The following is a 57,671-nucleotide window of genomic DNA, read 5'->3' on the forward strand; positions in this document are numbered from 1 at the left end:
CGGAGCATAAGTGGCCTTGAGCGTGATGGCCGGGTTTTGGTCATTGCGCTCAAGGTCCTTATGTGCAGGTTTCTGGGCTGGCGATCGCGTTTCAGAGCGTGAGCCGGCGCGTTCAGAAGTCGGAGCATAAGCGGCCTCAGACGTGATGGCCGGGCTTTGGCCATTGCGGCTGAGGTCCTTACACGCAGACTTCTGCGCCGGCGAACGCGTTTATGAGCGTGAACAGGAGCGCTTAAAAACCGAAGCATAAGTGGCCTTGAGCGTGATAGCCTCCTCTTAACTATTGCACCGTGATCCATACATCCAGCTTTCTGCGCCATGAAGCACGTTATGGTAAACGCATTTTCCACATTCACAAAGCAACTGGTCTCACCGTCAAAACACACCGCACACCTCACCAAAAATTTTCAGCTCAACTTCAAAGCTAGCGACTCAGACGAATTTTTTCATCCCGATGAAGTGTCTCCAAAGATTTTCCTGCTGTCTCCGGTACAAACAAAATGACAAACAGCAAAGAAATGAGATTGGTGCCAATGAAACAAACAAAAGTCCAAAACATACCAATGCCTGCCAAACCGATCGGGAAAAGAACGCCGACCGCAAAATTAGCGAGCCACAGGAAAAATGTCGCCGTTCCCATTCCCAAACCGCGTAATTGCTCGGGAAAAATTTCTGATAGAAGCAACCACGTCATCGGGCTAATAGCGCCTTGGAAGAACGCTAGAAAAATCATCATCATGGTGATGGTTGTAAATGCGCGCCATGAAGAGCCTGCAGGTAAGCGGCTCGCGAAGGTCACGCCAGTAATTGCAATACTAGTCCCGATTAAGCCGATGATCAGCAATGGACGCCGCGGAACATGCTTTAGCAACTGTAAGGTGACAAGGGTTGCTGCAACTGCCGTTACCCCATTAGCAATATTGGTGATTAAGGCACTATTACGACCAAATCCGGTCATTTGCAAAATCGATGTACCGTAATACATCATGACATTGATCCCGGCAATCTGCTGAATCACGCCCAATCCGATTCCGATTAGCACCAGCCGCCGAATCCACTTAACCTTAAGCGCCGTGATCCGGACTTTCTTGTGTTTCGCGCTGGCCGCAATGGTTTGCTCCAAATGATCAAGTTCTCGCGGAACCTCTTGCGGCGCACGAAGAACCGACAAGCTCGCCTTTGCAGCTGCCTTTCGTCCTTTCATAACTAACCACCGTGGCGACTCCGGAACAAAATAAATGCCGATTCCCAAGATAATAGCAGGAATAACCGCTAACACAAGCATCCAGCGCCAAATCCCAGGCATATCACCAAAGTTTGTCCCTAACACGGCATTAAGGATGAACGCAAGCAACTGACCGGTGACGACCATCAATTCATTTTGGGTCACCAGCCGCCCGCGATGGCTTGTTGGCGCAATTTCGGCTAAGAAACTTGGCACTAACACGGAAACGCCGCCAACCGCTAATCCTAGAATCAATCTTGCCCCAATCAGCCAAATAGCACTTGGCGCCATTGACGAAGCAAGCGTTGCCAGAAAAAATAATCCGGCTAATCCAGCAATTAACCGTTTGCGTCCATAACGATCACTAATACGTCCCACTAAAACAGCACCAAATGCTGCCCCAAGTGTCAAACTGCTGGTCACCCAGCCTTGCTGACCCGGAGCCAAGTGAAGTTCACTGGAAATAAATGGCAAGGCACCATTGATGACGCCGGTGTCATAGCCAAAAAGAAGGCCACCCATTGTTGAAATCAGGGCAACTAACCTTAAACGAACACGTGCGCTCATCAACGAATGGTGTCGTTGACGCAAGCCTGTCTTTGTTTGATTCTGCAAATACATGCAATTCCCCCTCATCAACTAGGTGAACCGCCATACTTACTAGCAAAGATCCGCATCGCAGCTCAACCATTTAGTTTACATAATAACCATAGCACTTTTCTGAAAAATCTGCAGAGCGTGAGCCGGCGCGCTTAGAAGTCGGAGTGTAAGTGGCCTCAGACGTGATGGCCGGGCCTTGGCCATTGCGGCTGAGGTCCTTACACGCAGACTTCTGCGCCGGCGAACGCGTTTCAGAGCGTGAGCCGGCGCGCTTAGAAGTCGGAGTGTAAGTGGCCTCAGACGTGATGGCCGGGCCTTGGCCATTGCGACTGAGGTCCTTACACGCAGACTTCTGCGCCGGCGAACGCGTTTCAAAGCGCCACAATCCAGACTTGTGCCCCATCTTCCGTCAAGAGATCACAACCAATTTTTCAATTCCAAACAAAAAAGCGTCAACCCTAGAAAGGATTGACAGCTTCTTTAAATCAATACATTTTATTGTCCGGTAGTCTTCTTAACCAGATCAGCGTTTTCGTCGTTTGAAATATTTTCATTCAACGCAACGTCAGCCATCTTGGCCATGTCCTCGGTGGAAAGCCGCTTCATCAAGCTGCGAACCTTAAGAACAGAAGTTGCAGACATGGAATATTCATCAAGTCCCATACCAAGCAATAATGGAACCATGATTGGATCGCCAGCTGCTTCACCACACATACCAGCCCATTTGCCTTCCTTATGCGCTGAGTCAATAACATGCTTAACCAGACGCAAAATGGATGGGTTATACGGTTGATACAAGTATGAAACATGTTCGTTCCCACGATCAGCTGCCATCGAATATTGAATCAAATCGTTGGTACCGATTGAGAAGAAGTCTACATACTTGGCAAACTGATCAGCCAAAACAGCTGCAGCAGGAATTTCGATCATGATGCCAAGTTGGATGTTGTCGGAAACCTTCACGCCATCCTTGACCAGCTTTTCTTTTTCTTCGGTGAAGATCTGCTTAGCCTGTTTGAACTCGGCAATCGTCGCAATCATCGGGAACATAATCCGTAAGTTACCAAAAGCAGACGCACGCAACAACGCACGCAACTGAGTCCGGAAAATATCCTGACGATCAAGACTAATCCGGATCGCACGATAACCCAAGAATGGGTTCTGTTCTTGCGGTAATGGCAGATATGGCAAGTGCTTGTCCCCGCCAATATCCATGGTGCGAACAACAACCGGCTTTGGATTCATCGTTTCAAGAACCTTCTTGTAGGCCTCAAACTGATCGTCTTCAGTCGGTAGCTCAGCAGAATCCATGTATAAGAACTCAGTCCGATACAAACCAATACCTTCAGCGCCATTTGCCAAGACCCCATCAAGATCTTTTGGTGTCCCGATATTGGCAGCAACATCAAAGTGCTTACCATCAGCGGTAACTGATTTGGCTGTCTTCAATTGCGCCCATTCAGCTTTTTGCTTGGCAAATGCTTCAGCAGCTTGCTTGAATTTGGCAACTTCATCAGTAGTCGGATCAATGACAACTTCACCAGTCAAACCATCAACGGAGATCGTTTCCCCGTTGGTCGCTTTCTTGGTGACATCGTCCGTACCGACAACGGCTGGAATTTCCAGCGACCGTGCCATAATCGCACTGTGCGCTGTCCGTCCGCCGATGTCAGTGACAAAGGCCTTAACATATTTCTTGTTCAATTGGGCAGTATCAGAAGGCGTCAAATCGTGAGCCACGATAATGACTTCTTCGTCAATTAATGCCGGATTCGGCAGTGTACGTCCTAACAAATGTGCCATGATCCGTTTGGTAACATCGCGAACATCGGCAGCACGTTCCTGCATATATGGATTATCCGTCATGCCTTCAAAAGTCTGAATGAAGAATTCAGAAATTTCTTTCAATGCCTGTTCAGCATTGACTTTTTCATCTTTGATCTTGGACTCGATCTGACCCGTAAAGTCAGGATCGGCCAAAATCATCATATGGGCATCAAAAACTTGTGCCTCTTCTTCGCCAAGCGATTCAGCGGCCTTTGCTCGAATAACCTTTAACTCATCATTACTTTGATCAAGTGCCTGCTTTAGCCGGTCGATCTCCTTTGAAGGATCATCAACCGTCTTTTTGTCAAATGATAAATCAGGTTGAACCAGTAAATAGGCCTTCGCTGTGGCGATCCCATCACTAGCAGCGATTCCCTTCAAATGTTCAGCCATTATTCAGCCAAGCCTTCCTTTTTCATTGTGTCCGTAATTGCAGCGATTGCATCGGCTTCGTCAGCGCCTTCAGCAGAGATTGTAACATCGGCACCTTGACCAACGCCCAAACTCATAACACCCATGATGGACTTCAAGTTAACGCTCTTACCTTTATATTCCAAGTTGATATCTGAGTTGAACTTGCTAGCTGCTTGTACCAACAAGGTTGCCGGACGTGCGTGAATCCCGGTTTCTGCAATAATGTTAAATTCGCGTTTTTCCATGACTGATCTGCTCCTTCGTATTAACTAGATTTTTCTAGTGTTTTTCCGAATAGTTTGTGTGCGTACTCGTACCCAAAACAATTCATGTAAACCTTACCATTTTTTCCAGCCTATCACAAGCGCCACATGAGATTTGACACTTACTTAGCGGGAATCGACCGACCGGTAATGGTACTCGATGACACCATCGCGTTTGGCCATCCCCACAATCTCTTCACGATCGGGATAGTTTGTCCATGCCGACCGAAACGCCATAAACGTTTCCGGCGTCACCGTGATCTTGTCACGCTGACCAGTCTTTAACTCATCCATTAAAGCGACATAATCCTGAGTCATCTATTTGCCTCACCTCACTTCATAAGGGTAGCATAAAAGTAGGCATTGAAAAAGCGCTAAGGCCTGATATCACTGAAATTTTTGCATCTTTTTAGCACTCTTGCGGTTAGAGTGCTTGCATTCTGGTAATGAGGGTGTATACTATTGCCATAGGTCAAGAAAGGTCAAACCTTTTTGACCGTTATGTGGCACCTAATTAGACAGGAAGGTTGTGACAAAATGTTATGTGAAAACTGTCATAAGAATCCAGCCACTATTCATCTTTCAACCGTTGTTAACGGGACTCGGCAAGAAATCAATCTTTGCCAGAACTGTTATCAATTACTCAAGAAACAAGCAGGAGGAAATATGAATCCAACCAACGCATCCGATCCATTTGGGTTTGGAAGCTTAGATGATATTTTCCGTGCGATGAATCAGGGAATGGATCAACCGCAACAGCCAAACGCACAGGTTCCGCCTACCCAGGCAGGACGCGGCGGCAACAATGGCCGCAATGGCAACGGCGGTAAGGGCTTGTTAGGTCAGTTTGGTGTTGATCTCACTGAACAGGCACGCAAAGGTCAAATTGATCCAGTCATCGGTCGTGATAAGGAAATCTCACGCGTGATTGAAATTCTGAATCGCCGGACCAAGAATAATCCAGTCTTAATCGGTGAAGCCGGGGTCGGCAAAACCGCGGTTGTTGAGGGACTGGCACTAAAGATTGCTAATGGCGACGTTCCAGCCAAGTTGCAGGATCGCCATGTGATTCGCCTTGATGTCGTTTCACTCGTTCAAGGCACAGGCATTCGCGGTCAATTCGAGCAGCGCATGCAACAATTGATTGACGAACTGAAGCAAAATAAGAATATTATCCTATTTATTGATGAAATCCACGAAATTGTGGGTGCCGGCAATGCTGAAGGCGGAATGGACGCCGGCAACGTCTTGAAACCCGCTTTGGCTCGTGGCGAATTACAACTAGTCGGCGCGACGACCAGCAACGAATACCGTCAAATTGAAAAGGATTCTGCCCTAGCTCGGCGCCTTCAGCCGGTGATGGTTGAAGAGCCTAGCGTTGATGAAACCATTAAAATTCTGAAGGGTCTGCAACCGCGCTACCAAGACTTCCACCATGTGAAATACACGGAAGGCGCAATTGAAGCTGCGGCAACCCTCAGCAATCGTTACATTCAGGATCGCTTCCTCCCTGATAAAGCCATTGACTTGTTAGACGAAGCCGGTTCACGCAAGAACCTGACAATTGCCACCGTGGATCCTGAAACCATTAAAGCTAAGATTGCTGATGCCGAAAAGCAAAAGCAAGCCGCACTCAAGCAGGAAGACTATGAAAAAGCCGCCTTCTATCGTGATCAGGTCACCAAGTTAGAAGACATGGCCAAAAAGCAATCCAATCTGCCAGATGATGAAATCCCAACCGTTACCGAAAAAGACATGGAAAAAATTGTTGAAGAAAAGACAAACATTCCAGTCGGTGAACTCAAAGCTCAGGAACAGGCGCAACTGAAGAATCTCGCCAGTGACCTTGAGCAACACGTCATTGGTCAAAATGAAGCAGTTGATAAAGTTGCTCGGGCAATTCGGCGCAATCGCATCGGCTTCAATAAAACCGGGCGACCAATTGGCTCCTTCCTATTTGTCGGACCAACCGGTGTCGGCAAAACGGAACTGGCAAAACAGCTCGCTAAAGAACTATTCGGTTCTGAAGATGCCATGATTCGGTTTGACATGTCGGAATACATGGAGAAGTTCAGCGTCTCTAAGCTCATCGGGTCACCGCCAGGCTATGTCGGCTATGAAGAAGCCGGCCAGCTAACTGAAAAAGTTCGGCGCAATCCATACAGTTTGATTTTGCTTGATGAAATTGAAAAAGCCCACCCGGATGTCATGAACATGTTCCTGCAGATTCTGGATGACGGCCGCCTAACCGATTCACAAGGTCGAACTGTTTCCTTCAAAGATACTATCATCATCATGACTTCTAACGCCGGATCAACTGATGCGGAAGCTAACGTAGGCTTTGGTGCAACGTTAAGCGGTAAAACCCACAGTGTGCTGGATCAGCTGGGTAATTACTTCAAACCAGAATTCCTGAATCGCTTTGATGACATTGTTGAATTCAAGCCGCTTTCTAAAGACGACCTATTGAAGATTGTGTCACTGATGATTAATGACACTAACAACAATCTCAAGAGTCAGGGATTAACGATTCATGTCACCGATCCCGTCAAGGAAAAGCTTGTCACTCTGGGTTACAATCCATCCATGGGGGCACGGCCATTGCGTCGGGTTATCCAGGAACAGATTGAAGACCGTGTGGCTGACTTTTACCTCGACCATCCTAATGCCAAGGAACTTGAAGCAAGGATCAGCAACGGAGAAATCACAGTTGGCGAACCAGCCAAGGCAGAAGCCTCTTCAAAAACAGCCAAGAAATAATCCGATTGTTGAAGATTGAAACGTTCTCAGTGCGACCAATTGGTTATCGTGGTCGTAAATGAGGCTCGCACTAAATCGGTTCAAGCATAAATTGCTTGAACCGGTTTTTTTATTCCGAAGCTTCCAGGATCAATTATCAAAATAAAAAGTTCACGCTCTTTTCTTGTCAGTGCAGCAGCGATCAGCGCTTTTGCTTGCTGAATATACGCCTAGAAAGCTAAAGTTAGTGGACCTCAACGAGCGTAGTTGTATCCATTCCGTCCAGTCATCACGATGTCAATAATATTATTTTTTCTTAAACTGTTTTATAATAAAACCAGTAGGGAGAGAAATGGAGGGCATGACCATGCGATTAATTAACGTAACCAACAGCTTCAGAAATTTGGTAAACCAGCAGCTGAGCGGTACCGATGCCCGACTCGTCAAAGTCTTTTCACTCGGTCAAACCACAGTTGTTTATACAGAGGCCCCTTCGCATATTGAGCTATTATTCACCAATGAACGCCGCAACATCCAGCGTGAAGAAATTGCCTTCACGTTAGATCGCTTGCTAAAGAAATCAATCGGTGATGTAACGCCAATTATGGGCCACCACCTAGCAGAGGTCACGGTTCCCAAGCTTGAGCGCCAGGCAGAATAAGCCGCTGTCATTATCAGATAACTTTTTAGGTAAGGTCGGCTGTTGATCCTCATACCGGTAAGATTTTCACTTACTAGTACTCCAAGTCCTGTTGGCCGGTCAGTCCGGAAACACAGGCATCAAAAAAGCGACCGTAAATGGCCGCTTTTTTTGATGCCTGCTTTTGATTATAGTTTCGCCGTTAACTTGACATCCGGATACTTGTCAGCAAACCAGCGCTCTGCATATTGATTTTCAAATAAGAATAGCGGATCGCCGTGAACGTCCTCAACGAGCAGGTTACGGGAACTGCTCATCTTTTCGTCCATTTGCTCAGGGTCAATCCAGCGAGCAATGCGGGAACCAATTGGCGTCATGACCACTTCAGAATGATATTCATGCAGCATCCGAAATTGGAAAACTTCAAATTGCAACTGGCCGACAGCCCCCAAAATGTATTCATTGGTGTGATAAGTCTTATACAATTGGACAGCACCTTCTTGAACCAGTTGCTGCATACCTTTGTGGAACGACTTTTGTTTCATCACATTCTTCGGGGTTACACGCATAAACAGTTCCGGCGTAAACTGCGGCAGCTTCTCAAACTGAATCGACGTTTTCCCTTGATAAATGGTGTCGCCGATTTGAAAATTACCGGTATCATACAAACCAACAATGTCCCCTGCTACCGCTGTAGAAACCGTTTCGCGGCTGTCGGCCATAAACTCAGTCGAATTATTTAGCCGCATGGTCTTACCTGTCCGATGCAAGATGACGTCCATCCCCCGGTCGAATTCACCAGAGACAATCCGCACGAATGCAATGCGATCGCGATGAGCCGGATTCATGTTCGCCTGAATCTTAAAAACAAATGCCGAGAATTCCGGATCAGTCGGTTTGATTTCGCCATCTTGAGCGGTTTTCTTTGGCCCTGGCTCAGGCGCGTACTTAACAAAGCTATTTAAAAAGGTTTCGACACCGAAATTGGTTAACGCGGAACCAAAGAAGACAGGGGTTTGGTCGCCAGCCATGATCTTCTTGAGATTAAACTGATTGCCGGCATCGTTGAGCAACTCAATATCATCCAGCGTCTGCGTATAAATCGAATCTTGGGTCAAAGGCTCGCTGGCATCCAGTTCGCCTTTGTCGTTAAGCGGCAAAAAGCGATCGGCACCTTCCTGTCGGTACAATTCAATCCGATTATTGACGCGATCATATAATCCCTTTAACCCTTTACCCATACCGATCGGCCAGTTCATCGCATAGCCTTCGATTCCGAGCAAGTCTTCCAGCTCAGCGATTAAGTCCAAGGGCTCGCGACCATCACGATCCAGCTTGTTCATGAAGGTAAAAATTGGAATACCGCGCTGTTTGACAACCTTAAACAGTTTTTTCGTTTGTGCTTCAATCCCTTTAGCAGAATCAATCACCATCACTGCCGCGTCAACTGCCATCAGCGTTCGATACGTATCTTCAGAGAAATCCTCATGCCCCGGCGTATCCAAAATATTGATGCGCTTACCTTGATAATTAAACTGCATGACGGAACTGGTGACGGAAATCCCACGTTTCTTTTCAATTTCCATCCAGTCAGATTTGGCAAAATGACCGGATTTCCGTCCTTTAACGGTACCGGCTTGGCGGATGACACCGCCAAATAACAACAATTGTTCCGTAATGGTGGTTTTCCCGGCATCCGGATGTGAAATAATCGCAAACGTTCGCCGTTTTGCTACTTCTTGTGCTCGTTCTTGTGGTTTCATAATCTGTTTCCTTCCAAAAATAACATTACGCCTGCCAACATACCTTTAACTCTCAATGCTGGCATCGCTAACTATCCGCCTCCTTGGAAACAACTTCTAAAGGTGGCGTCTCACTTAAATGAATATGCACATTGACCAGCCGAGAACCTTCGACTTTACCAGTGGCAAGCTGCACCCCCGGAGCCAGTTCAAGCTTCTCACTATGATGGGTCGAAGGAATGGCCCCAAGTTGAGTGAGCACATAACCGGCAATCGTGTCAACATCCGGCGCTTCTAAGTTAGTTTTAAACAGCTCATTAAATTCCGAAATCGGCATCCGTCCCGAAACAATGAAGTCGTGGTCGGTTTGTTTCGTGTATAGCTTTTCAGCCTGATCGGATTCATCATCAATATCGCCGACAATTTCTTCCAACAAGTCTTCAATCGTGACAATGCCAACGACCCCGCCATACTCATCCAAAAGAATGGCCATCTGTTGCTGCTTGGTTTGCATTTCAGTCAACAACACGTCAACGGGGATCGTCTCCGGAACAAACACCGGCTCAATCATCACCGATTCGATCTTAACCTGGTCAAAGCCAACACGCCGGGCTTCTTTAAGCAGGTTTTTAATATGAACGATCCCAATAACGTGATCTTTGTCTTCTTCATAAACTGGAATTCGTGAATAAATGTTATTCAAAATTGCATCAATAGCGCTTTGATCCGGTTCCTTGGCATCGATCATAAACGCATCCGTACGCGGCACCATGACTTCACGCGCCATCGTATCAGACAACGAGATGATACCTTCAAACATTTGGTACTCGTCCGGTTCAATTGCGCCGGCATTGCGACCATTTTCAATCATGGCAACCATTTCTTCTCGGGTAACGGACTCGCCTTCATGACTAAACTCCATGGGGGTCAGCTTCATCAGCAATTTAGTCGAGGCGGATAATAGCCAGACAAACGGGCGCATTAACGTTGCCAGCCAACTAATCGGTGTGACGCTGATCTTGGCAACCCGTTCCGTCATCTGAAGCGCCACCTGCTTAGGATAAAGTTCCCCGAAAACAAGCGAGAAATATGACAAAATCAACGTCACTAAAATCACTGCCGCTTCGTGTGCAAACGACCATGATCCAAAAATCGGAGCGACTTTATCGGCTAATGTCGTCGCCGCTGAAGCCGAGGCAAAGAAACCGGCAAAGGTGATCCCGACTTGAATGGTAGCCAGAAAATGACTTGAATCCTTCATGATGGCAACTAGCTTGGCGGCTTTGCGATCACCTTTATCAGCCTGTGCCTGCATTCGAGCACGTGAACTTGAGACAACCGCAATTTCTGCGGCTGCAAATCCTGCATTGATTAATGTTAACAGCACAATGAGGATTAACTGTCCCCATATCTGGCCGTCCGGGTCACTGCCCATTTCGAATCCACAACCTTTCGTAAAAAAAACGGGGACTCATCCCCGTAGTTCGATCACTTTAGTATAGCAAGACCTTATTTCTTTTTCAATTCCGAATCGGGCTTGTCAGCGTGCGTCGGGGCTTCAAGTGACAATTCATGGTCCTCATCAAAATCCTCGTCATTCTTATGCTCCTGGTGAAAACGATACAGCTCATATAAATAAGTAATGACCGTCTTAATGACAGCGTAAGTCGGCACGGCAAGAATGGTGCCCAGCAAGCCCCACAGATTCCCCGCTACCATCAGTAAAATGATGATGGTCAACGGATGAATATCAAGCGAGCGGCCAATGACATTAGGATAAATAAAATTGCCATCCGTCATCTGAATAATCACGACAACCAAGACCACGAGCAACATTTTAGTCCATCCTTCAGTGGCAGCAATAATCAAAGCCGGCGCAATCCCGATGTAGGGGCCTAAATAAGGAATGATGGTAACAACACCGGCAATAAAACCAAGCAGATACGCATACGGCATGCCGATAATCAAGTAGCCGATAAAGGTGAACGTACCAACGAACAAACATTCAATCGCCTGCCCGCCAATGTAATGCGATAAGGTCGCGTTAAGTCGGGTAAAGACAGTAGCCACTTCAGCATGATAACGCCGCGGCAGCAAGCGCTGAATACTTGGAACGAAATTTTCGCCATCTTTGAGAAAATAAAAGAGCATCACCGGAATCGTAATAATACTGATAACGGTACTTGCCAACGAGCCAATCACCCCAGGCAGGCCACTTGAAAAGCCGCCAAGTACCTGACTCAGCAGTTTACTCGGGGAAATCTGCAAGCTTGCAACATATTTACCGATGTTTAACCGCTGATACCAAGTATAATGCGATGCTTTGCTGATAAACGTGCGTACACCTTTTAAGAAGTCGGGGATATTCGTCACGAATTGGGTTATCTGATAGATCAGGTTCGGTAACACCGCCATGACAATCAAAACAATCGCACCAATGACAACTAAGAAAATCAGTAAAATCGAAACATTGCGGCTGATATGCAATCGCTGTAATAACTTCACAATCGGGTTAAACAGGTAAAACAAGAACCCCGCCGAAATGATCGGGATCAGTAACGTTGAAAAGAAAGTCGCGACCGGTGCAAATAAAAAAGAAACCTGCGTTAAGCCGATCACGATAAAAATTAAGACTAACAATTCGACTGACCAGAACATTAATTTTGAATGGCGTAACTTATCGAACATAATCGACCTCCCCAACGTCTTCTCACTAGTGTTATAATAGCAAACAATTTATCAAAACGGAAAGAAGGCTGACGCATTGGAAGTAAAATCAACAACAGACTTAGACTCTCAGGTTCATCACGACAGCGTACAGATAAGAACCCATGTATTTGTGGAAGAACAACACGTTCCGGCAAATCTGGAAGTGGACGCGGATGAAGGCAAAGCCACTTATTTTGTCGTCTACGATGCTGGCTTACCGGTGGCAACAGCACGGATTTTACCAGAAGGAACCGGTTATCACGTCCAGCGCGTTGCCGTCGAAAAGGCCTACCGCAAACACGGGCTTGGAAAAATGGTTTTAAATGCGATTATTGCCTATGCCCGCGAGCAAAACGTTGCGTTCCTGAAGCTCGGGGCACAACTGCAGGCAATCGGCTTTTATAAAACATTGGGCTTTCAGCTAACCGACCAGCCTGAATTTCTAGACGCCGGAATCCGTCATCGCGAAATGCAATTACAGCTTACGTAACCTTGTGTATGATTTGATTAAACCATCCGAATGTGAAAAAAATGCGCTTCTAATTTGATTTTCTTAGAAGCACACCCTGACAAGCCGCTTAGTTCGTGCTTGTTTTTTTATTCATATTCATCAACCCCGGTTAGCTGATGCGGATTGATGTACAGGCGATAAGCCACCTCGGCAACCTTACCACCGCTCAAGCGATAACTTTCCAGATAGTAAGGATGATCCGTTTGCCCAAGCCGCTCCGGAAGCGGGTATCCTGCTTGTTCAATAACGTGTAACCCTTGATTAAAGCTGGTCGCTAACGGCAATTCTTTCATGAGCACGCGATCGGCAGACTGCTTCACCTGCCCGGCAGTTGCGGCTGGTAGTTTAAAACACTCATAATTTTTGGGCACTTTGACGTCAACCGGTAACAAACTGCCAACCCAATAAATAAAGGTATTGTACGGCGAAAAAACAACCAAAGCTGTTCGATTAGGTGTTTTAGTCAACTGATCCAGTGTTTTAAAACCAAACTGGTGTTCAAAATCCGCCCACGCTGGTGCAAACGTCCCCAGTTGGTCGCTATCTTCGGTTGTATATGCGTGTCCGGCCAACAATTGTGCTGGCTGTTGTGGAATCTCTTTCATGTTGCCCTCCAAAACCTAGTGGACTAAATCCGATGTGCAAGCTGAATATACCGCCGATACCATAAATCCACGTATGCCTGCGAAAATGGTCCTTTACCGTGATTAATCCAATCGACAAGCACTTTGACGTTTGCCTTTAAGATTCGATCCGTTGTTGCAGGATAATGCCACAATTTCCGATGCGCTTCATACTCATCAACATCTAAAAGGCGCTTTTCACCATCAGCGAAAACCTTCACATCCAGATCATAATCAATATACTTCAACGCTTCCTGATCCATTGTAAACGGGGTGGCCAGATTACAATAGTAAGAAACGCCGCCTTCACGAATCATGGCAATGACATTGAACCAATAATGTTTATGAAAGAAAATAATCGCCGGTTCTCGCGTTAACCACCGGCGGCCATCGGATTCGGTCACCAATGTATGATCGTTACAGCCGATTAAGGCATCTTCACTGGTTTTAAGAACCATCGTATCACGCCAGGTACGATGCAAACTGCCATCATGTTTATAACTCTGAATGGCGAACGAGTCGCCTTCTTTAGGGATTCGCATACTTAACCCGCTTTCTAAAATTCCGTGTTTCATTATAACAAACCTCATGAAAATACGACAGCGCGTAAGCAAGGCGGACGGCGGTAAGTGTCAACTTTTCCTCGGTTCTACTCTCATTAAGTGATTTCCGATACTCCGGGCTGGCCTCCTCCCCAACAGCAGCCTTTCGCCTCAGCCGTTTTACGATTCATCCACCAGCTCACTTAATACATCATCAATCGCGGCCAAATCAAAGCCCTTCCGGAACAGTGCCGTCTTAACCTTCTGCTTGCGGGTGCGCTCATCATAGCGTTGCTTTAAGCGCCACTGTTTCTCCGCCTCTGTCTTTAGCATGGTCAACTCGGCTTCCGGGTCTGGCTGCGGATCGAGTTTTGCGATAGCTGCCTGGATAGTCGCCTCATCAAATCCTTTTTGCATCAGGTTCACGCGCAGCCGCTGCAATTGATCTTTGTACGCACGGTTTCGATGATGCCGTAAGTTCTTTTGCCCGGCACGAACCGCAACTGCCGTCCACTCATCTGATTCGATGCCTGCCAGCTGATCGGCTAACAGCTCCGTAGCAATACCTTTTTGACGAAGCTTGTATTGAACGACCCGCGGACCGGAGTCACCCATTTTGAGATCGGCCTCCAGATAGCGCTTCACATAGTCGACATCATCCAAAAACCCCAGCTCCGTCAAACGGGTTAAAATTTGTCCGATCACATCTTTGGGCAGTTCTTCTTTCTCCAACCGTTCCCGGACTTCTTGACGGGTTCGACTTTGATGCGTGATATAATTCAGCCCGATCTCCAAGCCCATCGCGACGACTTCACTGTCTTTAATCTGCGCGATCATATCTGCCGTGAGCGTCATTCCCTTGGCTAGGTGGTAAGTCACCAGCGTTGTTTCACTGACTGGAAACGCATATTGGCCGTCCAAAAAAATATTGTACCGACCACGCCGTTTTTGTGCCGTTATCTTGGTGATTTGTGCCATGTTACTTTGACCGCCTCTCTAATCATACTGTCAGTTATGTTATACTTTTCATAAATATATGGAGGTTAGTTATGTTTGAAGCCAGTTTCTTTGACCGTCATAGTCTTACCAACTACCAGCTATTTCGGGCAATGAAGACCTTGCCACAAACAACCTTATCGATCAATGCACTAAGCCGCGCCACTGGGTTATCGTATTCTCAGACCTACACGGCATTCCAGACCGTTTTGGTTCAGTTAAATCAAATGATCCCCGCCGAGACAATCGACGAGGCTAATTTTGCGCAATTTTTAGGCAATGTCACGATTAATCAATATCGGTTTGCGTTACTTAAAGAAAGTCTGCCGTTTGTCTTCTTTGATGATGTGTTTAAAAACCCGCACCCTGATTTTCACACATTTAAAGAGGTACATCAAACCAGCGTCTCCACCTTAAGAAGGCGCATCACGCCATTTCGTGATTATCTGGCTGATAATGGCGTTAACCTCAACAGTACGACTTGGGCGATCGAAGGCGATGAACTTCATATTCGTCTGGCAATGTTTACTTTTTTTATGCTCGCTTATCGTGGAGCTGGTTGGCCTTTTTCAGCCGAAGAAGAAAAGCAAGCCAAAACTTTGCTAACCGTCATCAATCAAACTGATCCGGACTTTTTACTAATGCCCGTTGAACCAATGTCAAAAGAAGCGCTGGTTGTGCTTTCCATTCAACTTATGCGGATTAAACAAGGTCATCCCTTATTACCTAATCGCCGAATGCAATTGCTATTTTCCGGACATGAGGACCTGCCTGATCTGATTTTTACATCAGAACAATTCCCGAACTTATCTGATTCGCAGCTGAAGGCCGAAAAGCAGTTTTACTATTTTATGCGGCTTTATTTTATGACGGTCACCCGCCAACCACAGAAAATCGACCGCCAATTGCTGACTCATTTTGGAGAAACCGACAATCTCGTCAATCGGTTTGTGACCGGATTGGTTGACCATTTAAATGATCAGCTTAAAAAAACCGACCGCCAGCCCATCGCTGAAAGCCAAGTGATGATTGCAAATCTGTATCGGCTCAGCTTTAATGAATATGTCCTTAATGGCCGCTTTAGTCAGCGTCTTGATTTTGCGCAATCGTTGTATGACGAAGCCGATAGCAGCACCTTGGCAACTGCTATTCAGCGTTATCTAAAGCAAATTCCCAAGTCAATGCCAGAATCAGTATTTGCAGATTTCCCCGATCAGTTTATTAGCGGGCTCTATTTACTGGTTAGCGACAACTATCCTGAACTCAACCATGATATGCAAATGATTGTCAATGTTTTGATTGAACATGACTCATTTGCCAAGCGGGACTTGTTAGACTTTTTGAACGATTTAGGTTTTATTCGGGTTGTTCCGCCAGTTGAAGCGGTCAAACCCGACTTGATCATTACCAGTATTACTAAACCAAAAAGGGTGATCCCGCGTTTGGGCCACCCGTTTGATCCCACGACACCGTTGATCACCTGGATGCCGGAACCGACTGATTTGGATTATTTTCACCTTTATCAGCGACTCAAACAATTACAACGCCAGCATCGATCAACCGCTCGCTCCTAAATTGCCTCAATGCAACGGTTTAGCCGTATACCCCACAAAATAAACCAGCGCTTCATAACCGGCTAGTCCAAGGATGACAGCGGTAATCAGTAGCGTATTGTTCAAATTACTGGTGCGCGTAAACCATAAAAAGACAACCATCAGAAACATCACCACAAAATAGGCGTTTTGCAAACTGCGGTTAACCTGGATTTCAAACTTGGCATCCGGGCTTTGATAATCAATCGTGTGTACCGTATTCAAACGTCCTACTTTATATGTGATTTTATCACCACGTTGAACTTTTAAATCCAGTGTTTCACCAACATGCATGATGTGCGCGGTTTCATTTTGCCACACAGTCGCCGTCATTTTTTTGCTCATACTATTCGAATAATTAATTTTCACAGTCAATCCTCCCGAATCTTCATTATACTAGAATCACTCGGGTATCGTCACCATTTGTCAGCGTAAAGGAGTATTTCATGGCAACCACGGTTAAAATCGGTCAACGTTTTCCTTTAACGATCAAGCGTCTGGATATTAACGGCGCCGGAATCGGATACTATCAACGCAAGATCACCTTCGTTATCGGTGCACTTCCCGGCGAAGTGGTCGTCGCCGAAGTCACAGCCATTCACGATCGTTATCTTGAAGCAAAGACACACAAAATTCGATCAGCCTCACCGGATCGGGTCACCCCAACGGAACCGCTTTTTGGGCAAATCGGCGGCGTTGAGTTGAACCACCTTGCCTACCCTGCGCAGTTGCGATTCAAACGCGATGTTGTCGCCCAAGCGCTGGCCAAATTCAAACCACTTGGCTGGCAACATTATGATTTAAAACCAACTAGCGGAATGACACACCCAACGCACTATCGCAACAAAGCCCAGTTCCCGGTTCGCGAAATTGATGGGCATGTTCGCGCCGGTTTATACGCGCCTGGATCCCACCGCCTCATCCCTCTAACGCACTTTTTAACTCAGGCACCGCTGACCATGAAGGTGGTGACGACTTTATGTCAACTACTCGAAGACCTTCAAATACCCATTTATAACGAGAAAAAGCACGCCGGTATTGTTAAAACGTTAGTCGTTCGCGAGTCCTTTTCAACTGGGCAAGTTCAAGTCACCTTTATTACCAACAGTGCCAAGTTACCAAAGCAAGCTCAATTGATCACCACTATTGCCGCCCAACTGCCCATGGTTGTCAGCATCGCCCAAAACATCAATCCTGGTAACACCTCGCTGATTTGGGGAAAAGACAGTCGTTTGCTGGCTGGTCAGCCATATATTCAGGAAACCTTGTCCGGGCGTACTTTCCAACTCTCACCGCAAGCCTTTTTACAACTAAACCCTAAACAGACCGAACAGCTTTATGCCATTGCCAAAGACGCCTTGCAACTTGCGCCAGATGACACGCTGATTGATGCTTATTGTGGTATTGGTACGGTGGGGATGAGCCTAGCTAACCGTCACCAGTCGATTTACGGTATGGATACGATTCCTGAAGCAATTGCCGATGCTAAAGCTAATGCCAAAAATAACGGCTTTAACAACACTCATTATTTTGTCGGTAAAGCAGAAACCTTATTCCCTAAGTGGCTCAAGGAAGGTATTCGTCCCAATGCCGTCATTGTCGATCCACCACGCTCCGGACTCGAACGGCCATTTATTGATGCGCTATTGCAACTTAGCCCGCAAAAGTTTGCTTACATCTCGTGTAATCCGTCCACGTTGGCGCGGGATTTGGTACCGCTAGCCAAGCATTACCAAGTCGATTGGATTCAAAGCATCGACATGTTTCCGCAAACAGCGCGGTGTGAAGCTGTTGTCAAGTTCACCAGACGTTAAACTGAGTCACTTGTTACCTGATTCGGGATTATGTGCCCAGTTCTGGTTTAACTTGACGTTTGTACGAATCATCGCCATTTTCCAATCATGCTAAGTGAGGTCCTCTTTCAATGAAAATTTATTTTGCCAATGCACTGTTTAGCCACGCCGATTTTGACTACAATGCCAAACTAGCAGCCCAGATCCGCACCGCCATTCCAAAAGTTGATCTGTACGTCCCTCAAGAAAATGCGGCCATCAACAACAAAGAAGCGTACGCAGATTCCAAGATGATTGCTGAAGCCGACACGCAGCGGTTAGAAGCAGCTGATTTAATGATTGCCATTTTGGATGGTCCCGTCATTGATAACGGTGTCGCAACTGAAATTGGTGTGGCGTATGCACGACATATTCCGATTCTGGGGCTCTATACAGACAGTCGGCGTCTGGGCGCTACTAATGACAAGAAGCTCGCCGCCTTGCAAGAAGTGGCAGAAAACCAATTTCATTATCTCAACTTATACACGACCGGCTTGATTAAGCTCAACGGTGCCATTTTCACCGATGAAGCGGCCTTGATTGCAGCCATCAAAGCCCGCGCATCGGCATAATCAAAAAAGCTTCCGTCCCCTTCAATGACCAGGGGTGCGGAAGCTTTTTGAATTGATTCAATTAAACATTTGCAGTTGTCTTTTCAGCATCCTCGAGTAACTGCCGGAAAGGAATCAAGGTTTCGGCATGATACTTCTTAACGAATGCGTCAACGGCTTCTGGATCCTGCGTTTGCTTATCCAAAACCAGTTGTTCAACCGGAATTGGCCGTAAATCGGAAATCTTTACGTCAATAACAACCGGGCCTTTACGATCCTTGGCCTTGGCGAATGCCGCCTTGAGTTCGTCCAAATTATGAACTTCAAACCCTTGTGCGCCCATCGCTTCAGCCGCCTTGCCATAATCAGCATCAATGAGATCAACCCCTGAATGCGGCTGACGGGTATCGTCTTGTTCCGCTTCAATAAAGCCTAAACTTTCATTGGTCAGGACAATGTTGATAATCGGCATATGATACTTCACTTGGGTCATAATATCCTGCATAACCATCGCAAACCCGCCGTCACCTGAAATTGACCACACTTGCCGATCCGGGAATTCAGCTTGGGCGCCAATTGCAGCAGGTACAGCATAGCCCATTGTTGCGTACCAGCCGGAAGTCGTAAAGATTTGATTATCGTTGGCCTTCAAATAACGCATGCCATTAATCGTTACGTTACCGACGTCCACCTGGAAAACCGCATCTTTGTCGGCCATCTCGTTGATAAGTTTGAAGATCGGTTCAACGCGCAATGGGGTTTGCGAATCGTCTTCAAATGACGTCATCCACTCAGCCCAGTTTGCCTTGTTAGCGACTGCAGCGCGATACCAAGCAGTTTCCGGTACGGCATCAGCCTTTTCGGTCAATGCCTTGATGAATTTCTTGGCATCGGCTAAAACCGCCAGATCAACTGTGTGCCGCCGCCCAAACTTGCTAGCATCAATATCGACTTGAATATATTTAGCATTTGGTGCGATGAAGTATGGCTGGAATGGGAAGTCAGAGCCAAGGAACAAAACCGTATCGGCGCCGCGGGCTACTTCAACTCCCGGCTTCGATGCAACCCGACCGGCAGATCCCATGTTGGCCTTATAATCATCTGGCACAATGCCTTTTGCCAGTGCGGTTGTGATGATCGGGATATGCGTTTTTTCTGAAAATGCAATGATTTCATCGCGAGCTCCACGCGCACCATTACCAACGTATAGAATCGGCTTTTTGGCATCCTTTAAAATGCTCCAAGCGGTTGCCACTTGCTCGGGATCCGGTTCAGGCAATAACGGCTTTTGATAAAGATTGGCCGATGAAACATAATTATCATCAATCTCCTGCCAACCGAGATCCTTAGGAATGGTCACAACAGCAACGCCTTGATACTTATACGCTTGACGGATGGCTTCATCGACAACGTGTGGCAATTGTGCAGCCGTCATGGCAGTCCGATTATAAACCGACACATCGGCGAACATCGGGTTTTCATTCATTTCCTGAAAATAGTTGGTATTCATGGCTGCAGTCGGCACCTGGCCTACCAATGCTAATACCGGTACATGATCGTATTGCGCATCATATAAACCGTTTAACAGATGAACGGCACCAGGACCTGCTGACCCAAACGTGGCCCCAATGCGTCCCGTTACCTTTGCTTCGCCAGCCGCAGCCAATGCGCCCACTTCTTCATGGCGAACCTGCACGTAATTAATGGTGTGGCGGCGATTGTAAAGCGCGTTCATGGTGCTATCAAACGATCCGCCCGGCAATCCATAAATATTATGAATTCCCCAGTCTTCTAACACCTTGATCATTGCGTCTGCAGCATTGATTTTTTCTGTCATGACACTTGCCTCCATTATTACTTACATTTTGTAAGTTCTTTACGATTATGAGTATAACAATTAATCAATAACAATGCAAACCCTTTCACTCGATTCGAGATCAAGTCACGGCTAAAAGTAAGGAAAGCGCTTTAATCATTGCTATTATACCCACGTCAAGGTGGTAACAGTCAATCAAACTGACTGATACAGAGCCTGTTCGTTTCAGATAGTTTGTTAGCAGACTGTATTTTGCCTTAGATGTTTTCTTGCCCATTTCTATCCATTTCAAAATAACGGCAGGTGCTAGTTGTCACAAGATGAGCGGGCAAATTGTCATCACTCGCTTTGACGCGTTCCCCGCCGTCTCACACTTCTTCATAACGCGCTCCCCGGCTCGCGCCCACACAAAAAAGAATGAACGATTCCATCTAAGCGGAAAAGTCCATTCGTTTTCTATTACTTTTTACATGGGGCCGACCGAATATAATTATCAACTAAAACATTGGTGCTTGTTGATTCTGACCAGACAAGACTACTTTAACTTCTACACCCGGTTCATCACGATTGATGTTTTTCGTAGTGCCGCTCCTGGCCAATGACACCGGTCAAAATAAACTGACCACGATAGTAAGCCGGATCAGGGCGATAGTCATCGGCATCATACGGGACTTTATCGCTAAAGACCGCTTCGTATTCCGGTACAGGCAATTCTTTGCGTTTAGTTAGTTGCTGGGCATGTTCGGCGGCGTGTAGTTGTTCCTTAAATTGTGGTTGCAAAATGCCGCTGAAGAACTCTGCCACGGCACCGGAACCATACGAAAACAGTCCGATCCGATCCCCGGCTTGTAACGTCGTATCATGATCCAGCAACGACAACAACCCCAGATAAAGCGACCCGGTGTAGATATTCCCAATTTGCCGACAATAACGTGTGCTGGCTTCAAAACGGTTTTTCAATCGTTGGGCACTCGCGTCATCGGTGGTTGGCAACACTAGATCCAATGCTTTTTTACCCATTTTGGTATATGGCAGATGGAATGTCATTGCCGCGAAATCATGTGCGCTTAAATGATGGTCGGCCTGATAACGTTCCCAGACTGTCTTGAAGAAGGCGAGATATTGTTCGGTTGAGTATTTTCCCTGAGCAAGCGCCGTATCTTGGTAAACCGGTCGCCAAAAGTCGTTGATTGATGCCGATCGATAAACCGAATCCGGTTCAATTGTCAGCAGACGCGGATCAGCTTTGACAATCATCGCCACTGCGCCGGCCCCTTGCGTCACTTCACCGGCCGTTGCTAATCCATAACGCGCAATATCTGCCGCAATAACGAGCACACTTTTATCAGGATGACTCGCAACATAATCACGAGCCATCATCAGCGCAGCGGTCCCACCGTAACAAGCTTCTTTCAGTTCAACCGCCCGCACCCATTCAGGCAGCGCCAAAAGATCATGAATGAATAAGGCTGCGGATTTACTGGCATCAACCCCGCTTTCGGTTCCAACCAGAATCATGCCTAAACTGGCACGTGATGCTGGCGTCAATACTTTTGCGGCGGCATTGGCTCCCAGCGTCACAATGTCTTGACTAGATGGCGGAACCGCCTGCTCGTCTTGGCCGATGCCGATCGTATATTTATTCGGATCATCACCGCGAACCTTGGCAAGTTTTACGAGATCGACGTAAAAGTCCGGGGTATCCATTTCAATGGCATCAATTCCGATTTTCATAATTTCAATGGCCTGCTTTCTGTTTTGATCGAATCGTTGCTAAATACATTTTGGCATGTGCCAGATCCATTTCACCTGCGCGTAAGGCGGCGACTAGAGTAGGTACTTCCTGATCCTGAGCTCCGGCAGCAATCGCCAGCGCATTGGCCTGCAGTTTCATATGGCCTGACTGAATGCCGGGGCCGGCTAATGCGCGCAAAGCCGCTAAATTCTGCACCAATCCTAATGCGGCAATTACCTGCTGCATGGTGGCTAAGTCGCGATAACCTCCAAGACGGCGGGCGGCCTGGGCTAGTGGTAATGCACCGATCGCGCCTCCGACAACGCCCAGCGGCAATGGCATTTGCAGATGGCCTTCAAGTTTGCCATCGCGCATCAACCAACGCGATAACGGTTGATACTGACCAGTCGCAGCGGCAAACGCCCCAACACTGGCCGCAACCGCGCGCGTGTCATTTCCTGTCGCCAAGACCGCCCCAATGACACCATTAAGAATGCCTTTGTTATGCGTCACCGCGCGCTCCGGATCGACAAATGCCAGATCGCTCAGCTGCACAATTTTATGGGCAATTTCATCCCCTGACAGTGTTTTTGTGGCAAGTGTGGCCGGTGTCAATTTCACAGTTGCCGTGACTAACTCGCCAGGTGCATTAGTCAAAATGCTGGCCAAAACCGTTCCATCCACCCAAGCTGTCACTGCGTCTGCCACAGCTTCGGCAACCGTATTCGCATAATTGGCACCCATTGCCTCTTTAGGATTAAGCGTCAGGCGAAGTTTTAAAAACCGGTTGGCCAAGATTGTCACAGTCATTTTGCTGAAGCCTCCGCCACGCTGCACCATTGAGGGATGGGAGGCATTGGCCACAGCTGCGATCGTTGCTTGATGGGCCAAAAGGATCTGCCTAGCCGCATTCAAATCTGCTAAGTCAGTTAAGACCACTTCTGCCACCACTTCATGGGTACCCACATGCGCTAAAACGCCGCCGTTTTCCGCTACCATTCGCGCACCATTGCTGGCCGCAGCAACAACAGAGGGTTCCTCATTAACAATCGGTACCTGATGTTGCTGGCCATTGACCATTAAATTTCGCGCAATGCCCATCGGTAAGGAAAATTCACCAATTGCATTTTCAATCAGCCGAGTTGCAGTAGCATCAGGAAGCGTGCGTACCGCAGCCAATAAAGCGGCATCGGCACTGGTTAACGACCCTTCTTGCACGAGTTGCTGCCGCCTAGCTTCGGGCGTTTGCTCATAAAACTTCATTTTGATCTGCTCCTAATCATGCAAAGTAACTTGCATCGCCATACCGATACCACCACCGACACATAACGCCGCGACACCGGTTTGTTGCCTGCGTTCCGCCAAATTATACAGCAATGAAACCATAATCCGCGCGCCGGATGCTCCCAAGGGATGGCCTAAAGCAAGCGCTCCGCCATTGATATTCACCTGTTCGTCAGTCAGTCCTAGGTCACGCATCACGGCAACACTTTGCGAGGCGAATGCTTCATTTAATTCCACTTGATCAATGGCTGTTAAAGTTTGTCCGGTTTTTTGCATTAGCTGGTCAATCGCTAATTTAGGCGCATACCCCATGATGTCCGGGTCAATCCCGACTTCTGTATAGTCGGTGATGGTAGCCAAATAGTGGAGGCCTAACTGCTCGGCTTTTGACTTCGCCATAAGAATCAATGCAGCCGCTCCATCATTAATCCCGCTAGCATTACCAGCCGTGACGGTCCCGCCAACTTCAAAAACTGGCGGTAATTTTGCTAACTGGGCTAATGATGTATCCGGTCGAATCGCCGAATCCGTGTCAACCGTGACATCGCCATGTCGGCCGGAAATGGTCACCGGCGCAATTTGTGATTTAAACCGGCCTTCTGCAGCAGCAGCGGCCGCACGCAGATGAGAGCGCAGTGCAAACTCGTCTTGCGTTTGACGACTGATCTGAAAGCGGCTGGCAACATTTTCCGCCGTAATCCCCATCGGTTGCTGACTAAAAGCATCGTTTAGCCCATCGCGACTAAGACCATCCACCAACGCAGTATCGCCAAACTTATGCCCGGCCCGCATCGCCTCAGCATAATACGGCACCTGACTCATACTCTCGGTACCGCCGACAAGTACCGCGTTAGCTTCACCTAGTTGAATCGCCGCCTGACCTAACCGAATTGCCTTTAGCCCAGAGCCGCAAACCTCATTGATCGTCATGGCCGTGGAGTTCGTCGCCATGCCACTATGCAACGCAATCTGACGCGCAACATTCTGGCCCGATCCAGCCTGCAAAACATTCCCGAAAATTGCTTGATCCAGTTGTTGCGGATCAAGCCGTGCTGCTTTAATCGCCGCCTTAGCTGCGGCAACACCTAAATCCACTGCACTAGCACCTGCTAACTCACCGCCCAACTTTCCAATCGGCGTCCGCTTGGCACTAAGAATCACAACTTTTTCCATAATAACCCCTTTTCAAAATGTGAGCGTGAGCCAGACCGGTTAGAAACCGGAGCATAAGTGGCCTTGGTCGTGATGACCGGGCTTTGGTCATTGCGCCCAAGGTCCTTATGTGCAGGTTTCTGGGCTGGCGAACGCGTTATGGTGAGCGCGAGCCAGCGCGCTTAGAGATCGGAGTGTAAGTGGCCTCAGACGTGATGGCCGGGCTTTGGCCATTGCGGCTGAGGTCCTTACACGCAGATCTCTGCGCCGGGGAGCGCGTTATGGTAAGCGCCGAGCCGCCCGGTCAAGAATCCAATTCAAACATGCGTTATAATACATCGAAGAAGATTCCATCGCTGACCTGAGCAACCGCTACATACCACCAATGCCCGCTCAGAAAAACCGTTATAGTTTATCACAGTCCGAAAAACAAAACATCTAAATCGTGGCTTGCACCGTTAATCGCCCAGATTCCGGTTCCTTGAGCCGTGATTGCATTTATGTCTAGCTACATAAGTTCATGTTAAACTGTTTAAATTGTATGCGATTCTTTTCGGAAGTAACACCCGTCTTCACCAATCCTTAACTTTTAACCATAGAAAGTAGGTGCCGTTGATGCGCGTCATTGATTTGCTCGCCTTACTCGCTGACCAAAGTAAAAACGCCTCAGTACTGTTAAATACAACACCAGCACCAAGTCGTTTTGATGATTTTATTTTGAAAACCCAAAATGATCAGCCACAATTAATCTTTAAGCCCAAACCTGATCGAAAATCGCCATTACGCGTGTGGGAATTACAACTGTTGTTAAATCACCCTGACTTACAATCACGTTTTCTTTATCTTGTAGATGCAGACGGCACCCGTGCACTTTTTGGCTTTATCCACCGGCCAGTTGGTCTTTTACTTAACTAGGCCGGATGTTTTGCCGCCGCCAACTTTGCTGCAACCTTTTCCAGATAATGGTGACTGGCTATCATTTCTTGGCAATCAAACTGATTTTTCAAACCGATTTCATAAATCCGGCTGGCGTTAGGATTGAGCTGCGGTAAAACGCGGTACCAATCAATTCGGCCTTGTCCCAAAGGCAAACTGTCATGCGTCTGCCCCATTGAGTCAACCAAATGATAATGCCGTACTAATGGTTTTAGGTTGGCCAGACTCGCTATCAGTCGCTCATTATCCCCGTGTAACGTGATAAAAGCATGGCTAGTATCATAAGCCAATGGTAGCCGCCAGCGCAGCAAACGCGCCTCAAACGCAGGATCGCCATACCTAAAGATTGGCGACATCGAGTTTTCAAATACCACGTGTCCCGGCGCCTCTTGAGCAAACGCAATCATGCGAGCCAATGCCACATCTTGTGCTTTTGCAACGTCACGCCATCCGGCATAATCTCCGGGGGTGTCCACGCGGTAGCCTCCGTGAATCAGTGCCGTGGCGTTCACTTTTTTAGCCAGTGTCATAAGCTTAACGGAACTGGTCATCAGAAAGTCATACCTGGCTGGATATTTAGTCGGATTCATCGCTAACTCATTGCGCTGACCGCGAAAACGCATCGGGTGGTGAAACACAACAGTCGGCACCTGACTTTGAACCCAGGCAACCATTTTCAAAAAATGTTGCCAGCCACTCGCGGTAAAATCTGCTTCCGTCAAGTGAAACTCAAAAACGTCAGGATGATACTGCAATCGATCACGAATCTGGCGCTCATCCGTACTGGCTTTTAAACCCAACAACATGAATTGCCAACCTCCTTAAAAGCAATGGACATTCTAGCTCGGTAATCTGCGCATCAAGCGTTTAAGCTTCTTGCGGTCAATTAACATCACACCCAGGTCGTCAGCTAAGGCAATCGCCGAGTCGGAAAACTCACTGTTGGTGATGACCGCAGCTTGATCAAGTTGATAATAATGATGCCCTGCCCAAACTTCCTGAACCGCCTTATTCCCAACAAAGCCAGTGTATCGCTTACATTGAAAGCCGAATGACTGGCCTTTTTTTTGTGCAATAATGTCAATGCCTTGATCACCCGAAGCCTGAGTAAGTTGAATACGCTTGAAGCCATTGCGTTTTAATAAATAGGCACAAAATTCCTCAAACTTCTCACCTTCCATGATGTCCACGCTCTCCATCTTCAAATCTCGAAACCGAAAATGATGATGGTACAGCAACAACGCATTGATCACCACAAATAAACTAATAATAGTAAAACTGGCAGGATCGCCATAAGGTCGCAACTGCCGGGGCAAAATAGTGCGGCCCCAAAAACTGTAAATAAGGGCCAATACAAACAACCCCCACAACAAATGGTAGGCCTTTTTAAGTAAAATTCTCATGCTTCTAAACCCTTCTAGTTAAGTGAGCGTGAGCCAGCCCGGTTAGAAACCGGAGCATAAGTGGCCTTGGGCGTGATGACCGGGCTTTGGTCATTGCGCCCAAGGTCCTTATGTGCAGGTTTCTGGGCTGGCGAACGCGTTATGGTGAGCGTGATCCGACTTCTGCGCCGGGGAGCGCGTTATGGTGACCGCAAGCCGCCGCGACACACGCGATCTTCACACCATCAAATACATGATCCTTATCAAGCCTAGCAGATTCACGCCATGTTTGCATTGAAACTCAGGTAATTTTTCTGTAGGCTTAATTTATTGAGAAGGGAAGCGTTTTCGTCATGAAACTAAGCGCCAAAATTTTTGCCAAAGTTGGCAGTGAGCGCATTACGCAATACACATTAGTCAACGATCAGCAAATGACGCTGCGATTTTTAACTTTCGGCGCTCGCGTTCAGCAAGTCCGGTTGCCCAATACGACTGGGTTAGATCCTAACTTATTGCTTGGGTTCGTCACTTTAGAAGATTATCTGCATCAACCCGGTCTTTTTGGCGCCATGACCGGTCCGCTTGCACCAGACGACCCTAAAACGATTCCGGGAGCTTGGCAGAATTGGAATTGGGCGGTGAAAACCAGTCAAACGGCTGACTTAGCCATTACCTTTTCTCTAAATTTACCTGAAAACGCTGATGGACAACCGGGCGAGCGCTCCCTTATGGTTACGCACCGACTGAATAACGACAATGTCTGGACTATCGATATGGCCGTTAAAACCACTGCCGAAATCCGACTTCATCCACGATTGATATTGCCATGGTTATTGACAGCCGATCCCGCCCAAACAATGTTACACGCTCAGTTAACCATTGACCACCAGCAAAGTACCATCAGGCAACAGCCAGAAATCTCGCCTGCACGTAGATTCTCCTTAGCCACCGGTGACTGGCAACTGCGCTATGCCACCGATGCGCCGGCCACCCGCATTGACTCGTTTGCTAACATTGGACCCGATAACAACTTTAACGGCATTCTGGGACAACCTCATGTTGCAATCGGATTTTCTCCTGAAAACAATTTAACCGGCAACGCGTGGACACTTGCTGCCGGCGCAACTTGGCAACACCACGCTGAATATCAGTTGAGCAGGATTAAGGCCAGTACGCCAGACCGTTAATCCAATCAGCTAACCAAACTAATCGCTACAAAAAGCCTTGGACGTTGAATGAGCTGCTCACCGTCACAAGGCTTTTTCTACTGGTATTAGTCGACACTAATAATTTTTAAAGACATCTTTGTAAACCTTAATACTGTCGAACACGTCTTGGAGGTCAACATATTCATCGGTTTCGTGCGAGGTGTCATTACCTGGCCCGTAAATAGCCAAGTCCAAACCATCGTGGAAAAATAAGGCCGCATCGGTTATGCCGGTTCGATAGGCCACAGCCCCGCGCTGCAAACCGATCCGCTGCCGTGCCTGCTGGACTTTTTGAATTAACGCATTATCGGGTGCAGCCGCTGCGGCACTTAAAACCGAATCAATCGAAAGTGATAGGTGAACCCCTTTTGGTACTGATGTTTTAGCAGCCTGCTTCAAAGCGGCAATAAACGCATCATTATCAGCAATCATGGTTGTTCGGATGTTGCCGCGTAAATAAGCAGACTCCGGTAATGAATTAATTTGATTCCCGCCATGGATAATATCGATGTTGTGGGTAGCGTGACCCAGAATCGGATCATCTTTAGCTTGAAGCGGCGCGGTGGCAGTTAATGCGGCATTGGCAAAAGCAAATAAGCCGTGAATGGCATTAGCCCCAAGATCTGGACGTGAAGAATGCGCCGCCTTGCCCTGAGCCGTTAACGTATAGTCAATAATGCCACGTTCAGCCGCATCCACATTGCTGTTTCCCGGTTCTGCGACCAAAAGACCGGTCAACCGATCACCATAACCGGCAGCCGCAAGTTGGCGGGCACCGTAGTTATCGATTTCTTCGCCCACGGTTGCCATCAACTGAACGCCATGATCAAGCTCTTCATGCGCGATTTGCTTAAACGCAACCACAGCAGCGGCAAGTCCGGATTTCATATCCGTCGCCCCGCGGCCATACAATTTACCATCTTCAATCTGGGCTGAGAACGGAGGAAACTGCCACTTGTTGGGATCGCCTGCATCCACGACATCCATGTGCCCGTCAACCCCTAACCAGCGCTGCGCATTAGGATCACCAATCGTCAAAACTAAATTGTCGCGTCCCGGCGCATAACTGATACGTTCACGCTTAATCAACCCTGTGCTTAGTTCCGGGGCCAAAAAGGCTTCGATCAAGTCCGCCACTTGGCCTTCTTTTGCTGCCACACTGGGGATTCTAACCATCGCCTGCAATAGATCAGTAACTTGTTGTTCCTCGTCTGTCAAACTACCGCCTCCACTTTTAAAATACATCATCTTAACGATCCAAATCGCCACCATGACTGAGTTCATCTAGTCACATCAGATGCCATCAACACCATTATTCCGAACACGCAACCCAGTCTTTTAACGCAGCCCTATTTTCTTCTAAAGCGCAACAATGCCTGACCTAAGATTGGGGTGACAATCCCGCCAAGCACCGCCTCTGCCACCGCATTAATGGCCAAGGCAGTAATCAACAGCCAACCTAAATTCGTTGCATTGGCTCCTGGAACGATTTGCGCGGCTTTGCTGGCAAACAACAACCAGGTAAAGCCGATCACCAGCAATGTATTGGTTAAAGCGCCTGTAACCCCGGCGATGACCATTTTAATAGTTTGAGCCAGCGTACTCTGGTGTCGTTTAAATAATTGATGAAAAACAAAAGCTGCAACCAAACCAACCATGACTCGCGGCACCAACGCGATAATTGGATTGCGAAAAAGCAGTAAAGTTACCGGGTCAGCCGCTGATGTATAAGCGCGAATCAGACTCGTTAAGCCCCATAATAAGCCAAGGCTGGCACCTCCGCCATAGCCCAATACGATCCCGCCAATGATGACGGTCAAGTGAATAGTCGAAATAGCCGGCCAAGCGGGAAAAATCTGAACATAACCAACCATTGGAATGTAGGCTTGCAAAATAATCAAAGCTCCCAAAATACCAATGATCGCAATGTTATAAGCTTTTCCGCGACGTGTCATGCTGACACCTCCTAATCGTTTATAGCTAATTTTATCAAATTATACACGCTTACGTTTGTTTATATTGTGTTTTCTGCTGTTGCTGGTTCAATCAAAGTAGACCATTGCGTTCAGGTATGGCTCATGCTGGGTCAATAGTCCATGCTTTGACAATATTGCTTGCGGTCGCCAGTGTTAGCTACCGCTGAGGCCGCTTGGGTTCTAGCTTATGCCCTTGACGCGCTCACCGGCGCAGAAACCTGCGTGTAAGGACCTTAAGCGTAATGGCCCAAGCCCGGCCATTACGCTTAAGGCCACTTACACTCCGGTTTCTAAGCGCGCCGGTTCGCGCTTAGTAAATTTCTATTGACTTTAATCTCACGTTTTCCTATAATATTTCTTGTGCTTAATTAGTCATGCGGGCATGGCGGAATTGGTAGACGCGCAAGATTAAGGATCTTGTGAGCATTTTTGCTCATGGAAGTTCGAGTCTTCTTGCCCGCATCATAGCAAGATCCGATCAACAAGGTATTACTGTTGATCGGATCTTTTTTATTTTATACCTGATCATGGACCGGCTTGAAAAATATTAAGCCTCTGAAAGGAGTCCCATTCGATGCTTCGTGAAGCCCAATTTGTCGATCTGCCGGCGATTGTTCATCTTTATCAGCAGCTTACTCAAGAGATGGCTGCATTGGCGCCGGATACTTACCGGCCCTTAACCACCGACAATCGGCAGTATTTTGCTGATTACCTGCAGAATGATCTGGCTCGCCTATTCGTCACGGAAAGTCAAGGCACACTTACCGGCTTTGCATTGGTCGTTTTAGCTCGAACCGGGGACAGCCCCGAATTCGTTCCACAACACTTTGCGCAGTTGATTGACTTGTTTGTCACGCCGGATCATCGTCATCACGGCCTAGCCAAAACCCTCATGACAGCGGTCGAGGCATTCGCTGCCAGTCATCAAGCCTCTTTTATTCAACTGAACGTCCTCAGCGGTAATCAAACCGCACGAGAAGTCTATGCCCGCGCCGGGTTTCAGCCAGTCAATTTAATCCTGCAAAAGCCGCTTAATTAGTTATTTCGCGTTGCCTGCAGCCGTAATTTGCCACGGCAGACACCGCACGCGTACCGAGTGACATTCATCCGTCGGCGCCGAACGAATTGCCGACCACACCTTGTGCATTGATAAACATAGTGTCGGCCGCTCATCGGCAGTGGCGGCGCAAACCGCGAGCCGCCAACTGCTGCCAGTAACTGTTTGAAGTCATGATCGCGATGTTGATAGCCGCGATGCTGGGCGAACAAATGGTAGTGCACCAATTCATGCTTGATGATGCCATCCGTGACATCAGATGGATAAAGCGCAAAAATTTTGGGGTTAAAATCCAGATTCATCGTCGCAGGATAAAACCGGCCGCCAGTAGTTCGCAAGCGCGCATTAAACACGGCTTGATGGTTGAACGGTTGGTGAAATGCGCTCATAGAAATGGCTTCCACACGTGCTTGTAATTCTTGGTTTGTCATTGTCTCATCGTTACCTCCGAGCCAATAGTGTACATCAGCACGTCACCAATTGCACTATTTGTATCAGGCTACCTTGCGAGACTATCCGATACCTGTTGAGTATGTTCATCTCACTATTCATCAGACTACAAAAAGGAACGGTTCAGACGTCCACCTGAACCGTTCCTTTTTTCTAACCATGAAACTTGCGCATTGACCAAGCAAATGAGCCATCACAATCAGATTTGCCTACCTTTTTCACACTCGCTTAATTGAAAAAGGCTAAGACATCGGCACGCTTCAATGCTGCTTTTCGTTTTTGATCGAAGTCTGCCACAATCTGGCCGGCATCTAGCACAATGAGCCGGTTGCCATAGCGTAACGCGTCTTCAACTTGATGGGTGATCATCAAACAGGTTAACTGTTGCTCCGAAACGATCGCATTCGTTAACGTCATAATTGCCTGACTGGTGTGGGGATCTAAGGCTGCTGTGTGTTCATCAAGCAACAGTAAATCCGGTTTGCGCATGGTGGCCATTAACAAGCTCAAGGCCTGCCGTTGTCCACCTGAAAGCTGCTCGGTTGGCTTATAAAGCGCCTCAGCCAGACCATTACCGGTTTTTGCGGCCAAAGCCTTTAGCTGGGCTTTTTGTGCATTCAGACCTCGGGAACGTAACCCTAGGCGCTGACCACGATGGCTGGCTAGTAATAAATTCTCAGCAACCGTCATTCGCGGGGCGGTTCCCATTTTCGGATCCTGGAAAACTCTGGCAATATGCCGAGCACGCTGCTCAGGACGGCGCCCGTTGAGTGTTTGGCCAGCCAAAGTGACCGTGCCGCCGCTAACTGGTAGATCACCGGTAATCGCATTGAATAAGGTCGATTTACCGGCACCATTATGACCCAAAACGGTGACGAATTCACCTGTTTTAACCGTCAGCGTCACATCTTGCAACAAGGTCTTGACTTGAGTTGCAACTGGCACATTAACCGTCACGTGATCCAATTTTAATTCAGCCATGGATCTGCACCCCTTTCTGCAACACACGTCGTAATCGTAATTGATGATCAATTTGCGGCACCATGATGGCAATGGCTAACACGACCGCCGAGATCAGTTTCAAATCATCGGCATTGAACCCTAGCGCCAAGACGACCAGCAAGACAAAGCGGTAAATAATGCTCCCTAGGATGACTGCCACCAACCGCTGCGACAAAGTCAACTCACCGAAAACAACTTCACCGATGATAATAGCAGCTAACCCGATAACAATGATCCCGATGCCCATGTTCACGTCCGCATAGCCATTATTTTGAGCGAGCAATCCACCTGCAAGCCCAACCAGCCCGTTGCCAACCATTAAGCCTAGAACCATCTGATGATCAGGATTAATTCCCAGACTCCGCGCCATATTCGGATTATCACCCGCCGCAATGAACCCTTGACCTAATTGGGTGTTCAGAAATAACATCAACAATCCTACGACGAGGACGACAACAATTAAACCAATAACCACGCTATTAAAGTAGGGCGGCAAGTCTTTTAAGAACGATCCTTGGAAAAGATTAGCCTGATGTAGCAAAGATAAATTGGCCCGCCCCATAATCCGTAAATTAATCGAAAATAAACCGGTCATGACCAGGATCCCGGCAAGTAGCACCGGAATTCGGCCTTTGGTAGTTAACAACCCCGTCACCAGCCCGGCAAGCATCCCTGCTACCGTTGCGAGCAAGGTTGCGATAATCGGGGAAATACCGTGAGTAATCGCACTGACGGCCACTGCTGCGCCAAAGGGAAATGTTCCTTCAACCGTCATATCTGGAAAGTCCAACACCCGAAATGTTAAAAAGAGACCTAGTCCGATTAAACCGTATAACAATCCTTGCCCAATTGCAGAAACCCCTAAACTCATTTGATCACCGTTCCTTTCGCCTCTGCCTGTTTCACTAACGAACTCGGCAATGTTATCCCCAACTGCTGCGCTTGCTTTTCATTTAAAATGAGTCGGCCGGTTTTTTCAAAGTGGATCGGCGTCGTGGCCGGTTTGGCTTTGCCTTTTAAAACATCCGCCAGCATATGCCCAGTTTCAACACCTAAATCAAACTGATTAAGTCCGATCGTTGCCACCCCGCCTTGTTTAACCATGGTATCCACAGTTGGAAAAATCGGAACCTTTCGTGCGTTAGCCGCTGCCACTAAAGTTTGCATGGCGCTCGCCACCGTATTATCGGTCGGCACAAAAACCGCATCCACCTGGCTTACCATTTTCGTTGCCACTTGGTTAAGATCGTTAGTTGAGCTAATCGCATACCGTTTGACCGTGAATCCTTCTTTGGGGCCTAGTTTAGCCACCATCTTGGCTTGGGTTTGTGCGGAATCATCACTGGAAGTTGCAATGACGCCAAGTGTTTTCGCATCAGGCATGATCTGACGGATAAGTTTCAATTGAGCTGCAATGGGTGCCTGATCGGAAACCCCGGTAATATTGCCGCCTGGTTTTTTAACATTTTTAACCAATTTTGCTGCGACTGGATCCGTAATTGCCCCCAAGATGATCGGCGTCTTTTGATTCACATTGGCTAGTGCTTGAGCTGCAGGCGTAGCAATACCGACTGTTGCAGCGGCATGTTCCTCAGTAAAGCGTTCTGACATTGACTTCAGATTACTCTGATCGTTTTCGGCATTTTGAAAATCAATCTTGATATTCTTGCCCGCCACGTAGCCTTTATCTTTCAATCCGGCGATAATGCCCTTATGAATCGCATCAAGCGCCGGGTGGGTCGTCAGCTGCAAAATGCCGACAGTCGGCTTTGTCTGCGTCTGTTGCGCAGTTGTGCCACTTTGAAAATAAGCAATACCCAAAAAGCCAAAGATGATGATCATAAATCCAAGCATTCGTTTCATTCGCTTGCCTCCATTTTAAATATTCCAATAGCTTTGGTGGTGTCGATCCTTTAATGTGATACCGACATATTCCGCGTGGTTAAAGCTACTTTGCGGTTAACCTTCCCTTTTTTGTATCAATAAAAATACCGCGACAGGTTCAGGCCGTCGCGGCAATAAAAAAACCGCATAGCCCCGTGATTGGGTATCTATGCGGACAATAAATCGGAAGCCAACATAGACACAACCTGCGCGTCTGGCAGGCTGCATCCGCAACCTACCTAAAGTTGGCTTTGCCAGTTCTTTAAGGTAAGCAATGCTGTCATGTGGGTTTCCTCCATTCGTTTATACTTGATGAGATGTTAGATTAAAGGTACATGAGTAAACATTTCATGTCAAGAAAAATCATTGCAAGATGAGCGAGATTTTTTGAATCTGCTTGGTAAATTTCTGAATCGTCTCATCCTGCGCCTTTTCTGAAGCATTAAAGGCGGGAACATCTACTTCTAAGTCAGGTTTTAAGCTGGCAGTCATTGCTTCACACGTTGCGGTAAAAGCCGCAAAGTCATGAACCAACGTACGATGCGGCCCAGCCAGTCGCGCCGGAACTGCCACTTGTTGCAACCGAGTTAATAACTTTTGGTACTGAGCGGTTCCTTCACGAAAAACGACCTGAGTATCCTCATAGGTCTCCCGATCATATTCAGCTAACTGATCCGCATCAATTGCTTTTCGCAACGGTTCGAACAATGGTGCCATTTTATCTTGATTAGCCTGAATCTGTTCCACCACATCATTAATGGTCGAACCATAATGCGCCAACTTCATTTGTTGCTTATTCATGAAAAGCACGAATCCTCTCTTAAGCACGTGGTTGTCATTGCTGACCTGCCACCTTTTTTATTTAGCCAAACGTCGGCGCCGGGCGCGTTCAAACACCTTCACGATTTCGACGATCACAATCATCGACACGCCCGCGCCAAGAACCGTTATCCACTGATGCCAATCAAGGGTGGTGACATGGAAAAGCCCGTTAAAGCCCGGAACCAGAATCGTCACTGCCAGCAACAGGAAGGATGCCAAAATAGCCCAGTTGAATGCTTTATTCCGGAATGCACCCACTGTAAACAGGCTTTGATGGATACTCTTAACGTTAAAAGCATGGAAGAGTTGGATCAAGCCTAAAGTTGCATAAGCCATGGTCAAAGCATCCGCATGCATCGCCGCTTCACCGCTATGGACCGGATAAGTGATAGCAATCCAGTAAACGCCCAATGTCAACAAGCCTTCAAGAATCCCTTGCCAAATCACGGCCGGACCCACGCCGCCAGAGAAGAAGTTGGATTTTCGCCCGCGCGGTTTTTGCTTCATAATCCCTGGCTCAGTCGGTTCCACCCCAAGTGCAATCGCCGGGAAGGTATCCGTCACCAGATTAATCCAAAGAATGTGAACCGGCGCTAAAATATCCCAGCCTAACATTGTCATCATGAACAAGGTCAAAACTTCACCAAGGTTAGCCGACAAGAGATATTGAATCGCCTTTTGAATGTTGGAAAAGACTTTTCGGCCTTCTTCAACTGCGACCACAATCGTTGCAAAATTGTCATCGGCCAACACCATGTCCGAAGCACCTTTTGAAACTTCTGTCCCGGTGATACCCATGCCAATACCGATATCAGCTGCTTTTAACGCAGGAGCATCGTTAACCCCATCGCCGGTCATGGCAACCACTTTGCCTTTTTTCTGCCAAGCATTCACAATTCGAACCTTATGCTCTGGTGCAACCCGTGCGTACACGCTGTATTTGCCGACATTCTTAGCAAATTCTTCATCGCTTTGTTGATCAAGTTCGGCACCGGTAATAACGGCAGCATCATCACCTTGATCAATAATGCCAAGACGAACCGCAATCGCTTCGGCCGTGTCGCGGTGATCACCGGTAATCATCATTGGCCGAATACCAGCCGATTTAGCTTCCGCAACCGCCGCTTGTGCTTCTGGCCGCTCCGGATCAATCATCCCGACGAGCCCCGCAAAGATCAGCTGTTGCTCAACGGTCTCTGAGTCAACGGTTTCAGGAACCGCATCAATCACCTTATAAGCCATCCCCAATACTCGCAAAGCCTGGGTCGCCATGTCCTTATTTGCTTTCAAAATGGCATCGCGTTCACTGTCAGACAGAGGCGCAACGTTATCGCCGGTGGCTAAATTCGTCACCCGCTTAAGCAATTCGTCCGGTGCGCCTTTCGTGGCAACCAGAATCTTGCCGTCCGGGCGGCGATGAAGCGTCGTCATCAATTTACGTTCGGAATCAAACGGTACTTCAGCAATCCGCGGTTCTGCAGCAAGTTCCTTAGTAAGATCAAAGGACTGGGTTTTACCATAAGCAACTAGCGCTGTTTCAGTCGGATCGCCTAATAATTGACCATCATCTTGAACCTGCGTATCGTTGGCAAAATTCATGATGGTCATCAAAGGATTGCCACCGTGGATACCTGCGCTGGCAGCGTTCAACTGGCCATCATAATAAACTTTTTCAACCGTCATTTTGTTTTGGGTCAGTGTTCCGGTTTTATCACTGGCAATGATGTCGGTACTACCCAAAGTCTCAACTGCTGGCAGTTTACGCACTAATGCATGCCGCTTTGCCATTTTTTGAGTGCCCAATGCCAAAATGATCGTGACAATAGCCGGCAACCCTTCCGGAATAGCGGCAACAGCCAGCGAAACCGCGGTCAGGAACATCTCCGGTAAACTGGCGGCATTACGCCAAATCCCGACTGCAAACACAATGACAGCAATAACAAGAATCATCACCGTCAGCGTCTTCCCAAGACTCTTAAGATTTTCTTGCAGCGGGGTGGTTGTTTCCTCGGCAGAATTAATCATACCGGCAATCCGGCCGACTTCGGTTTGCATCCCGGTTGCGACCACAACGCCAACCCCGCGGCCATAGGTGATGTTACTGTTCATGAAGGCCATGTTGGTCCGGTCACCAATACCAACATCCGCACCCGTCAATGGTTCGGTGGTCTTATCGACCGGCACACTTTCACCGGTCAGTGCGCTTTCTTCGATCTTTAAATTAGCACTTTCCACTAACCGTAAATCAGCAGGTACCACATCCCCAGCTTCCAGCAACACAATGTCACCTAAAACCAGCTGGCTGCTAGGGATCGTGAGTACTTGATCACCCCGGCGAACATGCGCGTTAGGAGTGGACATTTCTTTAAGCGCATCAATGGCCTCTTCAGCTTTGCTTTCTTGGAAAACACCAAAAACCGCGTTCAATAAGACGACCGCGAGAATAATACCCGCATCGGCCCATTCACTTAATAAGAACCCGGCAATCAAAGCAGCAGCTAACAGGACAATAATCATGAAGTCCTTAAACTGATCCAAAAAGCGCGCCAACATGCTCTTCTTTTCAGCCTGGGCGAGTTCATTTGGCCCATTTTCATTTAACCGAGTCTGAGCGGTTTCCTTAGATAGTCCAGTCAATTGCGTTTTTTCTTCTTGCAAAACTTCTTGACTGCTTAATGCATATGGCGGTTTCTTTGCCAAAATAGTGCCTCCTTCTTTCTTTGGGCCGGTAGCCAAAAAGAGACTTATGGCCTACCAGCAGTAGATCCATAAGTCTCACTATTTAAGACAACACCAGACATAGCCTTGTTGGTGACGTTGTCGCAGATATGCTCTGCTAGTTACTCCCCTATGTTGAGTAAAGTATATCAGGTCTAGGCAGGCTTACGCAAGTTCCTGAGTAGTGAGCGCGAACCGGCGCGGTTAGAAGTCGGAGTGTAAGTGGCCTTAAACGTGATGGCCCGGGTTTGGTCATTGCGTTTAAGGTCCTTACACTCCGACTTCTGCGCCGGTGAGCGCGTTATGGGCATAAAACAGGACAAAGCGGCCTTAAACGTGATGGCCCGGGTTTGGCCATTGCGTTTAAGGTCCTTACACGCAGACTTCTGCGCCGGTGAGCGCGTTATGGGCGTAGGCTAGAAAAAAGCGACCTCAGGCATGATTGCCGGACTTTATCACTGTGGCTAAGATCCTTTCAATTTTAATCAAGCTCACTCACCCCAACGTTTGAAATAAATGCACTGCCAGATCATGCAAATTTAGCGCATGTGAATTGTAATTACTTAACAGGATGATCGCATTTTGACCATCGTGACTGATTGCAGTCGATGCCATTTGACCAGCGACAACGCCATGAGTTGAATAAAAATCTTGATGATTATAGATGCCGGCTGTATAAACGCCATCGTCACGGTTGCGCAACGTCTTCAAAGTGGACAAAGTGATCACTTTGCCGCTGTCTATCCCGCGCAATAGCCGATAAAGATCACCCGTCGTCGTATACATGTTGCCGGTACCGAGCTCGCGGTTATACCATAACTCCGGTTCGCCGATAAAAGTCTGATAAGGATTGGTGACGGGACCTGTATACGTCAAAGAACGGTTTGAATCTGTCAGCATCGCCGGTAAAAAGCCGGTGTGCTTGAGCTTTAGGCGTTCAATAATATCGTTTTTTACTTGTTGTTCATAGGATCGCCCAGCGACTTTCTCGATCACACCGGCTAGTAAAAGATAGTTCACCGGTTGATAGGCATAGTTTTGTTGTGGCAAATAGGTCATGTTGGCAATGGCCCAACGGATAATATCCATATCACCCATCACGGCAGGTTGATACTTCTTAAGGGCAAAACCGCTGCGCATGTCAATCATCATCCGCAATGTTACTTGATCGCCAGTTTGGATGCCTGACAAATACTTGCTAACCGGATCGTCTAATCGTAACTTGCCAGCTTCAACCAGCTGCATCACGGCAACTGCGGTAATCGCTTTTTGAATCGAGCCAATTTGAAACAAAGTCGTCGGTCCATTAAGCCGCTGCGATGCTTGATCGGCGTAACCCACACCACCGTTGAAGATGACCTTACCATGTTGAATCACCAAGGCACTGCCGATAAATTTGTCATTGGTCAAGGCCTCTGAAAAAGATTGGCCGGCTTTGGTTTCAACCGAACGATCCAATTTTTCGTCAAATAACGCTGCTTGTGTCTTGGCCGTATCTTTGCGCGTTACTTTTTCACGATACTTTGATGGCTTGACCCGTGCCTGACGTTGTGAAGCTGAATGATCTTGCTGCCAGCCAAGAACAGTCCCACCTAATAGCAATGCTGCCAACCCCAAAACAACGCCTACCCAAATCATTTTTCGACGATGCAACACGTTTTCATCCTCCCATTTATTGCTCATCAAAGATACCTTAAAAGCAGACAAAAAAACAGCCACGACCCTCAATAAAAGCAAAAATTTCATTGAAGTTAGCTGTTTTTTGGGTTATTTCCAAAATGTATCGAAAACAGTGATTGGCAAATGTCGTTTGTGAGCAGTCTTCTGGTACCAACGCTCGATGGTTTCAGCAGCTTGGTCGCTAACTTGTTTGCCTTCAAGATAGTCATCAATATCGTGATACTTAACCCCAAGCGCCACTTCATCTGGCAAGGCCGGGCGATTGTCTTCAAGGTCGGCTGTTGGCGCCTTTTGATACAAATGAGCAGGTGCTCCTAACGCCTTCAACAATGCCGCGCCTTGCCGTTTGTCTAACCGGTAAAGTGGGGTCAGGTCCGCACCGCCATCGCCAAACTTGGTATAAAAACCAGTGACGGCCTCAGCTGCATGATCTGTTCCGATCACGGCCCCTGCCATGTTGCCGGCAATCGCATACTGAGCAATCATGCGCATCCGGGCTTTAATATTGCCCTTGTTGAAATCAGAAATAGCCGCACCATTGGCTTCAACAGCACTTACCATCGCATCAACACTTGGTTTGATATTAACCCGTTTAACCACATCGGCTTGCATAAACTCGATGGCCGCCATCGCATCCGCTTCATCAGCTTGTTCACCATAAGGCAGGCGCACTGCTACAAACTGATAAGTATCGTCACCGGTTTCTGCCCGCATCTCCTGCATCGCCTTTTCGGTTAACGTTCCGGCAAGCGTCGAATCCTGCCCACCGGAAATGCCAAGGACATAAGTTTTTAAAAAGGTATTCTTCTTGAGATAGGCTTTTAAAAAATCGATACTCCGGCGAATCTCTTTTTCCGGATCAATCGTTGGCTTGACACCTAATGCTTTAATAATTTCTGCTTGTAATGGACGCATTATTTCACTCCTTTAATCATATCAAGAAATAGACTTTGCGCGAGATCCCGCGTTATCTGACCGGCATTAGCCATGAGAACCACTGCATTCTGCCCGCTACTATCCATCACCGTTGCCGCCGAGTGTGCTGCCACAACGCCATGCGTCAATGTGTAGCTGCCAAAATTATAAACCCCGGCTGTATATTGACCTTGACTTAAATCGCGTAATTGCATGACGGCGGATCGACTAATAATTTTACCTTGGTTAATTCCGGCCATAATCTGATATAAGTCACCGGCACTAGCATAAATATTACCGGTGCCCAACTCGCGGTTATAACTCAACGCTGGCTCGATATAACGCTTCGAATACGGATCAGCCTTGGGACCATTATAGCCAAAAGCCTGATTTTGTTCACGATATAATTCAGGCATGAATCCTGAATGAGTCAAGGCTAGCCGCTTGAAAATTTCCTGTTGAATCAAATCAGCATATAAGCGGCCGGTAACTTTTTCAATGACACCCGCTAATAACACAAAATTAACCGGTTGATAATCATACCGAGGTGTTTCGTAATTCAAGTTGGCAATTGACCAGCGAACAATGCCGGCATCGGAAAGTTTTGCCGGTTGCGCACGAGGTAGCGTTAGCCCGCTGCGCATATCCAGCATCATTCGCAATGTCACCTTCTTGCCAGTACGAATCCCGGTAAAATAGTGACCGATCGGATCGGATAGTCGCACCTTGCCTTGTTCAACCAGTTTCATCAAAAGCACTGCCGTCAGCCCTTTTTGAATTGAGCCAATTTGATACAGTGTTTCGGGACCGTTTAAACGCCCCGAGGTTGCATCCGCATAACCCAGACCGGTATTAAGTATGACCTTACCCTTGCGCATCATCAAAACCGTCCCGCTAAAATGCGCCGCCTGCAATTTTGCCAATAGCGGCTTGGCATCCGGCGCGTCAACCGGCTGCATCAATTTATTAGTGGTACCGGTATCGGCTTTTGCCTGGTTTTGCAGCCGCTGCTCAATTGCGCGATGGCGATTCAGTTCGGTTTCATATTGACGCCGCGCACGCTCTTCCTTGGCGGCTATCTGCGGACGAACATACAAATAATCATAACTGCCATAAATCGCAATGCCGGCGATGACCCCAATAACAAGGCCTAACAACAGCCACCGGCCCCAACGCCGCTTTTTTGTCTGTCTCACGCTATTTCCTCGATTATTCTTCGCGATCGGCCACTGCAGACTTCACTTTTTTAATCAAATCCATCTTGTTATCCCAAACCCGCTGCGATAGATCAACCGGATAATCTTGTGGATTCAAAATTCGCCGATACTCATCCCACAGCGCGTTGGTACTGCGTGTTGCATAAGCTTGAACTTCGGCTAGCGGCGGGGTTTGATAAACCTGCTTCCCCTGATCATAAATAAGTTGAAGTAACGGCTTGGCCTCGAAATTCTTAACCGTCTTATTGATATATGGAAAATTCGGATGAAACATATACAAACTACGCTCTGGATCAATCACTTCGTCTGCCAGTGCTACATAATCACCTTCAGACTTGCCATCATCACGCCGCGTAATTCGCCAGACTTGTTTTTTGCCAGGCGTCGAAACTTTTTCTGCATTATTAGACAGTTTGATCGTATCGTGCATCTGCCCAGTGCTGTCTTCAATCGATACCAGCTTAAACACAGCACCCAACGCTGGTTGATCATAAGCCGTAATGAGGCGAGTTCCGACTCCCCAAATGTCGATTTTGGCGCCTTGCATCTTCAGATTTTGGATGGTGTTTTCATCAAGGTCGTTTGAAGCGTATATTTTGGCAGAAGTATAACCGGCATCATCTAACTGCTGCCGAACACGCTTGGAAATAAACGCCATATCCCCACTGTCGATGCGCACGCCGAGAAAATTGATTCGATCTTTAAACTCATTAGCGACTTTGATCGCAGCAGGCACGCCTGATCGTAACGTATCATAAGTGTCAACTAAAAAGACCACGTCGCGATTACTTTCGGCATAAGCCTTAAAAGCCTCATAGTCGTTGCCATATGCCTGAACTAAAGAATGGGCATGAGTGCCAATGATCGGAATGCCAAATTCCTTACCCGCCAAGACATTGCTCGTGGCATTAAACCCACCAATATACGCCGCCCGTGTACCCCACAAAGCTGCCGCTGTCTCCTGTGCCCGCCGCGTCCCGAATTCCATGAGCGGATCAGCGCCAGCCACACTACGAATCCGCGCTGCTTTCGTTGCCACAAGCGTTTGATAATTAATCATATTCAAAACCGCGGTCTCGACCAACTGCGCCTGTGCCAGCGGACCTTCAATCTGCCAAATCGGCTCATTATTAAAAACCAAATCGCCTTCCAGCGCCGAACGAACGGTACAGGTAAATTCAAAATGACGTAAATAATCAATAAACGCATCCGAATAATTGGTCTGAGACTGAAGATAAGCCAAGTCGGATTCGGAGAACTTGAGATGATTCAAGTAATCAATCACATGCTCTAACCCGGCAAAAACCGCAAATCCCGAACCAAAAGGCAACTCACGAAAGAAAACTTCAAAAACAGCATGACGTTCACTGATTCCACGTTCAAAAAAAGTGTTCATCATATTCAATTCATAAAAATCGGTGTGGAGTGTCAATCCTTCACCCAATTGTGTGGTCATCATCTTTCCCCTTCCAGAGACATCCTAATAGGAGCTATCGTTAAGCATTGAGCATTTAATTTAATAATATAGCTATTGATTATATACTAAGTAGGCATTAATTGCAGAGCGTGAACCCGGCCCTGAGCGCGAACCGGCGCGGTTAGAAACCGGAGTGTAAGTGGCCTTAAGCGTGATGGCCGGGCTTTGGCCATTGCGCTTAAGGCCCTTACACGCAGGTTTCTGCGCCGGTGAGCGCGTTATGGGCGTAAGCTAGAACACAAGTGGCTTCAGGCGTGAGGGCCCGCTTTTGGCCATTGCGTCTGAGGTCATTACACGCAGATCTCTGCGCCGGCGAACGCGCTTTGGAGTAGGCCAACCCACCAACCTATAGGATCCTTACACACGAGCTCAGAGTTTTGCAAAGTCATTTCAGCAAATAACTTTTCCTTCCACCCCAACCCCAAAAAGCCAGAAAACAAAATCACTTCTGCTTTCTGACCTTAGACCAATTCATTACTTTAACGCTCTAAATAAAATTCAAACCGTTCGCCAACATACTGAGTACGTACATATTCAAACGGTGTTCCATCCTTGAGAAATGAAACTTGACGCAGCCGTAAAATGGCATCGCCGCGTTTGATGGCTAAGTATTCAGAAATTCGTTCGCTAGCCAACATCGCACTGACCGTTTGTTGTGCGCCGCCAAGAACATAACCGCCTTTTTTCTCCAGTGTGTGGTAAAAGCTGGCTGTCATTTCTTTTTTGGTAAAACCTTTCACAAGATCGTAAGGCACCGCTGCGGTTTCGAAACTGATCGGTACCTTATCGGCATAACGAATTCGTTCCATCCGCAGTACCTGTTCAGCAGGCGCAAGTTTTAGCTTCTCCACTTCGGAACTTGTCGGTTGGGCGACATGATACGAGACCGTTTTACTGGAAGGCACCTTGCCTTGAGCCTGCATCAGATCCGTAAAGCTAGTCACACCGGACATTTTTTCCTGGACCTTTTGATTGGCCACATACGTCCCTGAACCAACCCGCCGTTCCAGAATGCCTTCATCCACCAGCGTTTGAATGGCTTGCCGCAGTGTCATCCGCGACACCTTAAACGTGACGGCTAAATCGCGTTCAGACGGAATTCGATCGCCTACCCGCCATTTACCGGCTTCGATATCAGCACGAATGGCGTTATGAATTTGAATATAAACTGGCACATCCATCCTCATCACCTCCTCTTTTTATGGTTTAAGCTTCCGTATCGTGTTTCTCACCATAACTGTAGGTCGCGATCAAATCATGATTGCGATCCAACATATTAATATCTGCATCTTTACCAACTTCAAGTGTTCCCTTTGAAGTGAGATTAAATTCACGGGCTTGATTGACAGAGGACATTTCAACTGCATCGAATAAGGAAGCGTCCATGAAGCTCATAGCATTTTTAAACGCATCCTTATACATCAAAACGGAACCGGCAAGTGTCCCATCGGCTAAGCGAGCCTGCTTATCCTTAACATAAACAGTTTGGCCGCCTAATTCACTCTTACCTTCTGGCATACCCTTACTACGCATGGAGTCCGTTACCAGTTCGATGCGTTCCGGTCCTTTTTGATCAAAAGCGAGCCGTAACATGTCCGGAACAATGTGGAAGCCGTCGCAAATGAGTTCACAATACATGTTATCTTCCAACATCGCATGGCCGGTAACGCCGGGTTCACGATGCCGCAAACCACGCTGGGCATTGTACAAATGAGTGACGTGGGTCGCCTTACTTGCCAGCATTTGTTCCCGCGTCGCATTGCTGTGCCCTACTGATGGCACAATGTTATGCGCCAAAAGGTAGTCTTCGAATTCACGCGAGCCTTCATCTTCAGGTGCATACGTAATCAGCTTAACCAATCCGCCAGACAGTTCCTGCCATTGTTTGACAAGATCAATATTAGGATTCTTAATATATTCTTCTGGTTGTGCCCCTTTGAAGACCTTACTGATGAACGGACCTTCCAAATGAACGCCTTGAATAATGCGATTGCGTTCCGCTGCCTGTTTGACCCCACGCATCGCCTTATCAATGTTTTCAGTCGATTGCGTCATGGTGGTGGCAAAAAGGGTGGTGACCCCTTCATGAGTCATCATTTTAGTTGCCATTTGATCGATCTGATCAGCATCGCCATCCATGGCATCAAACCCATAGCCGCCGTGTGCGTGAACATCAATGAATCCTGGTATCAAAGTTTTGCCTTGAACGTCAACGACCTGTTCGCCAGCCTGTGCTTGATAATCAAACATATCGCCGACTGCCAAAATCTTGTCATCAAAGCGGATGTACCCGTCTTCAATCCGTTCTAATCCTGTATAAATCGTTGCATGTTTCAATACCGTAACCGTCACAATACCACTCCTAATTATTTAAAGTCCCGAATATCACCAATTAGTATAACCGGTATAGACCAGACTTGCAAGTTGGCTAACCGGTCGTCCACCTTGATCAACCGTGACGATCTTTGGCAATCGTTGCATCAACGCCTTTGACAACCGCAGTCATGAGTCCAGCCTCTTCCATCGCCAACAACCCGGCAACTGTGGTACCACCCGGACTAGACACTTGATCGATCAAATCAAAGGGCGATTGATCGCTGGCGAGAACATTTTTGGCACTGCCCATCACCGCCTGAGCAACGATAGCCGTTGCCTGATCCTTCTCCAGACCATATTTGACCCCCGCGCGCGCCAGGCTATCAATAAACAAATAGATAAACGCCGGAGATGAACCAGCTAAAGCGACAAACGTTGAAAACTGTTCCTCAGGCAAGGACATGGTCTTTCCTAAGACATTCAACAAATCCAAAAGGCCATCTAATTGACCAGCCACCGCATCGTTAGCCGCATAAGCAATCATCCCGGCATTAATCGCAACATTAACATTCGGCATAATCCGCAAAACCGGTTGATCGTGACTGCCTAATGCCTCCTCGAGTGTCGCCACGGAAACACCGGTTAGCATCGAGACAACCGGAACATGCCGTTTTTTTAACGTTGATCCAATCGCTTGTAAAATCGGTTCGCCTAATTTTGGCGATACTGCCAGAAAAACGATATCTGCAGTCTCCGCAACTGCCTGATTACTGGCCAATGCTTTTGCACCGATTTTGGCGGCATATGGTTCATAATGAAGCGGCTGGCCGCCATGTAAGACAATATCTGTTGGTGCAACTGCCTTTTTAGCCAATAAACCACTTATCATTGCCCGCGCCATATTACCGGCACCGATAAATCCAATTGTCATTCTTATTCTCCTTTAGCCATCTGCGGTTGTGCTTGATGGGCGTCAAACCAATCCACAATTGCCTGCAATCGTGCCACTCGCAAATTCGGCAACCCGCTGCGGGACAAATCATGATTTGACTTTGGGAAACGCATGAACTTGGTTTCAACACCATGCAGTTTCAGGCCAATGTAGAACTCTTCGCCTTGGCCGATGGGGCAGCGTTCATCATTTTCACTGTGCATCACAAGCGTCGGTGTTCTGGCATGATCAATGTGAGCTAATGGTGAAAAATCCCAAAGCCCTTGCACATCTGACAAATCGCCAGTCCACTTTCCTTCTAGTTCCCACGGTGTAAAGTAATAACCGATGTCACTGGTACCATACATACTCAGCCAATTGGAAATCGAACGCTGGGTTACCGCTGCTTTAAAACGATGCGTATGGGTCACAATCCAGTTAGTCATAAACCCGCCATAAGAACCGCCAGTGACAAATAGACGTTGCGGATCAATTGTTGTATCGAGCTTTAGCGCTTCATCAACCGCAGCCAAGCAATCTTCATAATCGCCTTGCCCGTAATGTTTAATGACAGCGGCCGTAAATGCCTCGCCGTAACCTAACCCTCCACGCGGATTCGGACAAATCACGCCATAGCCTTTTGCTGCCAAATATTGCATTTCATGGAAAAAGGTATAGCCATATCCGACTGCCGGGCCGCCATGGACATACAAAATTGCCGGATGCGAGGATGACGCCTGTTGCGGTGGAAAATACCAGCCCTCAATCTCAAAACCGTCTCGTTGAAAATTAAACGTTTGAGGCGTAACCAAGCCCAAGTGACGTGTTACCTGACGATTCGGGTCATACAGAACCTGCTCTTCTTCCGATGCCAAATCAAAATAAACCAGCCGACTCGGAATGGTCATCGTACTCTCAGTGAAAACCACCCCACGATGATCTGGTGTCAATGCAAAGTCCGTCACATGACGCCGACCATCAATCAAAGGCGTCAACCGCTCGTCAGGCCCGCCAGCATACAGACTCATTTTGCCATGATCGAAACCACGAGCCAGATAATAATCTGCCGTCACAAAATCGGCCACTTTACCGGACAGATCCTGCTGAAAATCACTATTAACATAACCGGGAATGTCAAAATCTACATCATCGGCAACGTCTTGCAATTCATGATTGGTTAAATCATAGTGCCACAGATGATCCTGCGAGACATTTGGCAAATGATTATCCGATCCCACCAACAGCAGCTGCTGCCCATCAGCCGAAAACGCCTCCGGAGACAGTGCCGCTTGTGGTAAATGTTCATTGACCATTGTGATTTTTTGACTCGTCAAATCGAACAAATAAGTCGCCTGACTAAAATCATTAGGATCATCCGGTAACCGCTCGGCTGCAAAAGCAATTTTTTGTCCATCAGGCGAAATCGCTCCCAAGTCAAAATCATGTTGCCGTTTCATAACCAGGTGGCTGGTTTTTTGCCGCCGTTGCTGTATTCGCAGTTCATAAGTAACATTTTCCTTTAGCAAACCAACACCATTCAGCTTATACGGGGCGCGAGTGACCGTTACCGGTTGCGGCTTTTTCGCGTCCGACTCTGATGATTGCGGTTTAGCGCCTACCGTTGTCTGCAGCAAGAGTGCCTTGCTGTCAGGTTGCCAGCCAAAATTGGTCACGCCTTCCTTTTCATTGGAAAACTGCTGCGCGCCACCCCCGTCAATCCGCTGAAGGAAGACTTGCGTTGTTTTGTCAGCTGCCTGACTAAGAAAAGCCAGCCATTGCTGATCCGGACTGACTTGCGGATGACGATCGTGCTTCTGATCAAACCCGTAAGTCGTTTTTTGGCCGCGGCGATTGACCAAATAAATGCGTTGATAATAAGTATTATCTTCTTCTGAAATTCGATTCTCCTGAACAAAAAAACCGCGATTTGTTGCAATTGGATACGACAGCGATACCAATTTAAAAAGATCCGTTGCTGCAATTGCCATACACTCACACCCTTCTTTGTCATGCTTTAAGCGTAGCGGTTGGGCTATACCATGTCAATCAACTGGACCGCTGAATTTAAAAATGAATCAAATATTTAAAAATCATCGACAGGTATAGCCAGCAAAACAGCCGACAAATGAGACAAAACGTCTCACTTGCCGGCTGTCAGTTTCCGAAAATCAACTTTCTATGATGAGGTTTCCCTATCATTCATAACTGCGACTTCTTGAGCTTAAGAACCTTGATCTCAACGCCTAATGTGATGCTTTCTTTTTGGCGAACCACAATCCTGAGAACAGACTCAGCAACGCACCTAGAATCACCATCCACAGAGATTGTTGCTCCTCTGTTTTCGGAAGGTTGCCTTCTGTTGAGGTGATAACTTTTGTTTTAGGTGCTGCAGGCTTCTCAGGTGCCTTAGTCGTTGGCAAAGGTGTTGCTTTGGTGACCTTTTGTCCCTTGCCGGCACGATGTTGGTCGTTAATTGCCTTAATGCCAGCTACTTTGGCTTGGTTCACCGCATCAGCGTTACCAGCTGCGTCAATCGCTTTCTTTGCTTTATCAGCTTCTGCGGCAACTGCTTGCTTTTGCGCTGCCTTTTCTGCATCAGTCAATGTTGGATCTTGATCAATTGCCTTGATGACTTTAGCAGCTTCGTCGTCAATTGCCTTTTTGGCCGCATCTTTTTGCGCCGCGATGGTTTGACCGGAGCGGTGCTGGGCATCAATTGCCTTGATACCAGCTGCTTTGGCTTTGTCTACTGCATCGGCACCTTTTGCCGCATCAATGGCTTTTTTCGCTTTGTCAGCTTCTGTTGCAACTGCTTGCTTTTGCGCCGTTTTTTCTGCGTCAGTCAATGTTGGATCTTGATCAATTGCCTTGATGACTTTAGCAGCTTCTTCATCAATGGCTTTCTTAGCGTCATCTTTACGGGTTGCAACTGCTTGTCCTGACTGGTGTTGCGCATCAATTGCCTTGATACCGGCGTCTTTGGCTTTATCGACTGCATCGGCACTGCCAGCTGCATCAATCGCTTTCTTCGCTTTGTCAGCTTCTGTTACAACGCCTTGTTTCTGAGCCTTCTTTTCAGCATCAGTCAATGACGAATCATGATCAATTGCTTCGGTCACTTTAGCAGCTTCGTCGTCGATTGCTTTCTTTGCATCGTCTTTACGTGTTGCAACTGCTTGTCCTGACTGATGTTGCGCATCAATCGCTTTGATGCCTTCGTCTTTGGCGGTCGTAACCTCCTCGATATTTTTAGCCTGATCAATTGCCTGTTTTGCTTTACCGGCTTCTGTCGTCACTGCTTCTTTTTGCTGTTTCTTGGCAGTAGCGGTCAGAGTCGGGTCCTGATCAATTTCACCTTGAACTTTGGTAGCTTCAGCATCAATCGCTTTCTTGGCTTCGTCTTTGCTTAAGTCAAAAGCTTTACCAGAGACGTGTTGAGCATCAATGGCCTTAATACCGGCATTTTTTGCTTGGTCAACCGCTGAAGCATTAGCAGCAGTATCAATCGCCGCTTTGGCCTTTGTTGCTTCGTCTGCAACGGCTTGTTTTTGACGCTTCTTTTCTGTTGCCGTCAGTGTTGGATCCTGCTCAATAGCTTGGCCTACCTTTGCAGCTTCGGCATCAATGGCTTTTTTCGCAGCAGCCTTACGATCGGTGAGCGCTTGGCCGGACTGGTGCTGCGCGTCAATGATCTGAATGCCTTTGGTCACTGCTTGATCAACGCCATCAGCATTGTCGGCAGTATCAATCGCCTGCTTAGCTTTCTTGGCCTCGTCAGCAACAGCTTGCTTCTGAGTGCCCTTTTCGCTGTCCGTCAACGTTACATCATGATCAATGGCTTCGCTTACTTTAGCAGCTTCTTCATCAATGGCTTTCTTAGCAGCATCTTTCCGGATTGCTAGTGCTTGCCCGGATTTGTGTTGCTGGTCGATCGCCTTGATGCCAGCCTTTTGTGCCTGGTCAACGGCATCAGCATCACCGGCTGCATCAATTGCCTTCTTGGCCTTGTCAGCTTCAGCGATGACGGCCTGCTTTTGTGTTGCCTTTTCAGCATCGGTCAGTGTTGGGTCATGATCGATCGCATCAGTTATCTTAGCAACTTCTCCATCAATAGCTTTCTTAGCGTCATCTTTACGAGTATCGATGCTTTGTCCTGACTTGTGTTGTTCGTCAATTGCCTTGATACCAGCAGATTTTGCCTGATCAATAGCATCCGCATTTCCAGCTGCATCAATCGCTTTTTTAGCTTTATCAGCCTCATCAGCAACTGCCTGCTTCTGCGCTTCTTTTTGAGCAGCCGTCAAAGTGGCGTCGTGATCAATTGCATCAGTAACTTTACCGGCTTCAGCATCAATGGCCTTTTTGGCATCTTCTTTTCGTGCATCAACTGTTTGTCCTGACTTGTGTTGCTCATCGATAGCCTTGATGCCGGCTGTTTTTGCCTGATCTACAGCATCCGCATCGCCTGCAGCGTCAATTGCTTTTTTAGCTTTATCGGCTTCAGTTGCTACCGCTTGCTTTTGTGCTTCTTTTTGGGCAGCGGTCAGAGTTGGATCCTGGTCAATCGCTTTAATCACCTTAGCCGCTTCTTCATCAATCGCTTGCTTAGCGTCATCATGACGGCTATCAATGGTTTTACCGGCTTTGTGCTGAGCATCGATGGCTTGAATCCCGGCTGTCTTTGCTTGATCTACAGCATCGGCATCCCCGGCAGCATCAATGGCTTGCTTAGCTTTGTCGGCTTCTGTCGCAACCCCTTGTTTCTGGGCAGCTTTTTGGGCTTTGGTCAACGTGTTATCCTGATCAATCGCTGCCGTCACCTTGGCTGCTTCAGCATCAATGACCTGCTTGGCATCGGCTTTACGATCGTCAAGAGCTTGCCCGGAGTGATGTTGGGCGTCAATCGCTTTGATCCCGTCAGTCTTGGCCTGGTCGACTGCATCAGCCTGCTTAGCCGCATCAATCGCTTTTTTGGCTTTAGTTGCTTCATCCGTAACCGCCTGTTTCTGGCTTGCCTTTTCATTCGCGGTTAAGGTGGCATCGTGATCAATAGCAGCTGTTTCTTTTGCCGCTTCGGCATCAATGGCAGTTTTAGCATCACGCTTCCGATCTGCGAGTGCCTGACTGGATTGATGCTGAGCGTCGATTGCTTTGATCCCATCACTTTCAGCTTGCTTGATACCATCAGCATTGCCAGCTGCATCGATAGTCTTTTTGGCTTTGTCTGCTTCAGCGATCACAGCCTGCTTCTGGTCAGCTTTTTGCGTTGCCGTTAACGTCACATCTTGATCGATCGCCTTACTTACTTTGGCCGCTTCAGCATCAATGGCCTGTTTTGCTTGCTGCTTTTGCTTGTCAAGTGCCGTTGCGGACTGGTGTTGCGCGTCAATAGCTTCAATACCATCAATTGTTGCTTGAATCACCGCATCGGCGTCAGAGGCTTGGTCAATGGCCGCTTTTGCTTTCGTTGCTTCATCTGCCACTGCCTGCTTTTGTGTAGCCTTTTGGTCGGCTGTCAAAGTGACATCCTGATCAATTGCTTCACTAACCTTGGCTGCTTCGGCATCAATTGTTTGTTTGGCCGCCGCCTTTTGCTTATCCAATGCTATACCAGTTTGGTATTGGGCATCGATGGTTTTAATCCCGTCAGCCAGAGCTTGGTCAATCGCATCGGCCACTAACGTAGCATCAATAGCAGCTTTAGCTTTAGTTGCCGCATCTGTGACTGCTTGCTTCTGTGCCTTTTTTTCAGCGGCGGTTAAAGTTGGATCTTGGTCAATCGCTTTGGTTACTTTTGCGGCTTCAGCATCAATAGCCTGCTTGGCGTCATTTTGGCGCGCTTTAATTGCCTGCCCAGACTGGTGCTGAGCGTCAATCGCTTTGATGCCGTCTGTTTTAGCTTTGTCGACGGCGTCAGCATTTTGCCCTTTGTCGATCGCTTGCTTCGCGTTATCGGCTTCGGTTGCAACTGCCTGTTTTTGCGCCGCTTTTTCTGTCGCTGTGAGGGTTTCATCTTGATCAATGTTGCCCGTTACTTTAGCCGCTTCGGCATCAATGGCTTGCTTAGCAGCGGCTTTACGATCGGCAACTGCTTGGCCAGCGTGATGTTGGGCGTCAATCGCTCTGATCCCGTCATTCTTGGCCTGGTCGACTGCATCAGCCTGCTTAGCCGCATCAATCGCTTCTTTGGCTTTAGTCGCTTCATCGGCAACCGCCTGTTTTTGGCTTGCCTTTTCATTCGCGGTTAAAGTTGCATCCTGATCAATGGCAGCTGTTTCTTTTGCCGCCTCGGCATCAATCGCCTGTTTGGCATCACGCTTCCGATCTGCGAGTGCCTGACCGGATTGATGCTGGTCATAAATTGCTTTAACTCCCGCATTTTTAGCTTGATCGACCGCGTCAGCATTGCCAGCCGCATCAATGGCTTGATTGGCTTTAGTGACTTCCACGGTAATCGCCTGTCTTTGCACTGCTTTCTGGGTCGCAGTCAGCGTCACATCCTGACCAATCGCAGCCTGCACCTTATCAGCGGTTTCCGCAATTAGCTTTTTGGCTGCTTCTTTGCGTTCGTTCAACGCCAACCCGGCTTGGTGTTGGGCATCAATCGCCTTGATACCATCCGCTTTGGCTTGGTCCACCGCATCGGCATTCTTGGCAGCATCAATAGCAGCCTTAGCTTGCGTTGCTGCATCAGCGACTGCTTGCTGTTGCGTTAGTTTTTCCGCTTGCGTCAAGGTCACATCTTGGCCAATAGCTGCAATGACTTTAACTGCTTCCGCATCAATCGCCTTTTTGGCATCTTGTTTGCGAGTGTCTAAAAGCGTGCCGCTTTGATGGACGGCATCAATGGCTTGGATGCCTGATGCTTTAGCCTGATCAACGGTGTCCGCATTTTTAGCTGCGTCAATCGCTGTCTTGGCTTTGACTGCTTCATCCGTAACTTTTTGCTTCTGAGTGGCTTTCTCAGCGCTGGTTAACGTGACATCTTGGTCAATGGCGTCATTAATTTTAGCAGCTTCGGCATCAATGGCTTTTTTAGCATCAACTTTGCGCGTATCTAAAAGTGCACCTGATTGATGCCCATCGTCAATGGCTTGAATGCCTGCTTTTTCAGCCTGAATAACACCATCGGCATCCTGCGCTTTGGCGATGGTATCTTTAGCCTTGGTTGCTTCAGCAGCAAAGGTCTGCTTTTGGGCCGCCTTTTCTTGGCTCGTTAAAGTAGGATCTTGATCAATCGCTTCGCCAACTTTGGCAGCTTCAGCGTCAATGGCCGCTTGTGCATCAGTTTTACGCTTAGCTAAATCCATTCCCAGCCGATGTTGCGCATCGATGGCTTTAATCCCATCTGCTTGCGCTTTGGCGATTTCATCAGCATTCCGCGCCGAATCAATTGCGGTCTTGGCTTTAGCAGTTTCATCGGCAACGCCTTGCTTTTGCGCCTTTTTTTCAGCACTGGTCAAAGTCGGATCTTGCTCAATTGCCGTTAAAACTTTGGCGGCTTCCTTGTCAATTGCCTGCTTAGCCTTGGTTTTCTGGGTATCTAAATCTGCACCAATTTGATGTTTCGCATCAATGGCTTTAATCCCATCAGCTTGGGCCTGAAGAATGGCATCTGCGTTTTGAGCCTGGTCAATCGCTGCTTTGGCTTTAGCCGCTTCGTCAGCTACTGCCTGCTTCTGGGCGTCCTTTTCGGTACTGGTTAGCGTGTCATCTTGGTTGATGGCATCGGTTATTTTGGCCGCTTCGGCATCGATCGCTTGTTTAGCACTATCTTTGCGGGTCGCCAAATCGGTACCTGCCTGATGTTGGGCATCAATTGCCTTGATGCCATCATCTTTCGCTTGGATCACCCCATCAATGGTCTTCGCTTGATCAATGGCAGTCTTAGCTTTGGTCGCTTCATCACCAACGCCTTGCTTCTGGGCCGTCTTGTCTTTGGCCGTCAGAGTCGGGTCTTGATCAATAGCATCCTTGACTTTGGCCGCTTCGGCATCAATTGCGTCTTTAGCTTGAGCTTTACGCGTATCGAAGTCAGCGCCTTGCTTGTGTTGGGCATCAATTGCTTTAATCCCATCATCTTTAGCTTTATCGATGGCTTCAATCGTTTGGGCCTGATCAATCGCCGTCTTGGCTTTCGCGGCTTCATCAGCAACTCCTTGCTTTTGGGCCGCTTTTTCGCTAGTAGCTAAGGTTGAATCCTGCTCAATCTCAGCAGTCACTTTAGCCGCTTCGGCATCAATCGCCTGCTTAGCTTCTTCTCGGCGCACGTTGAGTCCGGTTCCAGGCTGATGTTGGGCATCGATTGCTGCAATGCCGGCATCTCGCGCCTGCTGAACCCCTGTTTCGGTTTGCGCTTGGTCGATTGCCGCCTTGGCCTTGGTTGCTTCGGCTGCAACGCCATCTTTTTGCTTTGCCTTTTCCGTTGCCGTTAAAGTCGGATCCTGCTCAATTTCAGCGCTGACTTTGGCGGCTTCGGCATCAATATCTCGTTTAGCCTGTTCCTTATGCGCGTTTAAAACGATTTCCTGAATGAGCTTGTCAAAGTCCTCGTCAACCGTGATTGGGTCGACTTTTTCTTTAACTTCTTCTTGAACCGGTTTAGGATCCTTGGCCGTGTCATCAATCGCCTTTTTCTTCATGGCTTCTAAAAGTTTGGCGTTGAGTGCAGGACCAAAATCGTTGTACTCAAGAATGCGAGTGGATCGAAATGCTGGATGAATAGGGTGTTTCCCTTCAATCCGATTGGTTTCCATCCGAACAGCAATCCAATCCTCGGGCATAATCTTATGCGCCTGCATGTAGATGACGGCATCTGCTCGTCCACCTAGTTGATGACTAACGCTTTTACCATCACTACCATCCCAGCGCCGTGCAAATTCTCTGTTCTTGTTAAGACTTGTAATAACCGCTGGGACCAGCCCATCAGGTGAAATCACAACCCGCTTGATTTTTCCTTCTAAGGCATCGTTAAACGAATACCCAAACTCCAAATACCGATCCAAGCCATCTGATTCAAGCGAGCCGAACCGAATTGGAATTTTGAAGGTATCCGTACCTTCGTCATATACCACGGCGTCGTTGCTATATTGGAATGTGATGCTATTTATAAGCTTCCTATAGCTCGAACCATCGGCACCACCCAAATGGATATCACCAGCCTGGGGCTTATTCGCTGCCAATACGACACCGCTTGAATCCCAAAGACCAATTGAAATCAGTCCCGTGGCTAATAGTAATATCAGTCTCCCCTTTTTCACTTCAACATGCCTCCCTTTTATTGAACCCAAAACAGCAAACAATTAAGTTAACCCTACCCATTCTCAAAATATTTGATATAAATTATTACATTTTGAAAGGCGAGTTCTTAATAATTGAAACAACAAGCATTATCACTTTATAATTTATGGTGAACCAAGCAATGCTTATGCAATATGTCATTAGTATAAATAAATCAATGATTGGTTCTAGTTCAAAGCTTGCCTAACGTTAGGCAAGTTTTGATAGTAACAACCTACTTGGGGAGGTAAGTTTATGGAAGAACTATTGGAAAGTAGCCTGCTCAAGCACTACGAAATCATTAGTTTTCTGCTTGACAAGGAATGGGTGACCATTAAGCAGGTGGCTGAAGAAACCCGGATCCCGGCACGCACCATCCGCCAAAATATTGGTACCATCAATCAATATATTGCCCCGGCAAAAATCGAAAGTAGCCAACGCTATGGAATTCGATTGGCTTATGACTCAGCCCATAATCCCTTATATATCTATGCAGCTATTTATCGTCAGTCAACGCGTTTTTTGATACTAGAGCAAATTTTTCTGCACCATTATTTATCAATTGCTCAATTTTCCGAAGCACTTTTCATTAGTGAATCAACATTAAAACGACATATGCAAGTTTTAAACCAGATTCTACCGCACTATGGATTTCATATTGACACGCAAACCCTAGATATTATTGGCGATGAAAAGAAAATCCACTTTTTTTATTACACTTATTTACTAGAGAGATATTGGTTTATCGATGATTTTCTGCCACAGGATGAATTAAAACTAATTGCTGCTATCATCTCAGAGTTTTTCGCACATTATCCGACACTGACAACCCCCAGATACCAGTCTTTTTCTTTTATCAACAAGTTACGCGCGACGATCTTCGTTTGCCTCAAACGCAACAGTCGCGGGCACACGTTTGAAAATGCGACCCCGGCAATCGAAAATGCAACCTTCTCGCCAGAACTGCGCCAATCAATTGCACGCTGCTATAAGATTGACTGCTCCTCATTAGTTTTCTCGCATCTGTTCTATCTCTTTTTTAATCCTCGAAATGCTTGGTCTTACGCCGATCTGCTCACTAAAACACATCAGGATGCTGAAATTCGCGCGATCCATCGCGCACTTACGCATTTTCTTGACATGGTCGTTGCAACTGAACATCTATCGTTACCAAATCGCGAACAAGTTCTACTGCGCTTGTATAACGCCATCGAATATACGTGGGGTCCGACAAAAATCCTGTACAGTCCGAGCGAAGCTTTCTTTGCGAGCATGAACCAATTTAGCAAGACTTTTATTCGTCAGGCCAGACAGACACTGGTTACTGCACTGAGAAATGAAAAAGTCAACGTTCGAATTGATGATGCTTTCATCACCAAACTGTTATTTACTTTGGTGACATCATGGGAGACGCTGCCGCTGCAATTAGAGCAAAAAGCCCCGAAAGTCCGAACCGGGCTCTTCTTCAATACGAGTTTTGAGCATAGTCACTTTTTGCTGAATGAACTCAATTACCATTTACGTTCGAACCTCAAACTCGAGCTTGTCCCGGCCAGTACCTTAGCAGAGTTAAAAACCGTTGCCCGCCAATTTGACCTGATCATTACCAATCTCCCCTTACTCAATTT

At 47.5% G+C, this 57,671-nt stretch carries 44 protein-coding genes and 1 tRNA gene (1 of these 45 running past the window's edge); 11 read left to right on the plus strand and 34 right to left on the minus strand.

Features of this window, described 5'->3' with window-relative positions; translation table 11 throughout:
• Window positions 1-424: 424 nt before the first annotated feature.
• The 4 genes from ACWP87_RS06935 to ACWP87_RS06950 form a co-directional block, all read right to left on the minus strand.
• On the minus strand, window positions 425-1,846 hold the full coding sequence (locus tag ACWP87_RS06935; protein ID WP_014569768.1) for a sugar porter family MFS transporter: 1,422 nt from the start codon (window positions 1,844-1,846) through the stop codon (window positions 425-427).
• 474 nt (window positions 1,847-2,320) lie between these two features.
• Window positions 2,321-4,045, minus strand: coding sequence for a phosphoenolpyruvate--protein phosphotransferase (gene ptsP / locus ACWP87_RS06940; protein WP_014569770.1), 1,725 nt, complete (start codon window positions 4,043-4,045; stop codon window positions 2,321-2,323).
• A complete protein-coding gene (locus ACWP87_RS06945) occupies window positions 4,045-4,311 on the minus strand; it encodes a phosphocarrier protein HPr (protein WP_003566007.1) in 267 nt (88 codons plus the stop codon). The genes ptsP and ACWP87_RS06945 overlap by 1 nt, the downstream gene beginning before the upstream one ends.
• Window positions 4,312-4,455: 144 nt before the next feature.
• Window positions 4,456-4,647 carry a hypothetical protein gene (locus tag ACWP87_RS06950; protein WP_005685424.1) on the minus strand — a complete coding sequence of 64 codons (192 nt, stop codon included), beginning with the start codon at window positions 4,645-4,647 and terminating at the stop codon, window positions 4,456-4,458.
• A 219-nt stretch (window positions 4,648-4,866) separates the two neighbouring features.
• Here ACWP87_RS06950 and ACWP87_RS06955 point away from each other — a divergent pair, with 219 nt between their 5' ends.
• Window positions 4,867-7,089, plus strand: coding sequence for an ATP-dependent Clp protease ATP-binding subunit (locus tag ACWP87_RS06955; protein WP_015764984.1), 2,223 nt, complete (start codon window positions 4,867-4,869; stop codon window positions 7,087-7,089).
• A gap of 346 nt (window positions 7,090-7,435) precedes the next feature.
• Window positions 7,436-7,729: a DUF1827 family protein gene (locus tag ACWP87_RS06960; protein ID WP_005685422.1), complete on the plus strand. Its 294-nt coding sequence runs from the start codon at window positions 7,436-7,438 to the stop codon at window positions 7,727-7,729.
• A 167-nt stretch (window positions 7,730-7,896) separates the two neighbouring features.
• On the opposite strand, the gene ACWP87_RS06965 is transcribed toward ACWP87_RS06960, so the two are convergent.
• From ACWP87_RS06965 to ACWP87_RS06975, 3 genes are all read right to left on the minus strand, one after another.
• The gene (locus tag ACWP87_RS06965) at window positions 7,897-9,471 is read right to left on the minus strand and encodes a peptide chain release factor 3 (protein WP_014569772.1); all 1,575 of its coding nucleotides are present in this window, start codon (window positions 9,469-9,471) and stop codon (window positions 7,897-7,899) included.
• A 67-nt stretch (window positions 9,472-9,538) separates the two neighbouring features.
• On the minus strand, window positions 9,539-10,885 hold the full coding sequence (locus ACWP87_RS06970) for a hemolysin family protein (RefSeq protein ID WP_014569773.1): 1,347 nt from the start codon (window positions 10,883-10,885) through the stop codon (window positions 9,539-9,541).
• A 74-nt stretch (window positions 10,886-10,959) separates the two neighbouring features.
• Window positions 10,960-12,138: an AI-2E family transporter gene (locus tag ACWP87_RS06975; protein ID WP_014569774.1), complete on the minus strand. Its 1,179-nt coding sequence runs from the start codon at window positions 12,136-12,138 to the stop codon at window positions 10,960-10,962.
• Window positions 12,139-12,214: 76 nt separating this feature from the next.
• Between ACWP87_RS06975 and ACWP87_RS06980 the strand changes: the two genes are divergently transcribed.
• Complete coding sequence (locus ACWP87_RS06980; protein ID WP_005714043.1) at window positions 12,215-12,649, plus strand: GNAT family N-acetyltransferase; 435 nt, start codon at window positions 12,215-12,217, stop codon at window positions 12,647-12,649.
• Between the two features lie 107 nt (window positions 12,650-12,756).
• Here the strand turns inward: ACWP87_RS06980 and ACWP87_RS06985 are convergent, their stop codons facing one another.
• The 3 genes from ACWP87_RS06985 to recX all read right to left on the minus strand — a co-directional run bounded on the left by ACWP87_RS06985 (window position 12,757) and on the right by recX (window position 14,813).
• Entirely contained in the window at window positions 12,757-13,275 is a 519-nt protein-coding gene (locus tag ACWP87_RS06985) for a hypothetical protein (RefSeq protein WP_014569775.1), read from the minus strand.
• 23 nt (window positions 13,276-13,298) lie between these two features.
• Complete coding sequence (gene ntdP, locus ACWP87_RS06990) at window positions 13,299-13,835, minus strand: nucleoside tri-diphosphate phosphatase (protein WP_005685414.1); 537 nt, start codon at window positions 13,833-13,835, stop codon at window positions 13,299-13,301.
• Window positions 13,836-14,015: 180 nt separating this feature from the next.
• The gene (recX, locus tag ACWP87_RS06995) at window positions 14,016-14,813 is read right to left on the minus strand and encodes a recombination regulator RecX (RefSeq protein WP_014569776.1); all 798 of its coding nucleotides are present in this window, start codon (window positions 14,811-14,813) and stop codon (window positions 14,016-14,018) included.
• A 71-nt stretch (window positions 14,814-14,884) separates the two neighbouring features.
• Between recX and ACWP87_RS07000 the strand changes: the two genes are divergently transcribed.
• Window positions 14,885-16,405, plus strand: coding sequence for a helix-turn-helix domain-containing protein (locus tag ACWP87_RS07000; RefSeq protein ID WP_014569777.1), 1,521 nt, complete (start codon window positions 14,885-14,887; stop codon window positions 16,403-16,405).
• 6 nt (window positions 16,406-16,411) lie between these two features.
• Here the strand turns inward: ACWP87_RS07000 and ACWP87_RS07005 are convergent, their stop codons facing one another.
• Window positions 16,412-16,792, minus strand: coding sequence for a hypothetical protein (locus ACWP87_RS07005; RefSeq protein ID WP_005685411.1), 381 nt, complete (start codon window positions 16,790-16,792; stop codon window positions 16,412-16,414).
• A 77-nt stretch (window positions 16,793-16,869) separates the two neighbouring features.
• Between ACWP87_RS07005 and rlmD the strand changes: the two genes are divergently transcribed.
• Window positions 16,870-18,237: a 23S rRNA (uracil(1939)-C(5))-methyltransferase RlmD gene (gene rlmD / locus ACWP87_RS07010; RefSeq protein WP_014569778.1), complete on the plus strand. Its 1,368-nt coding sequence runs from the start codon at window positions 16,870-16,872 to the stop codon at window positions 18,235-18,237.
• A gap of 110 nt (window positions 18,238-18,347) precedes the next feature.
• Window positions 18,348-18,827 (plus strand): nucleoside 2-deoxyribosyltransferase, encoded by a 480-nt coding sequence (locus ACWP87_RS07015; RefSeq protein ID WP_014569779.1) that lies wholly within the window; start codon window positions 18,348-18,350, stop codon window positions 18,825-18,827.
• A gap of 61 nt (window positions 18,828-18,888) precedes the next feature.
• Here ACWP87_RS07015 and spxB read toward each other — a convergent pair whose 3' ends face one another.
• The 4 genes from spxB to ACWP87_RS07035 all read right to left on the minus strand — a co-directional run bounded on the left by spxB (window position 18,889) and on the right by ACWP87_RS07035 (window position 24,814).
• Window positions 18,889-20,643, minus strand: coding sequence for a pyruvate oxidase (gene spxB, locus ACWP87_RS07020; protein ID WP_005717088.1), 1,755 nt, complete (start codon window positions 20,641-20,643; stop codon window positions 18,889-18,891).
• A gap of 540 nt (window positions 20,644-21,183) precedes the next feature.
• A complete protein-coding gene (locus ACWP87_RS07025; RefSeq protein WP_014569780.1) occupies window positions 21,184-22,356 on the minus strand; it encodes a hydroxymethylglutaryl-CoA synthase in 1,173 nt (390 codons plus the stop codon).
• 4 nt (window positions 22,357-22,360) lie between these two features.
• On the minus strand, window positions 22,361-23,620 hold the full coding sequence (locus tag ACWP87_RS07030) for a hydroxymethylglutaryl-CoA reductase, degradative (RefSeq protein WP_014569781.1): 1,260 nt from the start codon (window positions 23,618-23,620) through the stop codon (window positions 22,361-22,363).
• 12 nt (window positions 23,621-23,632) lie between these two features.
• Complete coding sequence (locus tag ACWP87_RS07035; protein WP_014569782.1) at window positions 23,633-24,814, minus strand: thiolase family protein; 1,182 nt, start codon at window positions 24,812-24,814, stop codon at window positions 23,633-23,635.
• 594 nt (window positions 24,815-25,408) lie between these two features.
• On the opposite strand from ACWP87_RS07035, the gene ACWP87_RS07040 reads away from it, so the two are divergent.
• Window positions 25,409-25,708, plus strand: coding sequence for a hypothetical protein (locus ACWP87_RS07040; RefSeq protein WP_005685402.1), 300 nt, complete (start codon window positions 25,409-25,411; stop codon window positions 25,706-25,708).
• On the opposite strand, the gene ACWP87_RS07045 is transcribed toward ACWP87_RS07040, so the two are convergent.
• Together ACWP87_RS07045 and ACWP87_RS07050 are read right to left on the minus strand one after the other, a co-directional pair.
• Entirely contained in the window at window positions 25,705-26,535 is an 831-nt protein-coding gene (locus ACWP87_RS07045) for a sugar phosphate isomerase/epimerase family protein (RefSeq protein WP_005685401.1), read from the minus strand. The genes ACWP87_RS07040 and ACWP87_RS07045 overlap by 4 nt on opposite strands.
• Window positions 26,536-26,568: 33 nt before the next feature.
• Window positions 26,569-27,132 (minus strand): restriction endonuclease, encoded by a 564-nt coding sequence (locus ACWP87_RS07050; RefSeq protein WP_014569783.1) that lies wholly within the window; start codon window positions 27,130-27,132, stop codon window positions 26,569-26,571.
• A 332-nt stretch (window positions 27,133-27,464) separates the two neighbouring features.
• Here ACWP87_RS07050 and ACWP87_RS07055 point away from each other — a divergent pair, with 332 nt between their 5' ends.
• Complete coding sequence (locus ACWP87_RS07055; RefSeq protein WP_014569784.1) at window positions 27,465-28,298, plus strand: aldose epimerase family protein; 834 nt, start codon at window positions 27,465-27,467, stop codon at window positions 28,296-28,298.
• 96 nt (window positions 28,299-28,394) lie between these two features.
• On the opposite strand, the gene ACWP87_RS07060 is transcribed toward ACWP87_RS07055, so the two are convergent.
• Both ACWP87_RS07060 and ACWP87_RS07065 read right to left on the minus strand, forming a co-directional pair.
• Window positions 28,395-29,564: a M20 family metallopeptidase gene (locus ACWP87_RS07060; protein ID WP_048653163.1), complete on the minus strand. Its 1,170-nt coding sequence runs from the start codon at window positions 29,562-29,564 to the stop codon at window positions 28,395-28,397.
• Window positions 29,565-29,668: 104 nt separating this feature from the next.
• Window positions 29,669-30,274, minus strand: a complete 606-nt coding sequence (locus ACWP87_RS07065) for an ECF transporter S component (RefSeq protein ID WP_005685397.1) — start codon at window positions 30,272-30,274, stop codon at window positions 29,669-29,671.
• 397 nt (window positions 30,275-30,671) lie between these two features.
• On the opposite strand from ACWP87_RS07065, the gene ACWP87_RS07070 reads away from it, so the two are divergent.
• Both ACWP87_RS07070 and ACWP87_RS07075 read left to right on the plus strand, forming a co-directional pair.
• A tRNA-Leu gene (locus tag ACWP87_RS07070) sits at window positions 30,672-30,757 on the plus strand.
• 112 nt (window positions 30,758-30,869) lie between these two features.
• Window positions 30,870-31,334: a GNAT family N-acetyltransferase gene (locus ACWP87_RS07075; protein ID WP_005685396.1), complete on the plus strand. Its 465-nt coding sequence runs from the start codon at window positions 30,870-30,872 to the stop codon at window positions 31,332-31,334.
• Here ACWP87_RS07075 and ACWP87_RS07080 read toward each other — a convergent pair.
• From ACWP87_RS07080 to mabA, 15 genes are all read right to left on the minus strand, one after another.
• Window positions 31,331-31,783 carry a SprT family protein gene (locus ACWP87_RS07080; protein WP_005685395.1) on the minus strand — a complete coding sequence of 151 codons (453 nt, stop codon included), beginning with the start codon at window positions 31,781-31,783 and terminating at the stop codon, window positions 31,331-31,333. The two genes, ACWP87_RS07075 and ACWP87_RS07080, sit on opposite strands and share 4 nt — an antisense overlap.
• Window positions 31,784-32,030: 247 nt before the next feature.
• Window positions 32,031-32,783 (minus strand): ABC transporter ATP-binding protein, encoded by a 753-nt coding sequence (locus tag ACWP87_RS07085; RefSeq protein WP_005685394.1) that lies wholly within the window; start codon window positions 32,781-32,783, stop codon window positions 32,031-32,033.
• Window positions 32,776-33,675: an ABC transporter permease gene (locus ACWP87_RS07090; RefSeq protein ID WP_005685393.1), complete on the minus strand. Its 900-nt coding sequence runs from the start codon at window positions 33,673-33,675 to the stop codon at window positions 32,776-32,778. The genes ACWP87_RS07085 and ACWP87_RS07090 overlap by 8 nt, the downstream gene beginning before the upstream one ends.
• The gene (gene trpX, locus ACWP87_RS07095) at window positions 33,672-34,667 is read right to left on the minus strand and encodes a tryptophan ABC transporter substrate-binding protein (protein ID WP_014569788.1); all 996 of its coding nucleotides are present in this window, start codon (window positions 34,665-34,667) and stop codon (window positions 33,672-33,674) included. The genes ACWP87_RS07090 and trpX overlap by 4 nt, the downstream gene beginning before the upstream one ends.
• A gap of 384 nt (window positions 34,668-35,051) precedes the next feature.
• The gene (locus tag ACWP87_RS07100) at window positions 35,052-35,489 is read right to left on the minus strand and encodes a hypothetical protein (protein ID WP_005685390.1); all 438 of its coding nucleotides are present in this window, start codon (window positions 35,487-35,489) and stop codon (window positions 35,052-35,054) included.
• 57 nt (window positions 35,490-35,546) lie between these two features.
• Window positions 35,547-38,210 (minus strand): cation-translocating P-type ATPase, encoded by a 2,664-nt coding sequence (locus tag ACWP87_RS07105; RefSeq protein ID WP_005685389.1) that lies wholly within the window; start codon window positions 38,208-38,210, stop codon window positions 35,547-35,549.
• Window positions 38,211-38,723: 513 nt separating this feature from the next.
• Entirely contained in the window at window positions 38,724-39,884 is a 1,161-nt protein-coding gene (locus ACWP87_RS07110; protein ID WP_005685387.1) for a serine hydrolase domain-containing protein, read from the minus strand.
• A 111-nt stretch (window positions 39,885-39,995) separates the two neighbouring features.
• Complete coding sequence (gene nadE / locus ACWP87_RS07115; RefSeq protein WP_005685386.1) at window positions 39,996-40,823, minus strand: ammonia-dependent NAD(+) synthetase; 828 nt, start codon at window positions 40,821-40,823, stop codon at window positions 39,996-39,998.
• On the minus strand, window positions 40,823-42,019 hold the full coding sequence (locus ACWP87_RS07120; RefSeq protein WP_014569791.1) for a serine hydrolase domain-containing protein: 1,197 nt from the start codon (window positions 42,017-42,019) through the stop codon (window positions 40,823-40,825). The genes nadE and ACWP87_RS07120 overlap by 1 nt, the downstream gene beginning before the upstream one ends.
• Before the next feature lie 13 nt (window positions 42,020-42,032).
• The gene (locus ACWP87_RS07125; protein ID WP_029944041.1) at window positions 42,033-43,496 is read right to left on the minus strand and encodes a nicotinate phosphoribosyltransferase; all 1,464 of its coding nucleotides are present in this window, start codon (window positions 43,494-43,496) and stop codon (window positions 42,033-42,035) included.
• A 500-nt stretch (window positions 43,497-43,996) separates the two neighbouring features.
• Window positions 43,997-44,698, minus strand: coding sequence for a GntR family transcriptional regulator (locus ACWP87_RS07130; protein WP_005685382.1), 702 nt, complete (start codon window positions 44,696-44,698; stop codon window positions 43,997-43,999).
• 25 nt (window positions 44,699-44,723) lie between these two features.
• On the minus strand, window positions 44,724-45,869 hold the full coding sequence (gene nagA, locus ACWP87_RS07135; protein WP_005685381.1) for an N-acetylglucosamine-6-phosphate deacetylase: 1,146 nt from the start codon (window positions 45,867-45,869) through the stop codon (window positions 44,724-44,726).
• Between the two features lie 97 nt (window positions 45,870-45,966).
• Window positions 45,967-46,764 carry a pyrroline-5-carboxylate reductase gene (gene proC, locus ACWP87_RS07140; RefSeq protein WP_014569793.1) on the minus strand — a complete coding sequence of 266 codons (798 nt, stop codon included), beginning with the start codon at window positions 46,762-46,764 and terminating at the stop codon, window positions 45,967-45,969.
• A gap of 2 nt (window positions 46,765-46,766) precedes the next feature.
• On the minus strand, window positions 46,767-48,752 hold the full coding sequence (locus ACWP87_RS07145; protein WP_014569794.1) for a S9 family peptidase: 1,986 nt from the start codon (window positions 48,750-48,752) through the stop codon (window positions 46,767-46,769).
• A gap of 255 nt (window positions 48,753-49,007) precedes the next feature.
• Window positions 49,008-56,024: a sortase-dependent adhesin MabA gene (gene mabA / locus ACWP87_RS07150; RefSeq protein ID WP_331323204.1), complete on the minus strand. Its 7,017-nt coding sequence runs from the start codon at window positions 56,022-56,024 to the stop codon at window positions 49,008-49,010.
• A 274-nt stretch (window positions 56,025-56,298) separates the two neighbouring features.
• Between mabA and ACWP87_RS07155 the strand changes: the two genes are divergently transcribed.
• Window positions 56,299-57,671, plus strand: partial view of a helix-turn-helix domain-containing protein gene (locus ACWP87_RS07155; RefSeq protein ID WP_014569796.1) — the 5' portion only. The gene runs 118 nt beyond the window's last position; only the first 1,373 of its 1,491 coding nucleotides appear in the window; its start codon is at window positions 56,299-56,301; the stop codon falls past the right edge of the window.

This window comes from Lacticaseibacillus sp. 22, from assembly GCF_055413445.1.

What these genes read in the sequence shown, in the direction of transcription:
- ACWP87_RS06935 (WP_014569768.1), bottom strand. Translation starts at nt 1,846, where the DNA reads ATGTATTTGCAGAATCAAACAAAGACAGGCTTGCGTCAACGACACCAT.
- ptsP (WP_014569770.1), bottom strand. Translation starts at nt 4,045, where the DNA reads ATGGCTGAACATTTGAAGGGAATCGCTGCTAGTGATGGGATCGCCACA.
- ACWP87_RS06945 (WP_003566007.1), bottom strand. Translation starts at nt 4,311, where the DNA reads ATGGAAAAACGCGAATTTAACATTATTGCAGAAACCGGGATTCACGCA.
- ACWP87_RS06950 (WP_005685424.1), bottom strand. Translation starts at nt 4,647, where the DNA reads ATGACTCAGGATTATGTCGCTTTAATGGATGAGTTAAAGACTGGTCAG.
- ACWP87_RS06955 (WP_015764984.1), top strand. Translation starts at nt 4,867, where the DNA reads ATGTTATGTGAAAACTGTCATAAGAATCCAGCCACTATTCATCTTTCA.
- ACWP87_RS06960 (WP_005685422.1), top strand. Translation starts at nt 7,436, where the DNA reads ATGCGATTAATTAACGTAACCAACAGCTTCAGAAATTTGGTAAACCAG.
- ACWP87_RS06965 (WP_014569772.1), bottom strand. Translation starts at nt 9,471, where the DNA reads ATGAAACCACAAGAACGAGCACAAGAAGTAGCAAAACGGCGAACGTTT.
- ACWP87_RS06970 (WP_014569773.1), bottom strand. Translation starts at nt 10,885, where the DNA reads ATGGGCAGTGACCCGGACGGCCAGATATGGGGACAGTTAATCCTCATT.
- ACWP87_RS06975 (WP_014569774.1), bottom strand. Translation starts at nt 12,138, where the DNA reads ATGTTCGATAAGTTACGCCATTCAAAATTAATGTTCTGGTCAGTCGAA.
- ACWP87_RS06985 (WP_014569775.1), bottom strand. Translation starts at nt 13,275, where the DNA reads ATGAAAGAGATTCCACAACAGCCAGCACAATTGTTGGCCGGACACGCA.
- ntdP (WP_005685414.1), bottom strand. Translation starts at nt 13,835, where the DNA reads ATGCGAATCCCTAAAGAAGGCGACTCGTTCGCCATTCAGAGTTATAAA.
- recX (WP_014569776.1), bottom strand. Translation starts at nt 14,813, where the DNA reads ATGGCACAAATCACCAAGATAACGGCACAAAAACGGCGTGGTCGGTAC.
- ACWP87_RS07000 (WP_014569777.1), top strand. Translation starts at nt 14,885, where the DNA reads ATGTTTGAAGCCAGTTTCTTTGACCGTCATAGTCTTACCAACTACCAG.
- rlmD (WP_014569778.1), top strand. Translation starts at nt 16,870, where the DNA reads ATGGCAACCACGGTTAAAATCGGTCAACGTTTTCCTTTAACGATCAAG.
- ACWP87_RS07015 (WP_014569779.1), top strand. Translation starts at nt 18,348, where the DNA reads ATGAAAATTTATTTTGCCAATGCACTGTTTAGCCACGCCGATTTTGAC.
- spxB (WP_005717088.1), bottom strand. Translation starts at nt 20,643, where the DNA reads ATGACAGAAAAAATCAATGCTGCAGACGCAATGATCAAGGTGTTAGAA.
- ACWP87_RS07025 (WP_014569780.1), bottom strand. Translation starts at nt 22,356, where the DNA reads ATGAAAATCGGAATTGATGCCATTGAAATGGATACCCCGGACTTTTAC.
- ACWP87_RS07030 (WP_014569781.1), bottom strand. Translation starts at nt 23,620, where the DNA reads ATGAAGTTTTATGAGCAAACGCCCGAAGCTAGGCGGCAGCAACTCGTG.
- ACWP87_RS07035 (WP_014569782.1), bottom strand. Translation starts at nt 24,814, where the DNA reads ATGGAAAAAGTTGTGATTCTTAGTGCCAAGCGGACGCCGATTGGAAAG.
- ACWP87_RS07040 (WP_005685402.1), top strand. Translation starts at nt 25,409, where the DNA reads ATGCGCGTCATTGATTTGCTCGCCTTACTCGCTGACCAAAGTAAAAAC.
- ACWP87_RS07045 (WP_005685401.1), bottom strand. Translation starts at nt 26,535, where the DNA reads ATGTTGTTGGGTTTAAAAGCCAGTACGGATGAGCGCCAGATTCGTGAT.
- ACWP87_RS07050 (WP_014569783.1), bottom strand. Translation starts at nt 27,132, where the DNA reads ATGAGAATTTTACTTAAAAAGGCCTACCATTTGTTGTGGGGGTTGTTT.
- ACWP87_RS07055 (WP_014569784.1), top strand. Translation starts at nt 27,465, where the DNA reads ATGAAACTAAGCGCCAAAATTTTTGCCAAAGTTGGCAGTGAGCGCATT.
- ACWP87_RS07060 (WP_048653163.1), bottom strand. Translation starts at nt 29,564, where the DNA reads ATGTATTTTAAAAGTGGAGGCGGTAGTTTGACAGACGAGGAACAACAA.
- ACWP87_RS07065 (WP_005685397.1), bottom strand. Translation starts at nt 30,274, where the DNA reads ATGACACGTCGCGGAAAAGCTTATAACATTGCGATCATTGGTATTTTG.
- ACWP87_RS07075 (WP_005685396.1), top strand. Translation starts at nt 30,870, where the DNA reads ATGCTTCGTGAAGCCCAATTTGTCGATCTGCCGGCGATTGTTCATCTT.
- ACWP87_RS07080 (WP_005685395.1), bottom strand. Translation starts at nt 31,783, where the DNA reads ATGACAAACCAAGAATTACAAGCACGTGTGGAAGCCATTTCTATGAGC.
- ACWP87_RS07085 (WP_005685394.1), bottom strand. Translation starts at nt 32,783, where the DNA reads ATGGCTGAATTAAAATTGGATCACGTGACGGTTAATGTGCCAGTTGCA.
- ACWP87_RS07090 (WP_005685393.1), bottom strand. Translation starts at nt 33,675, where the DNA reads ATGAGTTTAGGGGTTTCTGCAATTGGGCAAGGATTGTTATACGGTTTA.
- trpX (WP_014569788.1), bottom strand. Translation starts at nt 34,667, where the DNA reads ATGAAACGAATGCTTGGATTTATGATCATCATCTTTGGCTTTTTGGGT.
- ACWP87_RS07100 (WP_005685390.1), bottom strand. Translation starts at nt 35,489, where the DNA reads ATGAATAAGCAACAAATGAAGTTGGCGCATTATGGTTCGACCATTAAT.
- nadE (WP_005685386.1), bottom strand. Translation starts at nt 40,823, where the DNA reads ATGCGTCCATTACAAGCAGAAATTATTAAAGCATTAGGTGTCAAGCCA.
- ACWP87_RS07125 (WP_029944041.1), bottom strand. Translation starts at nt 43,496, where the DNA reads ATGACCACACAATTGGGTGAAGGATTGACACTCCACACCGATTTTTAT.
- ACWP87_RS07130 (WP_005685382.1), bottom strand. Translation starts at nt 44,698, where the DNA reads ATGGATGTGCCAGTTTATATTCAAATTCATAACGCCATTCGTGCTGAT.
- proC (WP_014569793.1), bottom strand. Translation starts at nt 46,764, where the DNA reads ATGACAATTGGATTTATCGGTGCCGGTAATATGGCGCGGGCAATGATA.
- ACWP87_RS07145 (WP_014569794.1), bottom strand. Translation starts at nt 48,752, where the DNA reads ATGGCAATTGCAGCAACGGATCTTTTTAAATTGGTATCGCTGTCGTAT.